Here is a 56,138-nt window from a genome sequence, read left to right on the forward strand (position 1 = left end):
CTGTTAATTTTTAAAGATCGATCCGCAAAACCCGCAGCGCCCACTTCCAACTTCCCGGCACCGCTTCGTTCTGCGTCGCTGCGTCTGCAGCAGAGAAACGAGATTATGAAGGCTCTTTTTCGTTTCGTCAACAGTATTTTTTCGCTTTCGCTTAAAAACCTGTTCACGTCACAGCCGCTGGTTTCTGCCGCGGCCCTCGTTCGCAAACGAGGAGGCGAATCTTAGGTGAACATGCGCCTCGTGACAAGGGTTTAACGGAATCTTTTTTGACGACTCACTTACGGGTCGAACTCACCAGTGCATCCATCGGAACCGCTTCGGCCATTGCGGCGTAGCCGGCATCGCTCGGGTGGATGTGATCCCCGCTGTCAAACGCGCGCTGAAGGCGGTCAGGTTGCGCCCGATCACGTAGTGCGGCATCGAAATCCACGACGCCGTCGAACGCGTGACTGGAGCGAATCCACTGGTTGACGGCGAGACGAATGCTCTCCCGCTCTGCCGGCAGGGATGCCGGCGTCAACGTTGCGCCAAATATCTTGACGCCACCGTGTCGCGAGGCGGCAATGACCCGCTGGTAGCCAGCAATCAGATCCGCCGCTGTCACCGAGGTATGCGGGGAATCGCAGTCGAGCCCGCCACGGGGCGGCATCGCAGCGAAATTAATGTCGTTGATACCGATCAGCAGAATCGCTGTCTTGACGCCCGGTTGCCGCAACACGTCGCGATCAAAGCGACGCGCGAGCGCGTCGCCGTAACAGGCGGAGTCGTTCAGCAGCCGGTTTCCGCTGATTCCAAGATTGACGATCGCGGTCGAGCGGTTGCCCGTCTCGGCTAGCCGCCGGGCCAATGCGTCTGGCCAGCGGCGATTCTGGTTCAGGCTGGAACGCATGCCGTCGGTGATCGAATCGCCGATCGCGGCAACCGCAACCATCGGCGCAGCCGCCTCGACCGACAGTCCCGTCACCCACACGTACTGGGTAAACCGTCCGCGAAACGCTTCCGCCGACGCGTCCGCTGCATGGTTACCCGGCGCGGAAATATAGTTGACCTGGTTCGATACCCGATGCCAAGCCACGATCCGCTGCTCCGGCCCCATGAAAGCACTGACGGCATAGGGCGTGCCTTCTGTGATTCCAATAGCAACCGGATCGCTATCCAACTCCCCGCCGGCCGGAATACTCACGCCGCTTTTGCCGCCGAAGGTGACGTGCGTCGAATCCTTTTCACTAGCAGCCGCGCCACCTCCCGACCGTGCGATGCGCAGATCGTCGATCACGAGCGGCGTCTTGCCGTACTCGTTGCTCAGGTGAATTCTTGCGGATGGGCCCGACACCGTCGGGTAAATGATCTGGCGGACGGTGCGCCCAGCCACCTCAGGCGCCCGGTACAACGCCGGCAGATCGGCTCGCTGCGGAATGGGTTGCAGCGCCGTCGCCCAGGCAGCGACCCAATGCCCGGGTGCATCGGCGGCAAAAACGGTGGGGGAAACAGCAAATTGGGCAAGCAGCGCCGCGCCGCAAGCAGCAACTAAGGTGCGAATGGTCATTCGGATGGTCGGTGGAGGGTTCAGGCCAAACGTGCATTGTGCCCGATCACACCGGTGCTCGCGGACGGCGGCGGCGGCTCGTGCACGCCGCCGCGCCCAGCTTGATTAACCCGCCCGCGCCCCAGTCATGTTCAACGCAAGCGCTTCGGCAACCTCGATTCCGTCGATAGCCGCCGAATAAATTCCGCCGGCATACCCTGCGCCTTCGCCCGCCGGATACAGCCCCTCGACGTTCATGCTCTGATAATCGTCCCGGCGACGCACGCGAATCGGCGACGACGTTCTCGTCTCCACGCCCGTCAGCACGGCGTCATGCATGGCGAAACCGGCGATCTTCTTGTCCATTTGCGGCAGCGCTTCGCGAATTGCCTCGATCACGTAGTCGGGCAACGCGGTGCTGAGATCCGTGGGATGCACGCCGGGCTTGTACGACGGCACCACCGAACCGAGCGACGTAGACGGCCGACCCGCAATAAAATCACCGACCAGTTGACCCGGCGCCATATAGTTGCCGCCGCCAAGCTCGAACGCGCGTTCTTCCCATTTGCGCTGGAAAGCGATGCCGGCAAGCGGACCGCCGGGGTAATCGTCTGGCGTGATGCCGACCACGATCCCTGCATTCGCATTGCGCTCCGCCCGCGAGTACTGGCTCATCCCGTTCGTGACGACCCGGCCGGGTTCGGACGTCGCCGCCACCACCGTACCGCCCGGACACATGCAGAAGCTATAGACCGCCCGCCCGTTGCTGGCGTGATGCACCACCTTGTAGTCGGCGGCGCCCAGCTGTTTGTGACCGGCAAACTTGCCGAAACGGCTGCGATCGATCAGACCCTGCGGATGCTCGATCCGGAAACCGAGCGAAAACGGCTTCGCTTCAATATAGACACCGCGATTGCTCAACATTTCGAAGGTATCGCGTGCGCTGTGACCCACCGCGAGCACGACGTGATCACAACGGAGCGTCTCGCCCGTCGACAACTTCAGACCGCGCACTTTGCCGTCGTCAATCTCGATATCGTCAACGCGGGTTTCGAAGCGCACTTCGCCGCCCAGCTCATGAATGGTCGCGCGCATCTTTTCGACCATGCTGACCAGACGGAACGTGCCGATATGCGGCCGGCTCAGGAACAGAATGTCTTCCGGCGCACCGGCCCGGACGAATTCGTCGAGTACCTTGCGGCCATAGTGCTTCGGGTCCTTGATCTGGCTATACAGCTTGCCGTCCGAGAACGTGCCCGCGCCGCCCTCGCCGAACTGCACGTTCGACTCGGGATTGAGCACCGACTTGCGCCACAGCCCGAACGTATCTTTCGTGCGCTCGCGCACGGCCTTGCCGCGCTCGAGAATGATCGGACGAAAACCCATTTGCGCGAGGATCAAACCGGCGAACAGCCCGCACGGCCCCATGCCGATCACCACCGGGCGCAGCGTGGTCAATTGCGCCGGCGCCTTCGCGACGAACTTGTACGTCATGTCCGGCGTCACGCCACAGTGCGGCACGTCGGCAAGCCGCTTGAGCGCAGCCGCCTCATCCGTCACCTCGACATCGACGATGTAAGTGAGCTTGATGTCGGCGCGTTTGCGCGCGTCGTGCGCGCGGCGAAACACGGTGTAGCGGATGAGCCCCTCTTTACCCACGCCGAGTTCCGCCAGGCGGGCACGGACAGCCTCTTCGAGAAGATTCTCAGGGTGATCGAGGGGAAGTTTGATTTCGCTTAGACGTAACATGAGATACCGGGATGCAGATGGGCCGCAAATCGCGGCCAATTCGCAATTTTATAGGTTAAGTGTGAGCGCGGGGCGGCAGCGCTAACGAAACGCCTCCGCAGCAACCCCCGACCTCTTCCTGTCGCCACGATTCATCGGTCTCAAAAAATTTATAAACCGACCGGTCGGTTGGTTTATACTGTGCCGACACAGACAACTTCCGCAGAGAGCGTCCCCATGTACACGCAATCCCTGGATATTCCCGGCAATGTCGCGTCGCTCGAGGCGGGCGCGAGTTCGCCCGAGCAGACCCAATTCGACGCGGTCATGGCCGCTGACGGCAAAATCGAAGCACAAGACTGGATGCCGGACGCTTACCGCAAGACGCTGGTGCGGCAAATCTCGCAGCACGCGCATTCGGAGATCGTCGGCATGCTGCCGGAGGGCAACTGGATCAGCCGTGCCCCCAGCCTGAAACGCAAGGCGATTCTGCTCGCCAAGGTGCAGGACGAAGCGGGTCACGGGCTCTATCTATATAGCGCGGCCGAAACGCTCGGCGTATCGCGCGATCAGCTGATCGCCGCACTGCATTCGGGCAAAGCCAAGTATTCGAGCATCTTCAATTACCCCACGCCCACCTGGGCCGACGTCGGCGTGATCGGCTGGCTGGTGGATGGCGCGGCGATCATGAATCAGATTCCGCTGTGCCGCTGCACCTACGGACCGTACGCCCGCGCGATGATCCGCATCTGCAAGGAAGAGTCGTTTCATCAGCGCCAGGGTTTCGACGCGCTGATGTCGATGATGGCCGGCACCGAAGCTCAACGTGAGCTGGTCCAGCAGGCGGTGAACCGCTGGTGGTGGCCGGTGCTGATGATGTTCGGTCCGAGCGACAAAGATTCGATCCATAGCAACCAGTCGTCGAAATGGGGCATCAAGCGCATTTCCAACGACGACCTGCGCCAGAAATTCGTCGACGCCACCGTCGATCAGGCCAAGGTACTCGGCGTCACGCTGCCCGACCCGGACCTGAAATGGAACGAAGCGCGCGGCCAGCACGATTACGGCGACATCGACTGGGAAGAATTCTGGCGGGTCGTCAATGGCGACGGCCCGTGCAATCGCGAACGCCTCGCTACCCGCGTCAAAGCCCATGACGAAGGTGCGTGGGTTCGCGAAGCCGCCCTCGCCCACGCTGAAAAGCAACGCCAGCGTGCGCAACAGCACGCCGCCTAACCCGAGCGACGTACCGGACAAAGAATCAGGAGAGCAGCAATGAACAAGGAATGGCCGATTTGGGAAGTCTTCGTGCGCAGCAAGCAGGGACTCGACCATAAACACTGCGGCAGCCTGCACGCCGCCGACGCGCCGATGGCACTGCGCATGGCGCGCGACGTCTACACGCGCCGCCAGGAAGGCGTGAGCATCTGGGTGGTGCCGTCGTCGGCGATCACGGCGTCTGCGCCGGAAGACAAGGCGGAGCTGTTCGAACCGGCTGGCGACAAGATTTATCGCCACCCGACGTTCTACACGCTCCCCGACGAAGTCAACCACATGTAAGCGCCGCCATGAACCCGACGCCCCAACATCTCCAATACGTGCTGCGTCTCGCGGATACCGCGCTGATCCTCGGTCAGCGTAATACCGAGTGGTGCGGCCACGGCCCGATCCTCGAAGAAGACATCGCGCAGTCGAACATGAGCCTCGATCTGATCGGCCAGGCGCGTCTGCTATACACGCACGCCGCCACGCTCGAACAGCAGCTCAACGGCAAGACGCGCACGGAAGACGACTACGCGTACTTTCGCGCCGAGCGTGACTTCGCCAACTACACGTTGGCCGAGTTGCCGCATTTCGGCCCGCTGTGCGGTACCGCGCAGGCCGAAAAGGATTACGCGGTCACGATCGTGCGCAACTTTCTGTACTCGACGCTGATGGCGCATTTGTGGACGGCGCTGACTACTTCCGCTGACGCGCAACTCGCGGCAATCGCGTCGAAGTCGATCAAGGAAACCAGCTACCACGTGCATCACGCGAGCGAGTGGCTGATCCGTTTCGGCGACGGCACCGACGAATCGCACCGCCGCGCACAAGCCGCGCTGGATTATCTGCTGCCGTACACGCGTGAGTTTTTCAGCGCGGACGTAGTGGAAGACGCCATCGCAGCCGCCGGCATCGGCCCGAAAACGTCGGACCTCGAAGCGGCCTGGCTCGACGATGTCCGCGCGACGCTGGAGCAAGCCACGTTGACGCTCCCCGATGCGGTCAAACACATCACGACCGGCAAGCACGGCGAGCATTCCGAGCACATGGGCTTCGTTCTGGCAGAGATGCAGAGCCTCGCTCGCCAGCATCCCGGCGCGACCTGGTAACCCACGGCACTCCGACGATGACGACAACCTCGACAGCTCCGCACGCCGCCGACCCCACGCTTGAACGTGCGTGGGCCGTGCTCGAAGCGGTACCCGACCCAGAAATCCCGGTGGTATCGATCCGCGAACTCGGCATTCTGCGCGATGTGCGCCGCGACGTCGACGGCACGCTCGAAGTCGTCATCACGCCGACCTACTCCGGCTGCCCGGCCATGTCGCAGATTGCTGAAGATGTCGGCCACGCGCTCGACGTCGCCAACCTCGTGCCGTATCGCATCGCCACCGTGTTGGCTCCCGCGTGGACCACCGACTGGATGACCGCCGACGCCCGCGAAAAGCTGCGCAACTACGGCATCGCGCCGCCCACGGGCAATTGCGGCTCGGCTGCGCCGTCGCAGGAAAAGGTCATGCGCTTCGTGCCGCGCTCGTTGCCCGCGCCTGCGTGTCCGCGCTGCGGCTCGGCTCACACCGAGCGTCTCGCGCAATTCGGTTCGACCGCCTGCAAAGCCTTGTACCGCTGCCTCGACTGCCGCGAACCCTTCGACTACTTCAAACCATACTGATATGGCCACTCCGCAATTTCATCCGCTGCGTATTCGTGAAGTTCGGCCCGAAACCGTCGACGCCGTTTCGGTTGCCTTCGAAGTCCCCGCCGAACTGCGCGATCACTATCGCTTCACGCAGGGCCAGTTCGTCACGCTGAAAACGCACATCGACGGTGAGGAAACGCGCCGCTCGTATTCGATCTGCGTCGGCGTCACCGATTACGACCGCGACGGTGAGTTGCGCATCGGTATCAAGCGCGTGCGAGGCGGGCGGTTCTCGAACTTCGCGTTCGACACGCTGCAGCCCGGCCACACGATCGACGTGATGACGCCTGACGGTCGCTTTTTCACCCATCTGAACGCCGATCAGGGCCAGCAATACCTCGCTTTCTCAGGGGGCTCGGGCATTACGCCGGTGCTGGCGATCATCAAGTCGACGCTCGAAGTCGAGCCGCGCAGCACGTTCACGCTGGTGTACGGCAACCGCAGCGTCGATCAGATCATGTTCGCGGAAGAACTGGAAGATCTGAAAAACCGCTTCATGAATCGGTTCGTGCTTTATCACGTGCTGTCCGACGATTTGCAGGACGTCGAGTTGTTCAACGGCGTGCTCGATCAGGAAAAATGCGCAGCGTTTATCGAAAACCTGCTGCCCGCCGAGGCAATCGACGAAGCATTCATCTGCGGCCCCGGCCCGATGATGGACGCCGCCGAAGCCGCGCTGAAAGCCGCTGGCGTGCCGGCCGACAAGGTCCACGTTGAACGCTTTGGTTCGCCGCTGCCGCAAGCGGGCGTGCCGCCCGTCGAAATCACCGAAAACACGCCGGCCGCGGACCTGGAAATCGTGCTCGACGGAAAGCGTCGCAAGCTGCGCCTGCCGTATCAGGGCGTGAGCGTGCTCGATGTCGGTCTGCGTGCCGGTCTCGCGTTGCCGTACGCGTGCAAGGGCGGCGTTTGCTGCACGTGTCGCGCGAAAGTGCTAGAAGGCGAAGTGAAGATGGAGAAGAACTACACGCTGGAAGAACATGAAATTCGCGACGGTTTCGTGCTGACGTGCCAGTGCCATCCGATCAGCGACCGCGTGGTGGTGAGCTACGACGAGCGTTGAATCTCGCGCAGTGGCCGTGCCTGGTGCGACATCCATAGCGCTTTCAGCAGTCCCGCGATCCGCTTACACTAGGGGCCGCTCGCGTCCGGACATCTGTTCCGGTCGACGGGCGGCCCCTTTTGTTATTGCCACGCCCAGCCACTTCCCATGAGTACGATCCACCTCACCAATGGCGATGTCGCCGCCGAGTCACTGCGCGCCGCGCTCGCCGAAGCGGGCCGCGACGATCGCGTGCACGCGTTGCGTGACGATCTGGCGGTCGGTCCGTTACGCGGCATAGACGACGTGGCGGAATTGCGCGCGAACTTCTGGGACCGTGTCAGCGCGGACACCCGGCGCGATTTCGTCCGCGAATGCCGCGAACAGACGGCGGCTCTGGAGACAATCGCCCGCGGCGAAGCCAATCTGGTGGTGTGGCACGCCGACAGTGCGTCAGACCAGTTGATGCTGCGCCGCGTGTGCTATCACCTTCGCAATAGCCCGCAGCGTCTGAATGAAGTGCGTCTGTCGATTCGCGATCTCACCGATCCGGGAGCATGGGCGCATAGCCGCAAAGACCGCGCGACCTCGGTCGGCATGTTTGCGCCGGCGGTATTACAGGCCCGTCTGCCCGACGCCGCGCCGATCTCCGTGCTGCGCATCAGCCGGCTCGCGCTCGAATGGCAGGAAGTCAAACACGCGAACGGCGAGACGCGGCGCTGGCGTGACAACACGTTCCAGAGCGGCACCTTCGCCGAACTGGACGCGCTGATTCTCGATCGCATTACCGACGGGTGGCAACCCGCCGCGCGGATCGCCGCCGACGTGATGAGCGCCGAACTCCACTTTCTGGTCAGTGACACGATTGTGCTGTGGCGGCTGCGCGAACTGGCCGCAATCCGGCGCATCCGGCTACGCGGCGACGCAAACGCCTGGCGCACACTGGAATTGAGCTCGGCGCTCACCCCCTGTCCACACTAATAAAACAGACGACTATGGCCCGCACCCGAGCCCCCGACCACGAAACCCAACGCGAGCAGATCCTCGAACTGGCTGCGGCAAAATTTGCGCAGACCAGTTACCCCAGCACGTCGATGGCCGATCTTGCCGCCGCGAGCGGCACGTCGAAAGCCCGTCTGTACCACTATTACGCGAGCAAAGAAGCGATTCTGTTCGACCTGCTGGATAGGTACACAAAACGGTTGATGCTGATCATCGCCGAGGTGGAAGGCGCAAGCCAGCGCCGCGGCCTCAGCGAACATGAGACGTTCGCCGAGTTGATCCGTGCATTTCTGTCCGAATATGAAACCTCGCACAGCCGGCACGTCGCGCTGCTGAACGACGTCAAATATCTGGTCGACACCCAGCGCGAAGTCATCCTGAACCGCCAGCGCGATGTCGTCGCGGCCTTCGCGCGACAACTGGCTCGCGCCTATCCGGAGCGGGCCACGCGCGACAACCAGACCGCCCTGACGATGATGGTGTTCGGCATGATCAACTGGACCTTCACGTGGCTCAAGCCGGACGGCCGCATGGGCTACCGTGAATTCGCCGAACAGGTGGTGAATATGGTGGACCACGGTCTGGGCTCGCCGGCACGTTCTTGATTGATGCATAGCAGCAATTTGCAGAACACTGGAACCGTGCAGCTGATATGCGACATCGTGCCACGAACGCTCGTTCAGTTTATTTTTCTTTATAAATCATAAATTTAAAAATGCCGCCCCATTTTTTTAGTCACCTTCTTCGGAATTAGATACGGGTTTTCCCTAGTGATCGCTAGCGGTTTCCGCTAAAATCGTTTTTGCGGTGCACCACGCCGCTCGATCAAAAGGAGAACCCGACCATGAACATTCTGACAACCCGCACCGCCGAGCAGATCGTCGCGCACGATCGCGTATCGCGGCCGGCAGGGCGTGCGCCTGTTCTGGTCCGTGAGCTCACCGCCATCGACCGCGACCGCCTGCTGGCCCACTTCCTCGCACTCGACGAAGATGACCGCCTGCTGCGCTTCGGCCAGGTCGTACCTAACCATGTGATCGAAAACTATGTACGCGCCATTGATTTCACGCGCGACACCGTTTTCGGCGTCTTCAATAGCAAGCTGGAACTCAGTGGCGTCGGGCATCTTGCCTATCTCCCCGCTGAAGGCGACAAGCGCACGGCGGAATTCGGCGTGTCGGTGCTGGAAAGTGCACGCGGCGAGGGTATCGGCTCGAAGCTGTTTGAGCGCGCCGCCATTCGCAGCCGCAATACGCACGTCACGACCCTCTATATCCACTGCCTGTCGCGCAATTCGACGATGATGCACATCGCGAAGAAGGCCGGCATGAAGATCGAATACGCGTATGGCGAAGCCGACGCTTATCTGACGCTGTCGCCGGCGGATCAAACGAGCATCATCGCTGAGATGCTTCAGGAACAGGCTGCGGTGTTCGACTACGCGCTCAAGCGCCAGGCCCGCCAGGCATCCAAGTTGTTCGAGTCGTTCATGCCGACGGCCGCTGCGGCCTGAAAAGTCTGGACTGACGCAGCGATAGCAGCTTCGGCGAAATGAAAAAGCAGCCCCTCGGGCTGCTTTTTTTCGTTCTGACGTTCATGCGCCTTCACGTTCAAAGCGCATCGCTCACAAGATGGGCAGCGCCGTCGTCTCCTTAAACTTTTCCAGTGAGAAGCTCGACTTCACGTCGATCACCGACGGATGGTGCAGCAACTGGTCCTGCACGAAACGCGAAAAGTGCGCCATGTCCTCGACCTGGACTCGCAGCAGATAATCCATATCGCCGGTCATCGCGTGACACGCGACCACCTCCGGCCATGTCTGGACCGCCGCACGGAACAAGTCGGCATGGGTGACATCGCCGCGCGGACTCAGCGCCGACCCACCGCGCTTTTCCAATCGCACGTTCACATAGGCGAGCAGGTCGAGCCCCAGCAATTGCGCATCGAGCAACGCAACGTAGCCGCGAATCACCCCACTCTCTTCCAACCGCCGAATCCGCCGCAGACAGGGGCTGGGCGACAGGTTGACGCGCTCGGCGATCTCCTGATTCGACAGCCGTCCATTCTCCTGAAGGATCGCGAGAATGCGCCGATCAATTGCGTCTATTTCTACGTGAGCCATATTCTGCCGTCCGATCGATAAATCGAGCTAGAAAATAGCGCCAGCGTAACGATAGGCAATTAAGTTCGCAAGTTTTCGTCGCCATGGGAAATCTACACTTGCGTCATTCAGTCGCAATCAAGCGCACATTCCCCACTCGAGCAAATCAGGAGACACGCAATGAGGGTTTCAACTTGGGATAACCCGGTCGGCACCGACGGTTTCGAATTCATCGAATACACCGCGCCGGACCCAAAGGCACTCGGCAAGCTGTTCGAACAGATGGGCTTCACCGCCGTCGCGAAACATCGTCATAAAGATGTGACCCTGTATCGTCAGGGCGAGATCAACTTTATCGTCAACGGGGAGCAGGACTCGTTCGCGCAACGTTTCACGCGCCTGCATGGCCCTTCGATCTGCGCGATCGCGTTCCGCGTTCAGGACGCGGCCAAAGCCTACAAACAGGCGCTGGAAAAAGGCGCGTGGGGCTTCGACAACAAGACCGGTCCGATGGAACTGAACATTCCGGCCATCAAGGGAATTGGCGACTCGCTGATTTACTTCGTCGACCGCTGGCGCGGCAAGAACGGCGCGGAGCCGAACAGCATTGGCAACATCGACATTTACGACGTCGACTTCGAGCCGATTCCCGGCGCGAATCCCAATCCCGTCGGCCATGGCCTCACCTACATCGATCACCTGACCCACAACGTGCATCGTGGACGCATGCAGGAATGGGCGGAGTTTTATGAGCGCCTGTTCAATTTCCGCGAAGTGCGTTACTTCGACATTGAAGGCAAGGTGACGGGCGTGAAATCCAAGGCGATGACCTCGCCGTGCGGCAAGATCCGCATTCCGATCAACGAAGAAGGATCGGATACCGCCGGCCAGATTCAGGAGTATCTCGACGCGTATCACGGCGAAGGTATTCAACATATCGCGCTTGGCAGCAACGACATCTACCGTACCGTGGATGGTTTGCGCGCGTCCAACATTTCGCTGCTCGACACGATCGACACTTACTACGAGCTGGTTAACCGCCGCGTGCCGGATCATGGCGAACCGCTCGACGAACTACGTAAGCGCAAGATTCTGATAGATGGTGCGCCGGATGATCTGCTGCTGCAGATCTTCACCGAAAACCAGATTGGGCCGATCTTCTTCGAGATCATTCAGCGCAAGGGCAATCAGGGTTTTGGCGAGGGCAACTTCAAGGCATTGTTCGAATCGATAGAGCTGGATCAGATTCGGCGGGGTGTGGTGCAGGATAAAGCCTGACAACTGGCAATTGACGGTTGCCATGTGGCAGCTAGACCAGAACAGTCAGTGACCACCAATAAAAAGGGCGCGGATCTCACGATCCCCGCCCTTTTTACTTGCGCTGCCGTTCTGGCTAGAACAGCAACTGGTTATCAATCAATACACCGCATGGGCGGCACATCACGAATTCTGGTCTTCCTCGTCCGTTTTCGTGGAGCGCGAGACACGCGCCATAGCCACGCTTGCGGGAGCGACTTGAGCCGTACGGCTAATCGCGTTCGACAGCGCCCCCGCGCTGCCCGAGTTGGAGCGCACCGGGGCGCTCATGGCGAAGAATGCAGCTGAGACCATCAGGAAGGTCTGGATATTTCTAGTGTTCATGCGTACTCCTTTTCTAACTACCCTGTTGTCCTGAAGCTCCACAGAATGTGAAGCGTTGCGTAGACATTGCTCACAGGTGCCGTTTAGACAGCAATTTGCACCACGGTTCCTTAATTTTTTAGCTTTTACAGCTTGTTACAGGACCGCCCAAGAAATAAGCAACCACCACCAAAAAGCCGTCGACATTACACGCGAATCACGCTGCATTGCGGCATTTTTAACGCAACGCGGCGGGTTTCTCCGAGTGCTACCATCGCTTAAAACACGTCAATATGACGGTCCCGGCCCAACGCATTCACAAGATGCTGCCGGCCCCAAAAAAGTTTTGGTGATCCCAAGCTGAGTGGAGGAGTACACATAATGAATGCCCCGCTAGACGCCGGTCAGCGAGCCAGGCTCGAAGCCGCGCTGACGTCCGTTACGCTCGACGACAAATACACGCTCGAACGCGGCCGCGCGTATATGAGCGGCATCCAGGCACTGGTCCGCCTGCCGATGCTGCAACAGGAACGCGACCGGGCCGCCGGCCTCAATACCGCCGGTTTTATTTCCGGCTACCGTGGATCGCCACTCGGCGGACTCGACCAATCACTGTGGAAGGCGAAACAGCATCTCGCCGCGCACCAGGTCGTGTTCCAGCCCGGCGTCAACGAAGACCTCGCGGCGACCGCCGTCTGGGGTTCGCAACAGGTCAATCTGTACCCCAGCGCCAAATACGACGGCGTGTTTTCGATGTGGTACGGCAAGGGCCCTGGCGTCGACCGTTCCGGCGACGTTTTCAAGCATGGCAACTCCGCGGGTTCCGCGCGAAATGGCGGCGTTCTCGTTCTCGCTGGCGACGACCACGCAGCTAAATCCTCTACGCTCGCGCATCAGTCCGAACACATTTTCAAGGCATGCGGGCTGCCCGTGCTGTTCCCGTCGAACGTGCAGGAATATCTCGACTTCGGTCTGCACGGCTGGGCGATGAGCCGGTACTCCGGCCTGTGGGTCGCGATGAAGTGCGTGACCGACGTGGTTGAATCGTCGGCTTCGGTGGATATCGATCCGCATCGCACGAAAATCATTCTGCCGGAAGATTTCGCGATGCCCGACGGCGGGCTGAATATCCGCTGGCCCGACCCGCCGCTCGTGCAGGAAGCACGTCTGCTCGACTACAAGTGGTACGCCGCACTCGCCTATGTCCGCGCAAACAAGCTGGACCGTATCGAAATCGATTCGCCGCACGCGCGCTTCGGCATCATGACCGGCGGCAAAGCATATCTCGACGTGCGCCAGGCCCTCACCGATCTCGGTCTCGACGACGAAACCTGCTCGCGCATCGGTATCCGGCTCTATAAGGTCGGTTGCGTGTGGCCGCTCGAGGCGCAAGGCGCGCACAGCTTCGCGAAGGGACTCGACGAAATTCTGGTGGTCGAGGAAAAGCGCCAGATCCTCGAATACGCGATCAAAGAAGAGTTGTACAACTGGCCCGACGCGCAACGTCCGCGTGTGTTCGGCAAGTTCGACGAAAAAGATGGCGCAGGCGGCGAATGGTCGGTGCCGATGGGCAACTGGCTGCTGCCGGCGCACTACGAACTGTCGCCCGCGATCATCGCGAAGGCGATTGCCACTCGGCTCGACAAGTTCGACCTGCCCTCCGACGTGCGCGCGCGTATCGCCACGCGCATCGCGGTGATCGAAGCCAAGGAAAAAGCGCTCGCTCGACCGCGCGTCGAAGCCGAGCGCAAACCATGGTTCTGCTCGGGCTGTCCGCACAACACGTCGACCAATGTGCCGGAAGGTTCGCGTGCGATGGCCGGCATCGGCTGCCATTACATGACGGTCTGGATGGACCGCAGCACCAGCACGTTCAGCCAGATGGGCGGCGAAGGCGTCGCGTGGATCGGCCAGGCGCCGTTCACCAACGACAAACACGTGTTCGCCAATCTCGGCGACGGCACTTATTTCCACTCCGGGCTGCTGGCGATTCGCGCGGCGATCGCGTCGAAAGCCAACATCACCTACAAGCTGCTCTACAACGATGCGGTCGCGATGACGGGTGGCCAGCCCGTCGACGGTGTCTTGACCGTGCCGCAAATCACGCATCAACTTGCCGCTGAAGGCGCGTCGAAAATCGTCATCGTCACGGATGAGCCGGAGAAATATTCGGCGAACGTCGGTCTTGCGCCGGGTATCGATATCCACCATCGCGACAAGCTCGACGAAGTGCAGCGCGAACTGCGCGAAGTGTCGGGCACGACGATCCTGATCTACGACCAGACGTGCGCGACGGAAAAGCGTCGTCGCAGGAAACGCGGTGCTTATCCCGATCCGGCACGGCGTGTCGTGATTAACGAGGCTGTGTGCGAAGGGTGTGGCGATTGCTCGGTGAAGTCGAACTGCCTGTCGGTCGAACCTTTGGATACCGAATACGGCACCAAGCGGCAGATCAATCAGTCGACCTGCAACAAGGATTTTTCGTGCGTGAACGGGTTCTGCCCGAGCTTCGTGTCGGTCGAAGGCGGTCAGTTGCGCAAGCCGAAGGCGACCTCCGGCATTGCGGGCGACGCGATGCCGCCGGTCCCCGAACCGGAACTGCCTGCAATTGATCACCCCTATGGCGTACTGGTGACGGGCGTCGGCGGAACGGGTGTCGTGACGATCGGCGCCTTGCTCGGCATGGCCGCCCATCTGGAGAACAAGGGCGTCACCGTGCTCGACGTCACCGGCCTCGCGCAAAAAGGCGGCGCCGTGATGAGTCACGTGCAGATCGCGAACCATCCGGCCGACATCCACGCAACCCGCATCGCGATGGGCGAAGCGAGTCTGGTGATCGGCTGCGATGCGATCGTCACGGCCAGCGACGAATGCGTGTCGCGGATGCAGGCCGGTCGCACGCGTGTGGTGCTGAACAGCGCCCATACGCCGACCGCCGAACTCATCAAGAATCCGAACTGGCGCTTTCCGGGCAGCAGCACGGAGGCCGACGTGCGTGCCGGTGCGGGCGACGAAGGTGTCGATACGGTCGATGCAAATCACTTCGCCGTCGCGCTACTCGGCGATGCGATCTATACGAATCCGTTCGTGCTCGGCTATGCGTGGCAGAAAGGCTGGGTGCCGTTGACGTATCAATCGCTGATGCGCGCAATCGAGTTGAACAACGTGCAGATCGAAAAGAACCGCGCCGCGTTCGAATGGGGTCGCCGTGCCGCACATGATCTCGCTGGAGTTCGCAGGCTCGCGCAATCGCAGGGACGAGGCGCCGCGGAGGAAACGACGAGCAGCAAGATCATCGCTCTGCACACGCCAAAGGCGCTCGACACGCTGATCAACAAGCGCGCCGACTACCTCGCTGCGTGGCAAAACGATGCCTATGCGCAGCGGTATCGCGCGCTGGTGTCGCAGGTGCGTGCAGCGGAATCAACGCTCGATTCACCCGACGCTCAGTTGCCATTGACTGAAACCGTCGCGAAGAATCTGCACAAGCTGATGGCGTACAAGGACGAGTACGAAGTCGCTCGTCTGTACAGCGATCCGGCATTCATCGAAAAACTGAAAGCGAATTTCGAGGGCGACTGGAAACTGCACATTCACCTCGCGCCGCCGACGTTCTCGAAGAAAGACGCTCATGGCCATCTGATTAAAAAGAAGTACGGCCCGTGGGTGTTCAGCGCGATGCACGTGCTTGCCAGACTCAAGTTCCTGCGCGGTACTGCGCTCGATGTTTTCGGCAAGACAGAAGAGCGTCGTACCGAACGGGCGTTGATCGGCGAATACGAAGCACTGGTACGCGAACTGATCAGCGGACTGACTGCGCAGAAACGCGATCTGGCGATTGAACTCGCGAACCTGCCGGAGGGTATTCGCGGCTACGGCCACGTGAAGGAGAACAACCTGAAGGGCGTGCGGATCAAATGGAACGAGTTGCTGGCGCGCTGGCGTTCACCGGAAACGGGAAAGACGCAGCACGCGGCTTGAGTCCGGTTTGACTCGACGGAAATAAAAAGCGGTTGTCCTCACGGACAACCGCTTTTTTTTCGTGCGTTGAAAGCGCCACGGCATCTTTCCCGCCGCGCCATCACTCACCGATTACTTGCTTTTCACCGGCTTGCGCGCGTTAGCCGAAGCCACCGCCGTCATGTTGATGATCCGACGCACGGTCGCGGCCGGCGTCAGAATATGCACCGGTTTTTCAGCGCCCAGCAGGAACGGGCCGACCGTTACGCCTTCACCGCCAATCATCTTCAGCATGTTGTACGTGATGTTCGCGGCTTCCACGTTCGGCATGATCAGCAGATTCGCTTCGCCGCTCAGCGTCGTGCCCGGGAACGCGGCCTTGCGGATCGCTTCGGACAATGCGGCGTCGCCATGCATTTCACCGTCGATTTCGAGCGAAGGTGCGCGTTCGGCAATCAGCTTGCGAGCCGCCGCCATGCGTTGCGACGACGACGACGGCGCGCTGCCGAAGTTCGAGTTCGACAGCAACGCAACCTTCGGCGTGATACCGAATTTCTCGATTTCACCCGCGGCGAGAATCGTCATGTCGGCGAGTTGCTCAGCGGTCGGCGTTTCGTTCACATACGTGTCGCAGATGAACAGATTGCGGCCCGGCAGCATCAGCAGATTCATCGCGGCGAAATTCTGCACGTTCTGCGCCTTGCCCAGCACCTGCTCGATGAACTTCAGATGCGTGTGGTACTGGCTGATCATCCCGCAGATCATGCCGTCGGCTTCGCCCAAACGCACCAGGATCGCGCCGATCAGCGTGTTGAACTTGCGCATCGCGGCCTTCGCGACATCCGGCGTGACGCCTTCGCGTGCGCCGAGTTCGTGATAGGCCTGCCAGCATTGCTGATAGCGCGGATCGTCTTCCGGATCGACGATCTCGAAGTCTTCACCGCACTTCAACTTCGAGCCCATCTTCTTCAGACGCATCTCGATCACCGACGGACGGCCGACCAGAATCGGCTTGGCGATCTTTTCGAGCAGCACGAATTGCGCGGCGCGCAGCACGCGCTCGTCTTCACCTTCGGCGAACACGATGCGAGCCGGTTCCGACTTGGCCGCCGCGAACACCGGACGCATGACCATGCCGGTGCGATACACCGTCGTGCCGAGTTCTTCGCGATACGCGTCCATGTCTTTGATAGGACGGGTCGCGACACCCGAATCCATCGCAGCCTGTGCGACGGCCGGCGCGATCTTGATGATCAGACGCGGATCGAACGGCTTCGGAATCAGATACTCCGGGCCGAATTCGAGCGAGTGGCCTTCGTACGCCTTCGCGACTTCATCGCCCTGGTCGGTTTCTTCGGCCAGCTCGGCAATCGCGCGCACGCACGCGAGCTTCATTTCTTCCGTGATCGTGGTTGCGCCGACATCCAGCGCGCCACGGAAGATGAACGGGAAGCACAGCACGTTGTTGACCTGGTTCGGGTAATCCGAACGGCCCGTTGCAATAATGCAGTCAGGGCGAACCTTCTTCGCTTCTTCCGGACGGATTTCCGGTTCCGGATTGGCCAGCGCGAGAATCAGCGGCTGAGTGCCCATGTCGACGACCATTTCCGGCTTCAGCACGCCTGCGCTCGAGCAGCCGAGGAACACGTCGGCGCCGCGAATCGCGTCAGCCAGTGTGCGCGCTTCGGTGTTCGCCGCGTAACGTTCCTTCGACGGATCGAGGTTGCCGCGACCTTCGTAGATCACGCCCTTCGAGTCGGTGACGAGAACGTTCTTCTTCGACAGACCGAGGTTCACCAGCAGATCCAGACACGCGATGGCGGCCGCGCCCGCGCCCGAACACACCAGCTTCACCTCGTCGAGTTTCTTGCCAACTACTTTCAGGCCGTTCAGGATTGCCGCCGACGCGATGATCGCGGTGCCGTGCTGATCGTCGTGGAAAACGGGAATCTTCATGCGCTCGCGCAGCTTCTTCTCGATGTAGAAGCACTCGGGCGCCTTGATGTCTTCGAGGTTGATGCCGCCCAGCGTGGGTTCGAGCATCGCGATGGCGTCGACCAGCTTGTCCGGGTCGGTCTCGGCGAGTTCGATGTCGAACACGTCGATGCCCGCAAACTTCTTGAACAGACAGCCCTTGCCTTCCATCACCGGCTTCGCTGCGAGCGGGCCGATATTGCCAAGGCCGAGCACCGCCGTGCCATTCGTGATCACGCCGACCAGGTTGCCACGCGACGTGTACTTCTGTGCGTCGAGCGGTTCATCGTAGATCGCCATACAGGCTGCGGCGACGCCCGGCGAGTAAGCGAGCGACAGATCGAGCTGATTCGATAAGGGCTTGGTTGGCGTGACCGAAATCTTGCCGGGTTTCGGATTCTGGTGGTATGCGAGAGCGCTTTGCTTAAGTTGTTCGTCCATTTTTTTAGCCTGCGAGACGTAAGAAAATTGGCCGGGCACACCACACCGTTGACGTCGCATTCATCTATCGAATAGATAATCGACCGAGGCGGATTTTGCGTGCGCCGAATAGACGACGCGCCGAGCCGCGACGGAGGACAGAACAGTGCGGAGTGCTTCGCGGGCCGACCAGTGTACACCCCGAAAGCGTCGTTGGACTGCGTGGTTAACACTGCTCACCATCCGCGAAACGCCGGCTGGTTATGGTGCGGCGCCGCATGAGAGGAACCGGTTGCCGCAGGCGGCCGATGCTCATATCGGCGCGTGTTATAGCGTCTATTTCCGTCGCGACATGAACCGTTCACAAGTCGCGTGTACGCGAAAATCGCGCGGGCTTATTCGAGCTCGGCGCCGCGTCGTTCGGGAATCAGAAAGAGTGTCGCGAAGATGTCGAGCAGATAGATCGACGCGAGAAAAACCAGTGCCACGCCGAACGAATAGCGTGCGGCCAGTGCGCCTACCGCGACGGGCCCGAAACCGCCCACCGCGCGACCGATGTTGAACAGCACGTTCTGCGCGGTAGCGCGTGCGTCGGTCGGATAAAGCTCGGAAATCAGCGCACCATAACCGCCAATCATCCCGTTGACGAACACACCCATTGCCGCGCCGCCGATCAGCAACGCCATTGGCGTACTCAGGTGCGCGTAGACGAACACCATCACCACGGCGCCCGCCTGGTAGAACAGGAAGGTCGGCTTGCGTCCGAAGCGGTCAGCGGCCAGGCCGAACAGCCAGATGCCAGCCGCCATGCCGAGCACCGTGACCGCCGTCCACACGCCGGATCGGGTCAGCGAATAGCCAAATGTTTTCGACAGATAGCTCGGCAGCCAGATCATCAGACCGTAGTAGCCGAAGTTCTGCACCGAACACAGAATCGTGACCCCGATGCTGGCGCGCGTGGTGCGGCCGTCCGCGACCAGCAATTTAAACGGCGCCTTGCGCATGCCGCGCGCGACGCGCTCATTGAACAACGCGGGTTCCTCGACGCGGCGTCGCACGAAAAACGACACGACCGCGGGCAACAGACCGAGCGCGAACATGCCGCGCCAGCCGATCAACGGCAACAGTAGCGGCGTCAGTAACGCAGCCGCCAGCACGCCGAGTTGCCATCCGAGGCCCACATACGACGACGCCCGCGCCCGCTGCGACGCCGGCCAGGCCTCGGCCACCAGCGTCATGCCGATGCCAAACTCGCCGCCCAAGCCGATTCCGGCGATGGTCCGGTAGATCAGCAGATCGGTATAGCCTTGCGCCAGCGCGCACAATCCGGTGAAGACGGCGAAGATCAGGATTGTCCACGTCAACATTTTCACGCGGCCGAAATAGTCACTGAGCACGCCGAAAATCACGCCGCCCGCGACCGCGCCAATCAACGTCCACGTGACGAGCGAACCCGCCTGCGTCGAACTCAAATGCAGATCCACAGCGATCACCGGCAACATGAAACCGAGGATCAGCAGATCGAAGCCGTCCATCGCGTAACCGAGCACCGAGGCGATCAAAGCCCGACCCGCGTAGCCTTTCTGGGCGGAGACGGGGGTATCGGTGGCGGAGGAGGCGGCAGTCATTGAAAGCATTCCGTAGGTCAGGTGAGCGGCCACGTCATGCGGCGCCCGGGAAATTCGCGTGAGTGTAAAGGCGCCCCAGGTTGCTCACAAGCGGGCAAAAAACGTGAGAGGTCGGGTGGGATGACGTTGTCTTTTTCGTCCGTCGAGCTTGCCCGGCATGGCCGTTATAAGCGTGATTCGTGGCGGCGGTGCACGCCAGCCTCCTCGGAAGCACCCATTTCGGGTAAAATATCGGCCTACGCGCGTAGCAAAAACCGGCCTTTATTCGCTTTCAGGCGCACTAACAGGCGTCACTGTCCGGCAGCGTATTCCGCCCAGCATGGCGCGGCATACCTCGCTTGCTGCGCCACCGGGCCCCGCGCCCGCTTCTCCCCGCTCACACCCAAGGATCCCGCCCATGACAGGCTTCGATCGCCAGACGATCTCCGACACGACCGCCAAGATGCTGCTGGAAGTTCAGGCAGTGCACTTCAACGCGGAGAAACCGTACATTTTCACGTCCGGCTGGGCGAGCCCGGTTTATATCGATTGCCGCAAGCTGATTTCGTATCCGCGCGTGCGCCGTGGCCTGATGGAAATGGCTGAAGCCACCATCCTGCGCGACGTCGGCTATGAACAGATCGACGCGGTCGCCGGTGGCGAAACCGCCGGCATCCCGTTCGCGGCATGGCTGTCCGACCGCCTGATGGTGCCGATGCAATACGTGCGCAAGAAGCCGAAGGGTTTCGGCCGTAACGCGCAGATCGAAGGCCTGTTGACCGAAGGTCAGCGCGTGCTGCTGGTCGAAGACCTGACCACCGACAGCCGCAGCAAGATCAACTTCATCAACGCGCTGCGCACCGCTGGCGCGACGGTGAACCACTGCTTCGTGCTGTTCCACTACAACATCTTCAAGGAAAGCGTGTCGGTGCTGAAAGACATCGACGTCGACCTGCACGCGCTGGCCACGTGGTGGGACGTGTTGCGTGTCGCGAAGGCAAACAACTACTTCGACACCAAGACGCTCGACGAAGTGGAAAAATTCCTGCACGCACCGGCTGAATGGTCGGCAGCACACGGCGGCGCAAACGCAACGCCGCAGTAAGCCCGGTCGCGTCACGCGGATCAAGCGCACTGGTTGAAAAAAGGCCGCCTGTCGTGAGACAGGCGGCCTTTCTGTTTTCTGCGCGGCGCGGCGCGGCGCGGGGCAAAAATAACTTATTGAGGCACGTCGCCTTTTTCTCCCGACGAATGCGACGAGAGGTTCAGCAAGCCGTTGCTTTGCGCGTACTGAAACAGTTCGGAATCGCGATCAATGCCGAGCTTGCGCATCGCTGTGTTCTTTTGCGTGCTGATCGTTTTGATGCTGCGGTTCAGCTGTTCGGAAATTTCCTTGATCGTCATGCCCGATACGAACAGGCGCACCACTTCCAGTTCGCGCCGGGACAACATCACCTCATCGCTCTTGCCACCGGAATTCATGCGCAGCGCATCAAGCGCGACTTTGACCGATGGGCTCATATATTCGAGGTTGCGGCTGACGTGTTGCACTGCCAGTCCGATATGACTCAAATCATCCGATTTGTTGACGACCGAAATCACGCCCAACTCGCGTAGCCGTTGAAGCAACGCAGCGTTCTCAAGCATGGTCAGAACGACAATCGGCAGATTGGGAAAATTCCGACGCAAATATCCAATGAGCGGCAAGCCGTCACCATACTGGCCACCGGGCATGGCCAGATCTGTAACGAGCACATCGCAGGCGTCGTTCTGCAGCATCTTGATCAATTCTGTTGACTGCCGCGCACGCCCGACAATTTGCAGCCCGGGAAACTTCAGCAACGCGTGTTCCGCGCCGAACAGGATCACCGGATGGTCGTCGGCCACTATCACTCTGAGCGGATTTGGCATTGCCCTCCTCTTGACAGAAAAACCACTCTCCACAATGTCTAACATCTCTTTTTGAATTCTGGATACTTCGGGGACAGGCGCGTACTCCTCGGCGCACGCGGAAAATTCCTTCGACTATAGCCGATTCCCATCCTCACATGCATGCCCCCCGAGACAACAATGATGCATCGGAGAGCTAATGTTAGACTTGATTCGACCCTGGGGCAAAAATTAGGGACAATAATCATCGTGAGGATTCGCCTCGCGCCCTGACAGGAGAACCGGCACATGCGCTCGCGTTGCCTGGTTGTTTCGCTTGTTTCACCGTCTTACCGTACGCTGACTTTTGCCGGCGCAATACTGGGTGTTGCGCTATGCGCGGTGTCAGGTCCCCGCGCACTCGCCGAGGGCACTTTTGCGATCACCAGCAGCAGTTTCAAGTCCGGCGGCAACGTAGAAACCCCGCAGGTTTTCAATCAGGACGACTGCAAAGGCGGCAATCGCTCGCCCCAATTGACCTGGCACGATGCGCCATCCGGCACACGCAGTTTTGCAGTCACGATGTTCGATCAGGATGCACCCGGACGTGGCTGGTGGCATTGGGCCGTGGCCGGTATTCCGGCCACCGTCAGCAGTTTGCCGGAGAACGCCAGTTCGTCTGGCTTCCTGACTAAACTCGGCGCGGTCGAAGCGCGTAACGACTTCGACACCGACGGCTACGGCGGCCCGTGCCCGCCGCCAGGCAAACCGCATCGTTATATCGTTACTGTTTATGCATTGGGCACGTCCGATTTGCGCCTCGCGCAGGGGCGCCCCGCGCTGATGTTCGATCACGAAATTGGCACCGCGGCGCTCGGCAGTGCGCGGATTGAAGTGAATTACCGGCGATAAGCGGCCAAAGAAATCCGGCACACTGCAGCGTGCGCTTTGACCCGGGCAACACTGCGTGCTGAGCAAAACCTGACCTGACGTTTGCATCACCTTACGGCGTGCACGGAGTTGATGTCACGTGCGTGCGCTAACGTGCCGTTGGTGCGATTAAGCGGTGTACACCATGCCGTTCGATGCGGCGTGGCTGCCTCCGTGCACCATGGCCGTGTGATATTCCCTCCCCTCTCACTTTGCCGGAGCGCTGCATGTCAAAAATTGTCATCGTTTATCACAGCGGCTATGGCCATACGAAGAAAGTCGCCGAGGCCGTGCTGGCAGGCATGCTCGAGGCGGGCGCGCAAGCGAAGCTGCTACCGGTCGGCGATATCGATGACGCCGGCTGGATCGAACTGGGCGAAGCCGACGCGATCATTTTTGGTGCACCCACCTACATGGGCGGCCCATCGGCCGACTTCAAGAAATTCGCCGATGCCAGTTCAAAACCATGGTTTGGCCAGACATGGAAAGACAAGATCGCGGCTGGCTTCACCAACTCGGCAACCATGAACGGCGACAAGTTCTCGACGATCCAGTATTTCGTCACGCTCGCCATTCAGCACGGCATGATCTGGGCGGGCACCGGCATGATGCCGTCGAATACCAAGGCGGCGACCCGCAACGACCTGAACTATGTGGGCGGCTCGACCGGATTGCTCACGCAGTCGCCGGCGGATGCGTCGCCCGACGAAGCGCCGCCCGCGGGCGATCTGGAAACCGCGCGAATGTTTGGCGTGCGTGTCGCTGGCGTCACGGCAAGGTGGATTGCAAACGCGGGCTAACTGCGGGGCATGGGCGGGTTCTGCGCTACGGAATAGCGTGGCGCAACAGCGCGTGAAAACAGCCCGCCCTGAACTGACTCCACGCTTCGGGCGCGCAGCGCGCCGTTTGACTGCTCCCGCCCATTCCACCCAACGGGCCAAGGCATTGGCAGCTCCGTCAGCGTGCTTAGCAAGCGCACAACAGGCCGCCGACAAGATCGATTTGCCAATGTAGACCGCGAACCCTGCAGTTCGTCGTCAACTAGACGGCATCGGTGTGCATCTGTCGCATAACCGGTCACGCCGATGTCACTTTCAGCGCGCATCGTCGTTTTTTCGCCCCGTTCCGCACGTCTGCCGTCGTGAGGTCTTAAAATAACGTTCCGGCGCGGTGTCGCGCCCCGTTTCCAGCAAGCGAGTGAGATCGAGATGAGCACGAAAGTTTTTGTCGACGGACAGGAAGGCACGACCGGCCTGAAGATTTTTGAATACCTGTCGTCGCGCGCCGACGTAGAGATCCTGCGTATCGAAGAAGCGAAACGCAAAGACCTCGAAGAGCGCCGCCGTCTCATCAATGCGTCGGACGTCACGTTCCTGTGCCTGCCCGATGTCGCGTCGCGCGAATCCGCTTCGCTGGTCGAGAACGACCGCACCGTGCTGATCGACGCGAGCACCGCGTTCCGCACCTCCGCCGACTGGGCATACGGCCTGCCCGAACTGGCTCACTCGCAGCGCGAACGTCTGCGCACGGCGAAGCGCATCGCCGTGCCGGGCTGCCACGCGTCGGCCTTTGTGCTGGCCATGCGTCCGCTGGTCGAAGCCGGTGTGGTGGCGCCGGAGTTTGCCGCGCACGCCTACTCGATCACCGGCTACAGCGGTGGCGGCAAGAAAATGATTGCCGACTACGAAGCTGGCGGCAACGACAAACTCAAGAGCCCGCGTCCTTACGCGCTCGGTCTCACGCACAAGCATCTGCCGGAAATGGCGGCACACACCGGCCTGAAGTCGGCGCCGATCTTCACACCGATCGTCGGCGACTTTTACAAGGGTCTGGCCGTGACCACCTTCTTCTCGCCTGGTCAGTTGGCCAAGAAGGCCACGCCGCAAGACGTGCAGGCGCTGTTCGCCGAATACTACGCGGGCGAGCAGTTCGTGCACGTTGCACCGTTCGACGCCGAAGCGAATCTCGACAGCGGCTTCTTCGACGTCCAGGCGAATAACGACACGAACCGTGTCGACCTGTTCGTGTTCGGCAATGAAGAGCGTTTCGTGACCGTCGCGCGTCTGGACAACCTGGGCAAGGGCGCGTCGGGCGCGGCGATCCAGTGTATGAACCTGGCCATCGGCGCTGCCGAAGACGCTGGCTTGAAACGCTAATTCCATTCAGATGCGGACGGCTTTGCGCCGTCTCTCTGCCGAAAAGCCGGTCTTTCAGACCGGCTTTTCTGTTTTAAAAACACCTCAATTTAAATCCGTCGAAAGCTTTATCAGTACTAGCCCGTATTACCTTAAAAATAAAATGTGGAATGCGTACCAAACTCCCGGTAATTCATTCCTGAAGTCGCCATTCCTGCATAGTTTTCCGCCTAGGGAAAGTCCGAATTCTTACGCGAACGGTCGCTCGAAGATGATAGAGCCATTTTGCTGTAACGCCTGTCACTAAAGGGCGTGCGGCGATGCAACGGTTGCCTGTTCCCGACGAAATTTCCTTTTTTGTTTAAAAGGGCCCGAGACGTCCACGCAGCGTGTGGGCGTCGAAACCGCCACTGTTTGAATCAGTCTTTTTAGACGGCTCATTCAATTGACAGGCATTAAACAGGCAGCGAAATTAGTCCGCACAATTACATGTCAGGGAGACAGCTGCATGTCGAATGCCATTATTCGAGGCGTGGCAATGGCGATTGCCACTACGCCATTGCTGATCGCGTGCGGCGGCGGCAAGGCCGACAATCCGGCCGCGATTAATTCACCTCAATGCTCGGGTTCGAGTTGCGGCACGCAGGGCGCACCCGCGAGCAGCACCAGTTCGGCAGCGCTGTGTCCGGCGACCGCCGACATCGTCAACAGCACGTATCTTGGCGGCGCCGGGAGTGGTGAGGTCGTGCAGTTGAACATCAATGCAACGGCGATGACCTACACGCTGAAGTGGCTGGAGTCGCCGATTCCGCTGCGCACAGGTCAGGTCACGCCGACTCGCGCGGGCACCACGATCACCGGCGCGGTGATCCACCCGCCCACCGGCGCGCTGCCGACTGCCGAGCAAACGCGTTGCGCCTTCATTCTCGGCGCGGGCACCGGCACCGCCGCGGGCGACGGTCAGCCATACACCACGCCGGATTACGTCAACAATCCTAATCCGCCGATGGTTCTCGTCGGCCTAGGTGTGGCGGGCGGCGGTATTCCCGGCGCAACGGTCGAGTTCCCCGGGGTTCTCGGTGGCATCGGCGCGGTGCCGAACCGTCACTTCGACTTCTATCCGTTCCTGGGTTTCGCGAGCACCACGACCGACATCACCAAACTGCCGGGCACCTATAACGGCCTGCTGTATCACCTTGTGCCATCGGGCGACTATGCGGCAGTCGCGACTCCCACGGTCGAAACCTTCGACGCCAGCGCCACCTGCACGAGCTCCAATCAGCCCAACGCGAGCTACTCGCCCAATGCCGGCGGCTGTCTGACCACCGGCAATCCGTTGACGCTGAACAGCAACGGCTACTTCGATAGCGCCGCAGCACCGCAGATCGGGAAGCAACTCACGATTCCGGTGCTTCTTCCGGCCAGCAAGTCCGGCACGGCGCACATGATTCTCGGCCAGATCAACGGCGCAACGGTTCCGCTGGTCGTGCGCACCGGCTTTGTCGATGTGACCAACCTCCTTACCGCCAAGGTCGACGACGAATCCGGCATCGCGATGCTCACCGCGGCCACGCCGCTTGCCTCCGGCGGCTTCGACGGCGGGTATGTCGGCGCGGATTCCAACTTCAAGTCGACCGCGACCTTGATCCAGGGCGGCGTCGGCTCGTTCATCAACCCGTCGACCTCAGCCGCGGAAGACGGCTTCGGCCTGGCCTACGGTCTGCAGAGCCCCGGGTTGGTCGGCGTTGCGCAGGCGAACGGCCAGACCGGCTACGCCATCGCCTCCGGCGGCCTCTATGCGATTGAAATTCAAGGCACGGTCAACGGCGGCGTCGCGGCGACTTCGGCCAATTCAGACACGTCGAGCGCTCCGTATTTCGGCATCGGCGCGCAGATCAGCAAATGAAGTGACGAAGTGACGCAAAGGAAATGAAGCAGAGGACTCGGTAACACGCATCACATGGCAGTTCGTACTACGGGACCGACATAAAGCAAAAGGTGGCGGGGCTGGGAGCCGGCCACACACAACGAAAAAATCTGGAGGCAGTATGAAATGGAGAATCCTTTCGGTGCTCGCTCTTGCTGCACCGTTGCTGGGGGCGTGCGGCGGTGGTGGCGGCGGTGACGGACCGGTGACGGAAACGCGTCTGTGTCCCTCGTCGCTCGACTACAACACGGTGTTCACGGGCGGTGGCGGCGACGGCGAACTGGTCAAGCTGCAGCTCGACACGACCAAAATGACGTGGCAGGTCAATTACATCGAATCGCCGATTCCGGCGGCGGTCGGCACCGTGACCCCGACGCGCGCCGGCCAGACCGCCAGCGGCACGCTCACCCAGGAAACGCTGCTGCCGACCGCCAAGCTGAACCAGTGCGCGTACCGGCTGAACGGCGCGAGTCTCGATTCGACTCGTCCGGCGCGCATATTCGTCGGCGAGGGTGTCGCAGGCGGCACGATCCCGGGCGCAGAAATTTCATTCGGTGGGATTCTCGGCGTAGGCGCCGTGCCCGATACCACGTTCCCGTATTACCCGTTCATCGGTTTTTCGTCGATTGAAACGAATCTCGCCAACGTCGCCGGGACGTATAACCAGCTCGGTTATCACCAGGTACCGTCGCAGAGCTTCGCGCCGGTCTCGGTCGATTCGAAGATCACGATCAACGCGGACGGCACGTGGACGGAGTGCGACAACTCCGGCGTCAACGCAGGCAAATGCCAACAGCCGGGTACCAACCTGGTCGCGGCCAGCGACGGCAGCGGCGCGTTTCAGACCAACAACTTCCAGGGCCAGGCGAAGCCGACACTCGCGGCCACGCCGCAAGCACGCGGTTACATGATCGTCGGCAAGCTGAAGAACCAGTTGGTGCCGATTCTCGTGCGCACGGGCGCGGCGAATTCTTCAGTGACTACGCCGGTCAATGGCGCGCTCGGGCCGTACGCAGACGACGAATCGGGCATCTCGATCCTGTCGCCGCAAACGTCGATCACGGCGAACTCGCAAAACGGTGAGTACATCGGCGTGGATAGCCAGTTCGACTACCGCACGACTGCCCTCGAAGGTACCGAAGCCACGCTGCTGGATCCGTTCAACGCGTCGCAGGCATCGCTCGCGACTGCGCTGAATCTGGACTTCACGCAAGCCACGCCTGGCGTGGTGACGACCACGCACGTGGGCGCATCGACCGGCACCACGCCGACCGGAAAGATGATTTTCACCGGTGGTGTGTTCGGTTACCTCGATCTGACCAACGCGACCTCGCCGTACTTCACGATCGGCGCCTTCGTCCAGTAACGGGCGCGGCACGCGCCGCCTCATACGACGAGGCGGCCGCGTCCCGGCTGCTGCGCGCAACCACAAAACAGCGCAGCGGCCGGCGCCCCAACGACTATCCAGCGCACTGGCCGGGCCGATGGTCCGCCGTCGTCCGTCGCGCGCGATGAGCGGCATGAGCGCCTGAGGAGAATGAAAATGAAACGAATCTGTCTCGCGATACTGTTCGCGGTTCTGTCGGCCAGCGCGTACGCCCAGCATGCGGGCGACAACGTCGCCGTGCTGGGCTGGTTTCACGTGATGCCGCAGGATTCGAGCACGCCGCTCACGACCAACGTTGCGCCGACGCCGATCAATACGCCGCTGCGTCTGCCGAGTTCCTTTACGTCGCCGGGCACGGGGTTGTCGACCAATAGCGCGAATACTGTCGGCCTTGTCTTTAGCCACTACCTCACCGATCACATCGCAGTGACGACGGTGGCGGGCGTGCCGCCGGTCTTCAAGATTTATGGACATGGCACGATCCAGCCGCCGGGACCGGCGGGCGCGCTCGGTCAGCAGAACCTGGGCGACCCGCAGGCCAATCCGATCGTGAAGAGCGTGCGCCAATGGAGTCCGGCGCTGATCTTCCAGTATTACTTCAATGCGCCGACCGCCAAGCTGCGGCCGTTCGTCGGCGTCGGCGTGTCGTACAACTGGTTCTCCGACGTCCAGTTGAGCCCGAATTTCGTAACGTCGACGCAGAATAATCTCGGGTCGGTACTGGCCGCGGGTGCAGGCAAGCCGGGGACGACGCAGATATCCGCGAAGGCGTCCTCATCCTGGGCACCGGTGTTTAATGCGGGTCTCGCGTACAACATCACCGATCACTGGGGGCTCGTGGCGTCGGTCACGTACATTCCGCTGAAGACGACGTCGTCGGTCATCATCAAGGCGGCGGACGGTACGGAGCTGGGGGTGTCGAAGGCAGAACTGAAGGCCGATCCGATCATTTCCTTCCTGGCCGTTTCTTACAAGTTCTGAATTCCGGGCGGTTTGCGCTTCGGAATAGGAAAGGAAAAGGCATCAACGCGGCAAAGCCGGTGGCCCACGCAAGGGTCGACCGGCTTTTTCTTTTCTGGCGCAGGGCGACGCGAGAATGGCGTCGTCGGGAAATTTTGGGCAAAAAAAAAGCCCACCTAGGTTGGCGGGCTGAATCCATATCAGAGGAGACATGGAGGAGACAAGGCAAATCTTAGCAAAAGGTTTGATGCGACGCAACATGCAAATTAGGGTAGACCCTCGATGTTGCAAAAATACCACGCATCACTTTTCTGGCCCTGTTCCTCTTGACCTCTTGTGACCGCGAGCCTACTGGCGTACCAGCGCCATCATCGCGCCAAAGCCGACAAACACGCCGCCAGTCAGACGATTGAAGATTCGCGCGACGCTGCGGCTTTTCAGTTTGGCACCGATCCGCGTGCCAAAACCCGCGTACACGCAATACCAGCTCACCTCGATCGCGGCAAACGTGACGAGCAGCGCGCCGAATTGCGGCAGCCTGGGCTGCGCGGCGTCGATGAATTGCGGTAGCAGCGCTGTCGCGAACAGAATGGCTTTCGGATTGCTGGCACCCACGAGGAATCCGTTGCGGTACAGCGCGAAGCGTGAGCGCTCGGGTTTGGCGGCCAGTTCGTCGGCGTGATCGGCAGCGGCTTCGCTAACCGGAGCGCGCCATGCCTTGATGCCCAGATAGACCAGATAAACGGCGCCGATCATCCGCAGCGCGTTGAACATGGCCGGCCACGCGGCGAGCAACACGCCAAGTCCTGCTGCCGATACCGCCAGCATTAGCACCAGCGCCGACAAACAACCCGCCATGGTCGCGCTCGAGCGCCGCAAACCGTGCTGCGCACCGTGCGTCATCACGAGCAACATGTTCGGACCGGGAATCGCGCAAACGACAAAGACGGTGGCAACGAACAGCCACCAGGTATGCAAGGTCATGGAGAATGGAAACGGATAAAGATTGGGCGGCTATTATGCCCGTTCGGATAAATCCAGGGCATGACGGGCATGACCGTTAGCTGGGCGGAACCCACGTGACGCGGGCAGGCTGCGCCGGTGACGACGCATCGTGCATCCAGTATGGATAGCGCTTCGCGACGACGCTTCACCTACCGCTGAAGGAACAAAGCCACACACGGTGTGCAGAGCGCAGCGCTTGCAACTGACGGACGCAGGGCCCGATATCAGCGCCCCGCTCCGCCCAACTGCTAACAGACCTCTCCGAGCCGTTTAACGCCCTGCCCGACGCGCAGCTACGTCACCCAGCACGGCAAAGTCCTTCTCGCCGTCACCGTGCGCAACCGCTTCGATGAGGCTGTCGCGCACGACGCTCGCAATCGGCATCGGCGTCGTCACAGCGTCCGCCGCGGCGAGCGCGAGGCGAATGTCTTTCAAACCGAGACGCGCCTTGAACAGCGCCGGCTCATAGCTCTGCTCCGCGATCAGCTTGCCGTAGCCCGAATAAACCGGACCCGGGAACAGGCCGCTCGTGATCACGTCGAGAAAATCCTGCATCGCGAGGCCGTGACCGGTCACCAGCGTGGCCGCCTCACCGAGCGTCTCGACCGCCGCGCCCAGCATGAAATTCGCGGCCAGCTTCATCACGTTTGCCTGTTGCGGCAACGATCCGATGCGCCAGGTTTTCTGACCGATCGCGTCGAACACCGGCTGAACACGGTCGATCGATTCCGCCGGGCCACCCGCGACAATCGTCAGCTTGCCCGCAGCGGCGACATCGGGCCGCCCTAGCACGGGTGCCGCGACATAGTGAACGCCGCGCGACGCATGCGCCGTCGCCAGTTCTTCGGCCAGCGCCACCGAAATGGTCGCCATGTTCACGTGAATCAAACCACGCGGAGCATGTTCGAGCAGCGACGCCGTGATCACTTCGCGCAATGCGCTGTCATCGGCCAGCATCGAGAACACGGCTTCGCCCGCAAACGCTTCGGCCGGCGTGGCGACGACTCGCGCTCCTGCGTCGGCGAGCGCTTGCGCCCGTTCCGGCGAGCGGTTCCATACGCGCACCTGATGCCCGGCTTTCAACATGTTTGCAACCATCGCGGCGCCCATCTCGCCGAGACCGATAAAACCGATGTCCATCTGTCACTCCGTCTTCGAAAGAACCTGAAGTAAAGCACACCCATGCGACAAGTGCAGGACAACGCGCAATGAAACACACAATCGGACACGGTGCGATACTGCGGAGATGGTCACCGCGACATTCCGCTTCTACGAGGAGTTGAACGATTTTCTCGCCCGGCCGCTGCGTCGGCGCGAGTTCAATTGCGCATGCGCGCGCGGTGCGACCGCGAAGCACATGATCGAAGTCCTGGGCGTGCCGCATACCGAAGTCGAACTGATTCTGGTGAATGGCGAGTCGGTCGGTTTCAATCACCCATTATCGGATGGCGACCGTATTGCGGTTTATCCGAAGTTTGAAGCGCTCGACATCCAGCCGCTGCTGCGCGTACGCGAACGGCCATTGCGCGTGGTGCGATTTATCGCCGACGCGCATCTCGGCGGCCTTGCCCCGCTTCTGCGGCTGGCCGGCTTCGACACGCTGTACGACAACCACTATCCCGACGCCGACATCGAAGCGCTCGCCGCCGCGCAACAGCGCATCGTGCTGACGCGCGACCGCGAGTTGTTGAAACGCCGCAGCATCACGCATGGCTGTTATGTCCGCACGCTCAGGCCGCGCGAGCAATTGCGCGAAGTGTTTGAACGGCTCGACCTGGCGCATAGCGCGCAACCCTTCCGTCTGTGTCTGATGTGCAACGCGCCGCTGCGGCGAATCGCCAAAGACGAAGTCGGCACGCGCGCACCGGATGGCGTACTCGAGCGGCATAACCAGTTCGTCACCTGCGACGTTTGTCAGCGTGTGTTCTGGGAAGGGACACACTGGCAGAGAATGCGCGCGCTGATGGATAGCGTCGCTGCGCCGGGCCGGCCGCCTCATGCCGCCGCCCAAACGCCTGGCGCCTGACCTATGGCGCGTACAATAGGGGGTTACTTATCTGGCAGAGGCCTTCCGTATGGCGATGAAAAAAACCGACCTTGAAAAGAACAAGGCACTCAAGCTGAACAACGCAATGAAGCTGTCGACCGCCGACCGCTTCGGAAAAGGCGTAGCGGCCGACCCGAAACTCGACCGTCGCGAGCAACGCAAGCTCGATCAGGCGCAGGGGCTAGTTCCGTTCGCATGCAAGCTGAGCAGTGAGGTGGTCGACGATCTGAAAGCACGGGCCGCAAACCACCCTGAAGGCCTGCCCGGGCTGTTGACCGAAGTGATCAAGCGCGGTTTGGCCGACTGAAGTCGAGCGACTCGCAGGCTGCACGAAGTGCAGCAAACGCGAAGGAAATGCAAAAAGGCCAGAGCACACGCTCTGGCCTTTTTGCTGGTAACGCTCTTTTTCGCTCTACTCTGCATCAGCCGACTGGCGGCGCAATCCGGCAAAGCGAAACAGCTCGCCCGATTGAACGGGCATGAGCTTAGTTTTGCGTGCCCTTGTCGTTCGTGCCGGCTGCCGACGCTGCTGCCGAAACGCCAGCGCGCTTGCCGTGCGTCTTCAGCTTCTTGCTGTGATGCTTTGCCGGTGCGCTAGCGGCAGCGGCCGGCGCTGCGTCCGATGCCTGTGCGAAAGCTTGAACCGAAACCAGAGCGATCGATGCTGCTGCGAGCGAGATAATGACTTTTTTCATGTGTTGTTCCCCAAACCTGACGACTGATTCAATGTGAATGAAATAGCTGCACGGTAAAGCAGACAGGGCTTCAGGCGCCTTCCCGCTCCCCGCGGGAGAGTATTACCCAGGTGTAGGCGGTTTGTCATGCGCAAAACTCGATATGTATTTTCCGGGAGACAGCGTGCTTTCACGGCGCTTTCAATCATTCAGTATTCCGTATCAGGGATACCACCTAGCCCATTTCCAAACGAGCGATCAGACGAGATTGCGCAGCAAACTGGCGGTTTCCTGCAGCGTCGGCAACACGCGATGCAGCGCGGCGTTCGCCGACTCCTGGCCAATCGGCATGCTGACGCTGATCGCCGCCACCACCGAGCCGTGCCGGTCACGCAAAGGCACCGCGACGCCGCGCACGCCCAATTCGAGTTGCTGATCGGTGACCACATAGCCGGTGCGGCGAATCTCGGCGAGCACTTCCCGCAGCCGATCGATCGTCGAATAGGTGTACGGCGTGAACACCTTGATCGGATACGACGCGAGCCATTGTTCGATGCCTTCTGGCGCCCGGAACGCCAGCAACACCAGTCCCGCCGACGATAACGGCGCGGGCGCGCGCGAGCCGAGCACGAAGCCGACCGCCATCGCCCGGTTCACGCCGTTGCGCGCGACGTACACCACGTCGTGTTCATCGAGGATCGCGACCAGCGCGGTTTCCTGCACAGTCGCGGTGATGCGCTGAAGAAATGGCTGCACGGTGCGCGGCAGGCGCGCGGAATCCAGATACGACTGACCGAGCCGCAACACGCGCGGCGCGAGCCAGAACAGTTTGCCGTCGGTATCCACGTAGCCGAGCTCGCGCAGCGTCAGCAGATAACGGCGCGCCGCCGTGCGCGACAGGGTTGCGCGCGCAGCCACCATGGTCGGTGTCATGCGCGCGTGTTCTTCGTCGAATGCTTCGATGATCGCCAACGCCTTCGCAGCGCCCGCGATCCAGTCTTTTTCATCCATAGATCTCGCCTGAAAAGCTGAAAGTCGCCCGAACGCCGGTTGGCTGATCAGCCGTGCCGCCGTTGCGCGATTATCGCGCGAGTTGGTGAATGCGCAATGAGGGATGCAGAGTGCGCTGTGCTGTGGCCTTCCCCTTCCTGTTCGACTGCCGGGCGGATTCCCCCTCGCATTACCCTTGCCGATTGCGAATGCTCGTCGTAAGGTTCACTGCGCCGCCGCCATGGGGCCGGCAATAGGCGCCACACCACCACAACCGCTTGCGAAAAATCACCTTTGAATCCGAATACCCGCCAACACCTGCGCGCCAATCTGCTGATGCTGATCGCCGCCGTCATCTGGGGCTCCGCGTTCGTCGCGCAACGCCTGAGCGCTGACGCGATCGGCCCGTTTCTGTTTACCGGATTGCGTTTCCTGCTCGGCGCACTCGTCGTCCTGACGATGATCGTCTGCGTCCGACGTTCCGCGCTCGCGGAACTGTCCAAACGCGGACCGACTGGCGCGCGCGAGTTGCTTGGCGCGGGTGCATCACTCGGCATGGTGCTCGCCGTGGCGATCTCGCTGCAACAGATTGGCCTGCAGTACACGAAGATCGCGAACGCCGGTTTCATCAGTTCGCTTTACGTGGTGATCGTGCCGCTGCTGGGCGTGCTGTTCAGACATCGCACCGGTATCGGTACATGGCTCGGTGCGACGCTGGCGGCTGTCGGCATGTATTTCCTGAGCGTCGACGAGCATTTTTCGATGCTGTACGGCGACTGGTATCAACTCGCCGGCGCACTCGTGATTTCCGTCCAGATGATGCTGGTGGGCCGCTTTGCGCGTCGGCATGACACCTTGATGCTGGCGCTCGTGCAATTCGTCGTGTGCGGACTGGCGTGCCTGCTCGTGGGAATGGTTATCGAGCCAATCAGTTTTGCCGTGATCAAACGCGCCGCGCCGACCATTATTTACGGCGGGGCGTTGTCGGTCGGGGTCGCCTATACGATCCAGGTCGTCGCGCAGCGATACGCGGCGCCGTCGCATGCGGCGGTGATTTTCAGCATGGAAGGGGTATTTGCGGCACTGGCCGGCTGGGCGGTGCTCCGCGAAACCTTGTCGGAGCGTGCGTTGATCGGTTGCGCGCTGATGTTGGCGGGTCTGATCGTCTGTCAGGTGATGCCGAACTGGCGTCAGGATCGCGTGCCTCGCGCATCCTGACGGCGACGCACATCGCGGCTGGTTTCACGAGTTGCATGCCGGCGCGATGCTGATTCGCAAACAGCAATGTGCGTCGTCAGCCGCCGGGGCGCAGAAGCGCCGGCGGCCACGTCACTTCGCATTAAGCCGCGCGAGTGTGCGCATAGAAACTGGGCGTGTCCGCCGTTGGCGGGAAGACACACCAGCATCCATCGTCGTGCCGGAAGAAGAACAGGCTTCGCGAGCCCGCTTCAACCGACGTCTCGACCCGCACGTAACGCCGGCCGCCAATGCGGGTCCGGCTAAATTCGGTGACATGAACCGGCGCCGAAGGTGAAGGCGCCAGCCATTTCTCAACCAGAAAACGCAGCGACTGTTCGCTCGCGGCTCTCATGATCCGCTCCGTACCGGTTTGGTTTGATGCACTTCGCGGGCAGCGTCGGCGTTGTCTTCGGCTCTGTCGTCGGAGTCGGCGGCGTCCGCGTCTTCTTCAGCGGATGCGAAGGCGATCGCCCGGTTGGTGGCCGCCGCCCGCAGCGTGCTGCAATGGGCTGCGTGCCGGATATCGGAAAGAAGCCGGACTAGCTGTCGTGCTGATCTGCGTTTCATACACCCCCCGCACTGCACCAAGAACCTCAGAAAACACTTTAACTCTATGCCTGGATCGGGCATTGCCGAAATGCTTTCGGCTAAATAGCAACAGTTGCGCTTGCAAAAAGAGAGACGCAATCTTTGTACCGCCCGCACTTCAATGTGCGCGTGCGGCGAGCGGCGGTCTGTACGCTGGCGAGCGGTTGGCGCGGCAGGAGTTGCCGATGAACGGATTGCAGGAAATATTGCGAAAAATTTAAGCACCGCGAGGCAGGGAAAATCCGCCAGCAAGTGAAAGTTATCCACAATTGCCTATGAATAACTTCGGTATAGCCCCCCGAACAGCCTGTGCGTGGATTCTTGATAAGGATCGGTCAGCGCCACGCCCTATCAAAGTTATCCCGCTTATGTAGTTTTTCTACAGACATGTTCCGCAGGGTTATTGATTCTGCATGACGTTGATGTGACGGAAGATTATGGAGTTATCCACAGAGGGGGTTAACCCTTGTTAACTATTACTACATATGTATACAAACAAAGTAAAAGACATAGGATAAGTACCGCTTCGGCGCTGAGATTCGAGGCTGCGTAGGTTAACCGGGCTTTGCTTTCGACCCCTAGCGGCACATCAGGGCGTGACGACGTTAACTCCACTCGCGGTTAACGCTGCCGCTGCAGCAGCCTGACCGATTGCATCCGGGGTCGCAGGAACAGGCGCCGACGTCGTTGTTTCAACCTGAATCTGGACTGGAACCGGCAGCATCCGCGTTTCAATCTGGCTGCTGGTGACGGGCTGCGTGCGCACTACCGTCTGAAGATAATGATCGACGAGTCCGAAGAAACGGTCGTAGAACTTGCCCGACGGAATCGTTTCGCTTGAAATCTTGACCATCGCGTCGCTGTTCGAGCGGATCGGCAGCGATAGCGAGCCCAGCACGCTGAGCCCGACGCTGGCCGAGGTATCGCTTTTCTTCAATGCGAAGCCGTTTTGCACGGCATTGACGTAAACGATGCTGGTGTCGGCCGCTTCTTCTCCCGGCGTGCAGACCACATGAAACTCGACGACCACGTGGGTATCGCCCGTGGGCTGAAAGTTCTTGGTGCCGTCGACGGTATCGGTGCGCGGCATCGTCGTCAGATAGCCCTGGCTCAGCAGTGCACGGCGTGCCGCTTCGCAGCTATCCGTGGTGCTCGAATTGAAATTGCGGGCGTAAGGGCTCGCGCCCGTTTCAAATAACTCCTGCTGGAATTTCGGTTGAGGTGTGCTGCTGCACGCCGCGAGCGTGAGCAGGCCACCAAGGCTCAGTGCACCGAAGAGGACGGAGGCTGTGTTTTTAGGGAACGAGGGCAACATGGTCGATCGCAAGGAACGCTGCGTGAGCGCGAATGGGAAAGCATTGTAGAGCGGTTATCTGGCACGCGTAAAAGCCCGCCACGCAGCACGCAAAGCTCTCTGCGCAGCGCATTACACCTGTCGACAATGGATGACCACAGCGAGAATGCCACGGCCATTAAAAGACAAACGGAAGCGCGCTTTTATTTCGATGCGGCAGTCGATCCGCCAGCGACGCCCTTCGACGCAGCGCCACCGCTCAGGCCAATGGCACTGACAGCCGGCACGGTGAACGCATCGGCCCATTGATCAGTTGGTGCGCAGCGATCTGCTTCGCACATGTCGGCCTTCGCATCGGAATGCGAGGCGGCGTCTTCCGACGGGGCAACGGCAGCGAAATCCTCGACGCGCAAGCTCACCTTCTGAGCGTAAGCCTGCGAGCCGCCGTAGCTCTTGAGCGCGGCGTTCATGTCGCCGTTAGCCGAGCGCATGTAGCCGTAGAGAATCGCGGAGCCTACTTCGATATTCGCCGTCGGCTCGGTCAGGTCTTTGACATTCCTCAGCAGCCCGCGATGGGCGCCCGGCACGACTTGCATCAGCCCCGTTGCGCCGTTGGCACCGCGGGCCTTTTCCTTGAAGCGGGATTCGATCGAGATGATGGCCAGCAGAAGCGCTGGCGGGAGGGAATATTTCGACGCGGCGGACTGCACGGCGTCGGAAATTTTTTGAGCTTTTTCCTTTGCCAGACCGAATTTCTGCGTCAGGTACGCGGTCATTCGGTCCGTATTTTCGTCGGCCGCTGCGGTTTGCATCAGGCCGAGCGATAGCACGATCAGGCAAAGTAACCGGCTCATAGCGGAGGACCCGAAGGAAGGGAATTCGTCCATTATAGCGCTGCCCCAAAAAGAGGCACCGATTAGCGGAAATTTTTCCTTTGGAATCAATGCTGATCGGTAATCCTTTTTGTCTTACTTAAACGACTTCGGCCTGAGATCGTAGTCGTCGTTGAGCGTCGTCAGGAACGATTGATCGGTCGGACAGTTCACACGCACCCATGTCGAAGTACTGCGGAGTGGCATTCACTTTCAACTCAGGATTGCGCGGCACGCCGAGCGCCAGGAAATTGAAAGCGGGGAATAGCGGATGCGAGCCTTCGACAGCCTGCTGATCGATAGGGTACGAGGCGGATATAGCACGACGCGCATTGCCGCCCGCCGGATTGTCGACGAGTTTTTGATCGGCCAACTCTTAAGCCGTTAGTTGCAATTTATCGTCGAGATAGTAGTCGCATCTGCTGGCATACGGATGAAAACTCGAGTCGTCGAGTTGGAAGCGCTCGATTGCCTACATCGCTAGCGCAAAGGTCTGGGTGAGATCGACAGAAGATTTCGCACCCGGCTGTTCGCCGCAGCAGGTCAAGCCAGAGAACACCAGATAATCGACGCCGTCACCGTCACCGTCGCGTAATCGCCTTCGTCGAAATTGATGATCAGCAGATCGTCCTTCTGGAACGCCAGCGAAGACGCGATAATCGGCGCCCACTTCTGCATGAACGTGTTCGCGCCCGTCACACCGCCCAGCTGGCCATTCACCCACGGCGAATCATGACCGTCGTCGCACAGGCTCGGCGTGATCAGGTTGAAGTTGGCCGTCGTCGAGATCGATCGCAGATCGCTTCTAAGGGACGTCGACCGGCTAGCGTGCAGTGCCACGCGGCCGGTCCCGGCAAGATTTGAGACAATGACGGACGTCGGTGAAGGTATCGCCGCTATGTCGCCAAAATGGCCAGGTGTAGCCTTGGCCCTATGTACCGGAGTCCGATGCCGGTTTTCATGGCGCCACCGGCCTATTGAACAAGAGATGTTTTCAGGTATGAGCAAGACCGCATTTATTCCCAGCGTCCCCGCCAGTTCGGAAGACGACTTCGACATTACCGCCATGTCAAAAATGGCGGGCTACCGCCGTTTCTACGGCGTGTTGAAAGTGGTTCGAACCACCGACGGCCGCGTGCTGTTTCCCTTCGACGGCGCGCCTGAACTCGGACCGTATGCGACCAAGCTGGAAGCGATCGCGGCGGCGCAGGTGTACGGCGAGCACATCGTGACGAGCGACCTTGCCCGTCCGGAACTGTAGGCGCTGGTTGTTGTTTGATAGGCGGCCGGCGTGACGACTTTGGGAGCAACGCATGATCTCCACGCTGCGCAACATGAACTCACCAGCCGCTGTGATGCGGTGCGCAGCCACGCTGCTGACCGCGCTGTCCGCCACCTTCAGTCCAGCGGGATTTGCACAGGACGCCACCAGCGCTGACGCCGTACAAACCGCACTCGGCAACGCCGAAGTCGTCCACGCACAGGTTCGGGTCGCCGCGATCGACGCCGCCACCAATACCGTCACGGTGCGAAGCCAGCGCGGCAATCTCGCGGATGTCGACGTCAACCCCGCATTGGCCGATGTCAGCCGCCTGCGGGTCGGCGACAGGCTGAACGTCGCATATCAACAGGCCATCCTGATTCATATCGACAAACTCGCCACGAAGGGCTTGCGCGAGCGCGTCGAAACCACCGTGGCGATTCCCGCTTCAGCGGGATTCGTGTCGTCGGCGCACAGGGTGCGGGTGGTCGCGACGGTGGAAAAGATCGATCGGAAAAGCCGCATGGTGACCTTGCGTGGACCACGGCATAGACAGGTGCTGCGTGCGTCGAGTGCGATTCCGCTCGACGAACTGAAGGTCGGCGACAGCGTGCGGGCGGAGTTCGTGTCGGCGGCCGCGGTGGAGCTGGTGAGGGAGTGACGCGCGTGGCGTCGCACCACACAGTTGGCCAGAATTGATGCCTTAACGATGCCCCGACCATGACTTGCCGGCATCACAGACGCTATACTCGCTGGATGGACACGAAACCGACCCCGCCGAATCAGCATCGTTGGTGGCACGCCTGACCTGGGCGGCCCGTTTCTACTCGTACATCGAAAACGTGATGCCGCCAGTTCTGGCGGCATTGTCGTATTTGCGCGCCAGATACCGGTGGGGTCGATAACCACGGAACACCAGACTATGTCGCAAGCAGATCAATCGTCGAAACCACTCGTTATTCTCACCGGCGACCGCACGACCGGCCCGCTCCACCTGGGCCACTACATCGGCTCGCTGCGTTCGCGCGTGCAGCTTCAGCATGAGGCACAGCAGTTCCTGCTGCTGGCCGACGCGCAGGCCATGACCGACAACGTCGGCAAGCACCAGAAGGTGACCGAGAACGTCATCGAAGTCGCGCTGGACTATCTGGCGGTCGGCATCGACCCGACCAAATCGACGATTTTCATTCAGTCGCAGGTCGCCGAACTGGCCGAACTGACGCAGTATCTGCTCAACCTGGTGACGGTCGCGCGTCTCGAGCGCAATCCGACCATCAAGTCGGAAATCGTGTTGCGCGGATTCGAGCGCGACATCCCCGCTGGCTTCCTGACCTATCCGGTGAGCCAGGCCGCCGACATCACCGCATTCAAGGCGACGCGCGTGCCGGTCGGCGACGACCAGTTGCCGATGATCGAGCAAACCAACGAACTGGTGCGCCGCTTTAACTTCACCGTCGAAAAGGAAGTGCTGGTCGAATGCCAGGCGGTGTTGTCGCACGTTGCGCGGCTGCCGGGTATCGACGGCAAGGCGAAGATGAGCAAGTCGCTCGGCAATTCGATCCCGCTCGGCGCGACGCCTGACGAAATCAGCCAGGCCGTGAAGAACATGTACACGGACCCGAACCACCTGCGTGTTGCCGATCCGGGTCAGGTTGAAGGTAACGTGGTGTTCTCGTTCCTCGACGCGTTCGAGCCGGATACCGCGAAGGTCGACGAACTGAAAGCGCACTACCGTCGCGGCGGTCTGGGCGATAGCGTCGTCAAGCGCGCGCTCAACGAGCGTTTGCAGGAAATGCTGACCCCGATCCGTGAGCGTCGCCGCGAGTTCGAGTCGGATCGTGGCGCCGTGCTCGACATCCTGCGTCAGGGCACGATGCGCGCGCGCGAGGTAGCGGCTGCGACGGTGTCTGAGGTGAAATCGGCGCTCGGGTTGAATTACTTCCAGAGCTGAGCGCGTGGCTGGGGGGCGAACAGGTGCGGCGTGCGGCGGCATCGGAATGTCGTCGCGCGACGCAGCGTTACGTCGCCCGTTCAGGCTTCGACATCGGCAAGACTGAAAATTTCAGTGTTGTCGTTGTACGAGAAAATCTCGCCGTAACGTCCCCAGTTGATCACGGCATCCAGCGTCGCTTCCGCGATGCTGTCCGACAGAAAATCCTCCAGTTCCTGTTCGAAGCGCACGCGTGGCGCGCGATGACCCGGCCGTTCATTCAGCACTCGCTTGATCCTGGAAGCCAGCGGCACGTGCCGCAGCAAATGCTCGGCAAACATCATCTTGCGTTCCTGTGTGCCCAGTTCGGCAAAGACTCGTGCTGCCGGCGTGAGCGTAATGTCACCCTCGCGCACGTCGGCGAAATCGAGGTACTGAAGCGCCTCGGCGACAGGGAACAGATCGTCCACTTCCAGATGCAGCGAGCGCGCGATTTCCGGCATGTCGGCCCGCCCGTTGTAGGGCGCGGCGGCGACCGTCTCGATCAGACCCGCCATCAGATTAGTCGACACGGATGGCAACTGGCTGTTCAGTTCGAGCTCTTTTCTGGCTGTATCGCCGGTGGGGCGCGCCGTCATCTTCGCGTAAATCTCGTCGACGAGGTTGCGAAACGACGGATCCAGCCGATTGCGCGGATGCCTGAACGCTACCTTGATTTCGGCGACGACCCGGCCCGGATTCGACGACAGCACCAGAATCCGGTCGCACATGAAGACCGCTTCCTCGATGTTGTGCGTGACGATCAGCACCGATTTGATCGGCATGCGGCCGTGCGTCCATAGATCCAGCAGATCGGTACGCAGGTTTTCGGCGGTCAGCACGTCGAGTGCGGAGAACGGCTCGTCCATCAGCAGCAGCGTCGGGTCGACTACCAGCGCGCGTGCAAAGCCGACGCGCTGCCGCATCCCGCCGGACAACTCGCGAGGATAAGCATTTTCGAAGCCGTCCAGACCGATCAGATCGATCGCGGCCAGTGCGCGCGTACGCCGCTCGCTCGCGCCGACACCCTGCGCTTCGAGACCCGCCTCCACGTTTTGCAGCACGGTCAGCCACGGGAACAATGCGAAGGTCTGGAACACCATCGCGACACCCTTGACCGGGCCTTTCAGCGGTTTGCCCAGGTAGGTGACGTCGCCGCCAGTCGGCTCGATCAGTCCGCAGATGATGCGCAGCAGCGTCGACTTGCCCGAACCCGAACGGCCCAGCAAGCCGACGATCTCGCCCTCGCGTAACGACAGATTGACGCCATCGAGAACGAGCAGATCTTCCTGGCTTCTGTCGAAACCCCGGGTCACGTTCGCGACCCGCAGGATTTCATCGCCCAGTCGCGGCCGCGTCGGAAGCAGTTCGGCAGGGATAGCAGCTTTAAGATTTTGCATGACGTTCACTCTCAATCGAGCCGGAGTCGGGAATTGGCGTACGCATACATCGGGCGCGCCAACGTGCGGTTGAACAGCGTGACGAACAGGGACATCACGGCAATGCCCAGGATGATCTTCGGAAAGTTGCTGGTGGCCGTGGTCTGCGCGATGTACGCACCGAGCCCGGGGGCGACCACCTTCGTATCGCCCCACTGCAAAAACGTCACCGTGAAGAAGATGTAGCCCAGCACCGGCACCGCCTGCAGGATGTCGAGGATCGGCATCCGCACTTTCTCCGCGCGACGGCTCTTCGCAGCCAGCGTGCCGTACGCGAGCGTGAAAATCAGCGACGCCACCATCGCGGCCAGCATTCGCAACGTGGTGCGTATCGCGTATTCGGGGAGCCGCGCCGGATCGAGCGAGATGGCCTGGGTCTTGAACACGGACATCGGCGCCAGCGTTTCGTCAAAGCCGATCGCCGCCATGGCGATCATGCAGATGATCAGCGGAACAGCGACGAAGTCCCACCCGTAGGGCAACAACCGTTTCGCGGATGGGTTGGCGGTGTGGCGCAGATCGAAACGGACGTTCATCGTGGGCCTCCTCGCTGAGTGAATATCGGCAAACGCGCAGTAAGCTGAAGAGGCTCCATGCGGCAGATGACCGGGTCGCCAGAAAGCAGCGAAGTAGCGTTGAAATGAGTCATGAATCGACACCCGCTATCAAACGAAAAAGACTGCCGCCGTCATTCGCGGTGTGCGTGACGACACGCCCGCCGCGCATGACGGAGTCTGCGAAGGCTATGAAAAGAAGGCTTTGCAGCGCTGCCAGAGAGCGGTGAGTTTGCGAGGCTCACGGGCATGGAGCGCCAGCATGGCGTCGTAATGGATACGCGATTCCTGCACGTGCGGAAGGTGCGACAGAAGGAGGCCGAAGTTCATCATGTTTCTCCGAGCGTTTGGCTTAACGCGGTTCGCGGAAAGCCAGCAGACACGAAGACGGGCGCATCGGGCGCGCGGCGACAGTCGTCTACTCGCTTTCCTCAATCAAAAGTTGAGACTGAGCTGAGTGGCATATGGGATAACTGTCACTGTCCGGCATGGCGGCTCCTTATCGGCGTCTGGTACGCACGAGTTGATTCACGCGTTCGAACGCGCTCCGCTTAAGGAACGCGTAACGGACACAGCCGCGAGTTCAGGTCGCGACACGATGCCAGCCGGACCGATGCACACGCATGGGTCTAGATGGCGTTAATCAGGATGCACGGAGAGATTGTGACTACGGCGCGCACCGTCTGCCTGCTGGCAGGACGGCGGCTATGAAGAGGAAGCGCGGACGTCTTGCAGGTCAGGCAGTGAAACTGTTCGAAGATCGACTACTACAGGAGTCCAAGGCAATTGCCCCTTTTTTACGAAAACGTCGAGAGTTTAGGCTCGCCGGGAATTCCAAGTCAACATGATTCGCTAAGCAGAGCCAAGATAATTGACCAGAGTGTTGCGCGGATGTCGACGGCGAAAATCAAACAGCCGTTCTAGCCAACAGAAGCTTTTCAAATCCCTCGAAAAAGGCAGTAAAACGAAACAATTGAAGGACGATTGCAATGCAAATTGCGTCCCCTTGGTGGTCTTCGCGGTCTGGAGATTTCGCGTGATGGCGCTATGTTTTTTGCGCACTGGTTGACGGCGCAAACGTGGTCGCGACAGCCGGGCCTCAAAAGAAAGGGTTTGCTGGCGATGCCAGCAAACCCTTTCTGGTTCTCTTTAAAGCACAACAGGCAGGCCGTGAAGACCGACTACTGTTCGTACCTAATGAAAGCGTTCCGTGGAACGCTTTGAAATGTCCCACATTTCGTCATTACGGCCTTAGCGCTTGGCAGCAAGCGAAGTCGACACGTCAAATGACCCCGCGTCGCACCGATATTCATTCTGCCGCTACACAATACAAATGAAAGCGTTCCATTTCGCGCAGGCACAGGCCATCTGTAAATAGTTGACCACGAGGACGTCCCTACGGTGGGCAAGTTTCACCGCGTCTCTTACGGTCTGGGCATGGTCGGACCTCCCGCGACTAGCCTCCTGCGATTACACGATGCCCCTCACCACGCCAATCAGAAGTCGATGTCGACTTCCTGCGCGTCAGTCGGTCGGTATTCCGTCTCGACGACCGCCGGCAGCTGCTCCCCTGTGGGTATCTCGCTCGATTTCCGTGCGGAACCGAGCAGCGCGCGGGTGTGCGCCGCACCAGCGTGTGCCTCGGCAGTTTTGCGAACGCTCCTGTTGTTAACGGTCCGCGGCAACCCATCGGCGGCCGCCATCCGTCGCTGAGTGGTCTGCGAAACTCCTCCACGCTTGACCGCCTGCTGCACGGTAGGGTGCTTGCGGGTTTTATCTCGCTGCTTGTCGAGGTCGACCACGTCTCGCATCTGGATGTAGTCACGGATGTCAGGAATCGCGATGCCGAACTTCTCGAGTGTCGGCTCGGTGGCCTCCAACTCAACGAAGTGGCCGTTGTCGTCCCACAACGCATGGAGCTTCGATGTGAAAAGCTCGTAGCCAACGATAGGCAGCGAACGGCCATTGTTCATAGCTTCGTGCTGAATCGCTCTCTTTTGAAGCTCTACCGAAGTGAACTCCCGCTTATCACGGCTCACAAAACCCTGAGGCGCCGTGGTTTCGAAGCGTTTGGCGAGTTTGCGAATCACCATGTCCTCGGTCAATTCCCATACCGCATCGCCTGCACGCATCGCCAAATTGAACAGGAACATGTACTTGGGAACAGGCGGCACGTTGCCCTCGAGCATCATGCGATTCCGCAGCCGTCTCATATCTGCATTCAAGTTGTATTTGCTTATCGCAGTGAGAAGTGCGCACATGAACTGTTCCAGCGTCAGCGTCGCCCCCGCTGTAGCCTTCCTGAGTTTCTCGCGATTGCGCTTTCGAGCTGCGTCCTTCTCCGGCCCTTTTCCCTTAACCGGCTCCCCATGCGTGGCACCCGTAAGCTCGGCAATTTCTTCCTGGAAATAATCCATCATCTGCTCGACGTCGCCCTTTGCCTTTCCCTCGCCCGGTGCAGCCATCAGCAACCGTTGCCGCATCTGACCAACGAGCGCGCGCTGCACCTTTTCCGAAATGCCAGGGCCCCGGTCAACGAACAGCGAGCTAGGGCTCCCGTACACCATCCCGTCCAGATGTGAAACGCCCCATCGTGCTAGCTCGTCCTCCTTATCCGTGCATGCGCTAAATACGCATGCCAGATAAGAATCAGCATCCTCCGCTCGATAGGTTACGTACCATCCAAGTATCGCGCGGCTTGACCGGTCGACCGCGAGCAGAACCGTCGGTTTCAAAACGCCATTTATTGCAACCGTTGCATCGCCGACACGCAAGAAGCAGTCCGCCACCGTGCCGTCGATGTCCACAACATTGAGGTCACCTCGCGCAATCTGTGCTGAGTATCCACGCCCACGCTCCGAGTTATGGAGCAATGCCAGCTTCGCCTTCTCCGCCTTAAAAATGGGGGTTAGGTGCCGTATTGTGTTGCGTTCGGATGGCAGCTTCCGTGGGTCGACCGGGAAGCTCTGCTTTTTCTCGTCGGGACCGCGATTGTGTCCTCTGAGTCCCTGAAGAAATTTTCGGGCGAGTCCTGTAATTGTCGCACCCGGCACATGGGCTTCGCGCTGGACGAATTTTGTCAGCCGCTCCTTCAAGTAAACCGGGAACTGCATCCGCGAATGCTTGCTCAGTGGGTCGAGCACCTGAGCAAACGTCTTCCGTCCGGATTTGATTAGCGCTCCATCTTTGCCTTTTACCCCAAACCGCGGAACGCCAGGTGCACCTTTGTCCCAATGCCTATCCGCCAAAGCGAACTCGTGCTCACCGTAGAAGAGGTAGTGCTCGTAGTATTTCCGCACTGTCTTCTCGGAACAGCCGTGTCTGTTCGCGGCGTCGCCGACAGCCAACGCGTAGACCTTCTTGTCCTTGAACGGAGTGTCGCCATGGACCCGGACGATGTGGTCGACGACTTGCCGCTTGCTCTTTAAAGCTTTCTCTTCCTCTTTGTTTTTTGGCGCGAAGTCCTTCATTCCTTGTGGAATGCCAGCCTCATCTACCTTCCACACCAGTTCTCGTCTCTTGAGGTCTCGCATGTCCCCGACAGAGCGCGTCATCCTATACTTCTTGGTATCAGGGTCCCGATTGAGCGTGAGAATCCCGTTCTCTACAGTACCAAGCCGGACGAGATACACAAGGCTCGCGTCCTCACCCAGGTACCTCACGAGCATCCGCTCGCGCTTTCCAATCAACAAAATCAGATTGGAATTCTTAGGGAACAACGTAACGCTCTCGACGTTGTTGACAGAACTACTCATAGTACGGCTCCGAACACGTTGAACAGCGTGGGAGTCACCTGCTACGGGCGAACGAAACGCAGGGGCTCCCAGGGTGCGTACAAATGTCGTACGTCCCATTTGAGATAGCCGAGAAAGATTGCGACTGCCAGCAGCCGGAAGGATTGGTCGCTGTCCCAGCCACGCCGCTTGCCAAGCATGGGTACTACGCGGCGCGCATTGCCCGTTGCGTTCGTAACGAGAAGGTCGTGTGCAAACACTCGGGCATCGACACCGAGGTGTTCCAGTTCTGCAAGCTCGACGTACTTCATGTGCTCGAACATGCGGCGATAGCTCTCGTACTCGGTGTCGTCGACAGTCTTTTCCGTCATGATTTCATGAGTCGCCCCCCATTCCCAGAGACCACCTGACTCTCGGTCGTGTCTCCGAATGACCTTCTTCTTTTGAAGGTGTGCACTAGGTTTTCCCGAGACACCGTGATAAATCGGGTACGGCAGGCCCGGGATTAGAATCGTGAGCATGAAGTCAATGGTCAAAAGTTCGTTGACGGGAAACGGTCGCCCCTCCTCGCAATAAGCGAGGAAAGCTTCGCGGTTCCATTGTGGGTATTGCGTTCGTATCTCAATGACAAACGGGCACATCTCGAAATACGCGAGGAGGCGCGCTTCAAGGCTCGAGTGACACGCCACTTGGCCACCGGCCTTAAAGCTGAAGTGATAGCCCGCAATGCCCACTCGGCTCGCGCTCGCTTTTTTCCAACACTCGAAGTTCGGTGCGCGAAGAACACCTCGCGGGTCGCGTTCTGACATGGCAATTGGCCATTGGAGGACTGGCGAACCTCTCAGCCCTCGAAGCCAACTGCCCGAACCGTGCGCCGGCTCATCGGCATCTGGCTGCTCTATGTCACAGTCGCGCGGAAGCATCACGCGCATTGACCATGGATACCATTCCGTCTTCCTCAACCCGCTCGCAATCGCGAGGCCTCGAAGCCGTTCGCCCCGGGCTCGCGAGAACGACAGATGCGAGCAGTCGCCCGTCATTCGCTGTTTCGTTCTATCCATGCCTTGGCCCTTCTGAGTCGGTCCGAGAATTGCCTTGGGTGACACCCTTCGAAGTTCGTTCGCTCGGCCCACTTCGACTTTTTGCCGACCGTTCTCGCCCGGTCCGTAATCAATTTGATTTGACGTTCCCTCCACGAGTCGTGGGTGTCAACGCATTGGTCTAGGACGGCTTCGAGTTCCGGCGTACCTGTGCCTAATTTGTATGCCGACTCGTTGCCCGTCTCGCTGAGGAGGAACGCCCTGGAGATGAGGCGTTCTGGATTTTCGCGAAGTGCGACCGCATACCGCTCCCGAACAAGTTTCCGTTTCATTTCGTCCTGCGCCCGCTTACGCTCAATCACCTTAGGCAAGCTCGGCTTGCCTGCCTGGCTCGGCAGGTTCTTGTCAAGCCACCGCGCGTCATAACGGGTCGCGAAAAATGTGAGTCTTTGACCGTCTGCTAAATAGCGTATGTCGCTACGCTTGTAGCTTGGGTTGAGCCGCATGGCGCCTGAAATCTCTGACCTGCATTTCCTGCGATAGCGGCTCAGTTCGGCAACATTCATCAGGTCAAACTGACGCTGCCACCGTTCGTGTTTGGAGTCGCGCCGAGGTCGAATTCGCTTCGGTGGGGTAGTGGCTGTAGCGTCATAACGCCTCGGGTTCGTTCTGCGCCGTTTCACCTCAATGAAAAAGTCTGTCCATCCTCCAAAAAGAGCCCACACAGATGCGATGTTCTGAATGGGATTTCGAAGTGGCCCTGCCGATTCCCGATGATGACCTGTTGCTCTTTCAAAGGTTAAAGCTTTGAATCCGAGAGCCAAGGCCAGTTGGTTCCCAAGGCGCCCTTCGAGATGCTCTCGGGCAACCTGCTGGTAGTCACGACGCTCAAGTATCTCAGCGATGCGACGTACCTTTGCTCTTAGCACAGGACCAGTGTTTTCTGAGAGCGTTGATGTATCAATACGTCCCATCAGAACATCTTCTGCCATTCTGGAAATTGCGATGGCCGCTTCCACACTGTTCCGTTTTGTCACGACTCCAACGCGGCGCAATGGCCCTCCACACAGACATACTTCCTGGGGATGCCACGTCTTCGGTGCTCTACGATGGCTTATGTCGCAATCACGGCAGTAGCTCATAAGAGGCTCTTCGTGCGTCGGACAATAGAGCATCGAAGGCGTCAGATGAATTCGATGCCAAACGGGAAAGCCGCGAACCTTAAGGTCGGTTTCCATACAGCTTAGACAGATACCCAAGCGCCCCCGAAGAGTCTGCTGGTGAGTAGCGAGATAGCTGTGCGTGCCACGTGCAGTTCCGCTTCTGTACTGCCTAAGCAACTTCGTGCGATTCTGTCGAGGAAGGAAAGCGCTGTTGAGCCGGTATCTTGTGTGATTCAAGACGATGGTTTCCCAGTCTGGTAGCAACCCAGGGAACAGCTTTGAAATGCCCTCCACGTTGGCTGGATGTATGAAAGCTGGCCTATGGCTAGGCCGGCCAAGAATTTCCATCACACCACGATGGTTATCGACGTTACTCATTTCAGCTTGGCGGATGATGAAACCCGTGAAGTCTTCTTCATCCTGAATGTTTGTTGCGAGGAATGGAACTATTTCGCTCATCTACTCTTGTTTGTGCAACGCCTTCACGACGCAGCTTCCATTTTCTTAGTGTTGTCAAACGCAGCACCGCTGCACGCGCTGTCCGCCAGTTTTCGAGATTGACATGCGGCGCGCGACGCGCTACCCAGTCAACCCGGGCCGCGATGTAGGCGTCACGGCTCTGGGACGCGGCGCGCGGCGCGGAGTGGGTGAGGGACGACTTCATCGCGTACTCGGTGATTCCCAGGAGTTCCCGAAGCCGGTATGCACTCCGTCGCCGCGGTGGACCCTCGAGTGAGTCGAGATACGTCTCGGCAGCGTCAGCGGCACGAGCCAACGCAGAAATTGCGGTCGCAGACCTATGAGCGCGTACCCGACTGTGCGCCGGTGCGGGCGCGGGAGTGTGTCGTTTGAGCCATTCAGGCGCGTTTCGATGAAGAGCCGCGAACGTAGCCAGAGCGCTATAGCGGAGCTGCGTCCGCGTCGCCTCGGGATGTTCCTTGATGCGCATCAACCACCGTTGCTTCGCTTCATCGGTCGAATGGCTTACTCGACGTCTGTAGTGAGACTCGACATCAGGCATTGCAGCCAAGACTCGATATATTGAGGTCGTCGACAGTTGAGTAGCGCGGGCAATTTGTTCCGGGTGGATTCCGTCCGAGAGGTACTGGCGGATTGTTGTGAGCCTCGAGTCGCTCAGCTTCGACGGTCGTGCATCGACGGGTATTCCCGCACAACGGCAGAAGATGGTCAATTGGTGCGGCGTAACGTTGAGCGCGTTTGCTGCTAACCCAACCGTAGCGTGGAGCGCCATTGCCGACCTCACATCCTCATCGGTGATGCGTTTGACTTCGCGATGAGTAGACACGGGAGCGTACAAACGCTTGCTCTCGCAATTCTGCGCAAACCACGTCAGCAGGATGCACCAAACAGGATGTACCGCGCGGTCTTCGCGCATCAGCGCCCGGAGCGCACGCTCCACGTATTCGGATGTTGAGACCAGTTCGTCAAGCCTGCAGTCATCAAACCGGTCGCGAAAAAATGAATGGAATGCATCAAGCAACTCAGCGAGTTGAAATCGGTTCCCCAGGGTCAGCCAACGTGCGTTTCGTAAGGCGGCTATGACGCCAGCCTTGCTGTATGCGGAGGATGTCTGGTCACCTTCCACGCACGCGACCGAATGGAAAGCGAATTGGATTGCATCGGGTAGTTGGCGTTTCGACGGACGGCGCTGGCACTGATTCTCAAACAGGAGTTGCGCCTGAGCAGACGACCGAAGCCAGCAGAAGTGATAGGGACACGCAGCGACGAAAGGAGCAACATTTCGACGATGCGTGAATGAGAACCCATATCGGATAAACGCCTCTTCCTCGCATTCCGGACACACGAAGAATGTTCCTTCCGATGGTGTAAGCAACACAGGCAGTCGCGACGAGCGAATCGGACCCGTGCATCGCCTGCGTAGCCGGTCCTTTATAATTTCCTGTCGACCCAGTGGAACGCCGAGCAATTCGTAGGCAAGCAGCGTGTGTTTCGTCTCCAGCTCGTCGCGCGCACAGAGCAAATATCCAATCCGTGCGTAAAAGTCATATAGCCGGCTCGGCATTCCGTCCAATCCTGGACATCTCGCAAGCAATTGCTGACTAATCCTTCGAAGCGTGCTGTCACCCACCACGCTCGCACCGCGGCGCAGAAAAGAGTTGACCGTCTCGCCATCAGGAAAAGGCGTAATCAACAGCTGGGAGGAGAGCTCGTCAAACATGTCCGAGCCCGAGTCTGTGCCGAGGAAGCAACCCCTCCAACATCGAGCTAGCGAGGAACGGAAGGTGGTCAAGATGTTGGTAGACGACAGAGCGACCGACCGACGCCGGGTCCCTACTGTATTCTGTAATCGCGATACGAGCAGCCTCGCAGGTACGAAGAGCTGTCTCGAAAGCCTTCGTTACCGTGCTTTCCGAAGGGCCGTCATCTTTTAACAATGAAGGCTCCCACGCCAAGCGTTCATGCAATGCGCGGAATCCAGCGGCTAACCACCCAAGACGTCCATGACAGAGGGCATATGTCCACCGTGGCAGGTCATGCGGCATTTCCAAGAGTGGCGACAGTAGTCCCGAGCGCCAGAACCACAGATTAAACTGATACCACAGCCCGAGTCTCCCCAGCGCTTCCTTTGGTGCCTCACGTAGGCTTTGCCCACGAAGGATAGCGTCTACATCGGGAGGTGGCGCGCCGAGTGGCTCAAACGCAAGACTGCGACCGCGGAGCACAGCATCTACTTCTGGGCCCAGCTGTTTGGCACCTTGCATGAAAACGTCACTGCACGAGAGGAGTAACGGAATGTTGGTGTGTCCTTGTAGCTTGCAAAGGAACATCAGTATTTCTCGAACCCCTCCCTTGAGACTTTGCGCGCAGGCGCCATCAACGACGAGCAACCCGACGTTGAGCAAAACTGCGGCGGCTATAGCGGCGGTGGCGGCATTTCTTCCGCGCATTCGCTTAAAGACATGCGCCAAACTTTGCGGGTCTTTAATTTCTGAGACAAGCTTGTCACGAAACTGCTCGAGCAAACCCTTCAACGTTCCGCAGGTCGGCCATTGCAAAACCATGATAGGGAAATACCAAACGAGCTTGATGTCGTCTAGCGATGGCGCAACCACACGGAATGGCGCGCCGAACATCGTACGCAATCGCTGTATGTAAGCGGTGCGTCCCGACTGGGACCGTCCGGTCACTACAAAATTGACGCCGGTCAGCGTATCCAAGCTTTCACGACTCGGGATGGGGCCGCGTCCTTGAACCGCCTGTTGAAACGAGTAGAAGTAGCGGCGGTACCTGGGATTTGTGAGGTGCTTCGCGCCCATGCATTCGACGTACGCGGATACGAGCGAGTATGTGTACCTCGCAACTTCCTCAGTTGCGAGGTATCCCTTATCGAACTGAGTCATTGCTCGAAGCTTGATTTCCGGTCCAGCCTTCCACAAGTCCTCGTCGTCGAGGACAAGCCTGTTGCGCAACCGCTTAATGATGGCCGCCTTGCTCGGCGCGTGTACGAATTCCGGTAGCTCTGACGTCTGGCTGACATAAGACTCAATGCTGCCAGGCCCTTCGGCCAGCAAGCTGCGGCGAAACACCGGCCACGTCGGGAATTCGACGGGCTCCATCATTGAGCTGCCTGCAGGCCGTTGGGGACGCTTTGGAGCACGGCCACACAACAAGTGCTGGCGACGGGGGGTAACCCAGGCAAAGCACTGCAAGTGTTCGAAGCATCGAGTGCGCTGAACGGATGGAGGCCGGGAAGCGTCCGACGGAAAGCTGCGGCGTCGATTCGGTCTGATGTCATGTGGTTCCTCACCGGTCGGATACGGGTGAAAAGCAAAGCACTCCACCTACCGTTGACGTGCAGCAAGCAACGAATGGGCGGTACGGTGAATACGACAAATGCATGTGCCTTGACAAATTCGAATTTAATGGTATAATCACCCTCCCGCTTGGGAGCGGTCTGCATACTACCTGAGGTTCGACGGTGTCGCAAGTCCATGTCCTGCGGCGCACCTCCCTCCCATCGTTCGCACAGCCCCACATTTTTAGCCCGCAGCCGCCTGGTACAATCCGCGGGAGCGCTGGCAAGACGCCTGCCGAAAAGAGCATAGAGGCCATATCCAATCACTTCAAAATTGGCGATTTTTACTGTCTCTAACTTTAGGTCAATCTTCCCTTAATGCAAGGAGTCCTGTGAGCGATGCAGAAACGCCATGGTCGAGTCTTGCGGCGCGTGTCGTGCGCGTCGTGCTGGCGAGGAAAGACTTCGGCTATGCACAGTTGTCTGAGGCCTTGGCCTCAGTAGGTGTGAAAGAAAGCAACCGGGCGCTTGCATCCCGCGTCTCTCGCGGACGCATTAAGTTGTGCCTGCTCCTCCAGATTCTTACAGTGACTGGCGCGAAGGTGCCTACCTTGTGGTGCGCTGCCGTCGCCATGCCTGGAACGTGGGAGCAGCGCGCTAAAGAGGTCATAATCGCCGAGTTGTCCAGACAGCCGATGGTTACCTTCGATGAACTTGCGCACAGGATGATTCGACTCGGCGCGGACTTAACTGAGAAGACGCTGATGTCGCATCTGGACGAAGGAATAATCTCTCTTCCGGAGTTTCTCCAATGCCTTGTCGCGCTCGGCAGTTCAAGCCTCGAACGCTACGTGGACTACGAAGACCTTGCTGCTGCCGTTCCGGCTGTGCCACCCCACCTGCTCACGTGAGCGCCTCGAACTCTCCTCCTTGCTTTTTCATCCTGTTGACCTAGAATCGAAAACAGCGATTTTTGTGTCCAATTTACGACCAGAAAATCCGCTATGTAACAGCGCGCAACAGCTGAATGATGCGGGGTGGCCGGAGCGCGACCACGCCGTGCTCCCGCTGCTGGCGCGCATCCAGGTACTCACCGGTCAAGTGGCACCAGCCAGCGAACGCACTACCGGGCATCCATCCGCGCTTACGTCTGTCCAATGTTTTTTTGACGAACGGAGGCAGTCATGCCTGTTTGGAGCGTTCCCGGCGTAAGTGTCGAGCGTGAGATGTCAATTTCCGACTGGCAAATCCTAGAGACGCAGAAAGGCTCGAGGCACTTCGTCGGTACCGATGTGCGTGACTGCACTGGTCGTGTCAGCACGGCGATTCAAGAGTTCGACCCTGTTGCATTGCGTGGCGTCACGTTTTCCGGTCGCGTCTATCAGTTGGTCGTGCCGCGTGGTTGTTCGAGAGAGGGCCAATACATCTGGGAGCGCTGGTGCGGGGTCAACGGAGTGACCTCGTACACAGATGTCACGACCGAACTTCTTGCGGAGAAGAAATCATGACAACACCGGCGGAGCGTACGAAGGCTGTCGTGGACACGCGGGACTTTCTTGGAATGCTCGCCAACGCAGAAGAGGTCACGATTCGCGGTCTGGTGCAGTCGGTCGCGATTAGTCTTCTTAGGCACTACCCTTTGAACGTCGACCTGGACGTATCGGCGTCTGCGCTTCCGGGAGTCTGGACGCATCCGACTGCCGAGCGACCTGAAGAACGAACAGCACGCACTCGCGTCGTTCCGTTGTTCCCGATGCGAACGGACGAATAGAGTGTCGAGGGAGAATGACCATGCCGCGCCGTCAACACAACGCAACCAGTGAACCTTCGGCTCCAGACGCGCGGGTCTTGGAACTCTTGGGGACCGCCGCGGTTGCAATGACTCTCTTCGACCCTGTGGGAGTTCGGACGCTACTTAAGATTCCGGATGCCGAACTTGGTCGCCGCTTCAAACGTGCGCTTGTGCGAGTCGCAGGGATGACCACAGTGTTGGACCTGGAGCATCGCTCGATTAGCGAAGAAAGCGTACAACGGCGGATGGAGCTTGGCTCGAATCGAGGAGCGTCGACGCCGGCACGCCTGGTTGCAAACGTAAAATTACTACACAAGTCTCATTTCTGTGCAGCCATCGGATACACCCCCCAAAGGGTCAGCAAAGAAGTTACTGCTCAGCGGATATTCAGTGTCGACATCGACGATGAACCGTATTTCCCAGCGTTCTTCCTGGTTGAGCAGTTTCGTCGAAAGGACTTGGCCAAAGTTGTGCAAACGCTTGGTGACTCGACAGGCTGGAGCAAGTGGGAATTTTTCACCTCGCCCAATAGTGCGCTCGATGACCTGACACCGTTGCAAGCACTTTTTTACGGCGACAAGAAGCAAGTTTTTCGCGCTGCCGCGGAATTCGCTGGCCAGTGAGGAATTCGTTGTAGGCATCCCCAAGTCTCGTATTCACAAAAGCCTATGGAAGCAATCTGGCAATTCGCTCTTCGGAATCCGGCCCTCCTGGTCGTGCCCGCCTGCGGGTTCGTCCTCGCGCTGCTCGTGATGCACGTCAAGAAGCGGTACGTGAATGAAGGAATGTGGTTTCGCCGCTCGCCGCGTCCGTGCGACGACAGCACTTCCAAACCAGCTGAACAGAACGAAATGATGCCTGACAGACCATTCGACCTCACTATTGCCCTTCGCACCTTCGAGCAGTTGGGGCTGGAAGACGGTGGCCAAAGATACGCTTACTGGAACGAAGTCGGGCAACTATTGAAACGCGCGACTGGCATGCAGGCGAAAATAAGCGCGCTCCGAAATGCGTTGGAGCATTGCCTCGCGAGGCTCAGAAAAGAGGATTGAAGCGAAAGCGCCGCCAGACGCAAGGAGGTCAAGATGAAAAAGGAAATCGCTGGAGAAGCGCGGCTATTCAGAAAGTCGGAGAAGCCTTCTGAAGACTGGAGTTGCAACTGGCACTACGCGCACTCCGCGAGTTACAACTCGATTGCCTCAACGGACGCGGCGGGGAAATGGTGCATTTTCTCAAGCAGCGTCGAGGTCGACGAGCATTGGGGCAAAATCAGACACGCTATGGAGAACGACCAATTGATGTGTGCCAAGGTGTCCACTGCCCTGCGCAGCATGAGCCGCGATGGTCACGTCATCTGCGTGTACACGCGAGACTGGACCGATGTTCAAGACGTTGCAGGCGCGCGTGACGTCTTGCGATTGCTGGGCTTTGTGGCAGAGCTCGGCTACAAGCGTGACATCGATACTGTGAACGGTGTTTACGGGCCTGGAGAATGGTACCTGCGTGCGTAGTAACAGGCGAATCGTTGCTGTTATCGAGGCTAGGTCAAC

The 56,138-nt window shown here is 59.8% G+C and carries 53 protein-coding genes and 2 pseudogenes; 30 read left to right on the plus strand and 25 right to left on the minus strand.

What is annotated here, in order from left to right; genetic code table 11:
- A partial coding sequence (locus tag LMG28727_RS34195; protein ID WP_236591956.1) for a hypothetical protein occupies positions 1 to 225 on the plus strand: 225 nt, incomplete at its 5' end.
- 49 nt (positions 226 to 274) lie between these two features.
- Here the strand turns inward: LMG28727_RS34195 and LMG28727_RS16060 are convergent.
- Entirely contained in the window at positions 275 to 1,546 is a 1,272-nt protein-coding gene (locus LMG28727_RS16060) for an SGNH/GDSL hydrolase family protein (protein WP_201643319.1), read from the minus strand.
- Between the two features lie 105 nt (positions 1,547 to 1,651).
- Complete coding sequence (locus LMG28727_RS16065; RefSeq protein ID WP_201643320.1) at positions 1,652 to 3,274, minus strand: NAD(P)/FAD-dependent oxidoreductase; 1,623 nt, start codon at positions 3,272 to 3,274, stop codon at positions 1,652 to 1,654.
- Between the two features lie 216 nt (positions 3,275 to 3,490).
- On the opposite strand from LMG28727_RS16065, the gene paaA reads away from it, so the two are divergent.
- The 8 genes from paaA to LMG28727_RS16105 all read left to right on the plus strand — a co-directional run bounded on the left by paaA (position 3,491) and on the right by LMG28727_RS16105 (position 9,772).
- The gene (gene paaA / locus LMG28727_RS16070; protein ID WP_201643321.1) at positions 3,491 to 4,489 is read left to right on the plus strand and encodes a 1,2-phenylacetyl-CoA epoxidase subunit PaaA; all 999 of its coding nucleotides are present in this window, start codon (positions 3,491 to 3,493) and stop codon (positions 4,487 to 4,489) included.
- A gap of 39 nt (positions 4,490 to 4,528) precedes the next feature.
- Positions 4,529 to 4,813: a 1,2-phenylacetyl-CoA epoxidase subunit PaaB gene (gene paaB / locus LMG28727_RS16075; RefSeq protein WP_007179854.1), complete on the plus strand. Its 285-nt coding sequence runs from the start codon at positions 4,529 to 4,531 to the stop codon at positions 4,811 to 4,813.
- Positions 4,814 to 4,821: 8 nt separating this feature from the next.
- Positions 4,822 to 5,625 (plus strand): 1,2-phenylacetyl-CoA epoxidase subunit PaaC, encoded by an 804-nt coding sequence (gene paaC / locus LMG28727_RS16080; protein ID WP_201643322.1) that lies wholly within the window; start codon positions 4,822 to 4,824, stop codon positions 5,623 to 5,625.
- A gap of 17 nt (positions 5,626 to 5,642) precedes the next feature.
- A complete protein-coding gene (paaD, locus tag LMG28727_RS16085) occupies positions 5,643 to 6,188 on the plus strand; it encodes a 1,2-phenylacetyl-CoA epoxidase subunit PaaD (RefSeq protein WP_201643323.1) in 546 nt (181 codons plus the stop codon).
- A 1-nt stretch (position 6,189) separates the two neighbouring features.
- Positions 6,190 to 7,278 (plus strand): 1,2-phenylacetyl-CoA epoxidase subunit PaaE, encoded by a 1,089-nt coding sequence (gene paaE, locus LMG28727_RS16090; RefSeq protein WP_201643324.1) that lies wholly within the window; start codon positions 6,190 to 6,192, stop codon positions 7,276 to 7,278.
- 147 nt (positions 7,279 to 7,425) lie between these two features.
- Positions 7,426 to 8,238, plus strand: coding sequence for a DUF1835 domain-containing protein (locus LMG28727_RS16095; RefSeq protein WP_201643325.1), 813 nt, complete (start codon positions 7,426 to 7,428; stop codon positions 8,236 to 8,238).
- 14 nt (positions 8,239 to 8,252) lie between these two features.
- Positions 8,253 to 8,864 carry a TetR/AcrR family transcriptional regulator gene (locus LMG28727_RS16100; protein WP_201643326.1) on the plus strand — a complete coding sequence of 204 codons (612 nt, stop codon included), beginning with the start codon at positions 8,253 to 8,255 and terminating at the stop codon, positions 8,862 to 8,864.
- Between the two features lie 239 nt (positions 8,865 to 9,103).
- Positions 9,104 to 9,772, plus strand: coding sequence for a GNAT family N-acetyltransferase (locus LMG28727_RS16105; RefSeq protein WP_201643327.1), 669 nt, complete (start codon positions 9,104 to 9,106; stop codon positions 9,770 to 9,772).
- Between the two features lie 111 nt (positions 9,773 to 9,883).
- Here the strand turns inward: LMG28727_RS16105 and LMG28727_RS16110 are convergent, their stop codons facing one another.
- On the minus strand, positions 9,884 to 10,381 hold the full coding sequence (locus LMG28727_RS16110) for an Lrp/AsnC family transcriptional regulator (RefSeq protein ID WP_201643328.1): 498 nt from the start codon (positions 10,379 to 10,381) through the stop codon (positions 9,884 to 9,886).
- Positions 10,382 to 10,540: 159 nt separating this feature from the next.
- On the opposite strand from LMG28727_RS16110, the gene hppD reads away from it, so the two are divergent.
- Entirely contained in the window at positions 10,541 to 11,638 is a 1,098-nt protein-coding gene (gene hppD, locus LMG28727_RS16115; protein WP_201643329.1) for a 4-hydroxyphenylpyruvate dioxygenase, read from the plus strand.
- 162 nt (positions 11,639 to 11,800) lie between these two features.
- Here hppD and LMG28727_RS16120 read toward each other — a convergent pair whose 3' ends face one another.
- Positions 11,801 to 12,001, minus strand: a complete 201-nt coding sequence (locus LMG28727_RS16120) for a hypothetical protein (RefSeq protein WP_201643330.1) — start codon at positions 11,999 to 12,001, stop codon at positions 11,801 to 11,803.
- Between the two features lie 360 nt (positions 12,002 to 12,361).
- Between LMG28727_RS16120 and LMG28727_RS16125 the strand changes: the two genes are divergently transcribed.
- Positions 12,362 to 15,961 carry an indolepyruvate ferredoxin oxidoreductase family protein gene (locus LMG28727_RS16125; RefSeq protein ID WP_201643331.1) on the plus strand — a complete coding sequence of 1,200 codons (3,600 nt, stop codon included), beginning with the start codon at positions 12,362 to 12,364 and terminating at the stop codon, positions 15,959 to 15,961.
- A 111-nt stretch (positions 15,962 to 16,072) separates the two neighbouring features.
- Here LMG28727_RS16125 and LMG28727_RS16130 read toward each other — a convergent pair whose 3' ends face one another.
- On the minus strand, positions 16,073 to 18,355 hold the full coding sequence (locus LMG28727_RS16130; protein WP_201643332.1) for an NADP-dependent malic enzyme: 2,283 nt from the start codon (positions 18,353 to 18,355) through the stop codon (positions 16,073 to 16,075).
- 374 nt (positions 18,356 to 18,729) lie between these two features.
- Positions 18,730 to 19,962 (minus strand): MFS transporter, encoded by a 1,233-nt coding sequence (locus tag LMG28727_RS16135; RefSeq protein ID WP_201643333.1) that lies wholly within the window; start codon positions 19,960 to 19,962, stop codon positions 18,730 to 18,732.
- Between the two features lie 397 nt (positions 19,963 to 20,359).
- On the opposite strand from LMG28727_RS16135, the gene LMG28727_RS16140 reads away from it, so the two are divergent.
- Positions 20,360 to 21,046, plus strand: coding sequence for an orotate phosphoribosyltransferase (locus LMG28727_RS16140; RefSeq protein ID WP_074281967.1), 687 nt, complete (start codon positions 20,360 to 20,362; stop codon positions 21,044 to 21,046).
- Between the two features lie 113 nt (positions 21,047 to 21,159).
- On the opposite strand, the gene LMG28727_RS16145 is transcribed toward LMG28727_RS16140, so the two are convergent.
- Complete coding sequence (locus LMG28727_RS16145) at positions 21,160 to 21,852, minus strand: response regulator (protein WP_201643334.1); 693 nt, start codon at positions 21,850 to 21,852, stop codon at positions 21,160 to 21,162.
- Positions 21,853 to 22,119: 267 nt separating this feature from the next.
- Here LMG28727_RS16145 and LMG28727_RS16150 point away from each other — a divergent pair, with 267 nt between their 5' ends.
- The 6 genes from LMG28727_RS16150 to LMG28727_RS16175 all read left to right on the plus strand — a co-directional run bounded on the left by LMG28727_RS16150 (position 22,120) and on the right by LMG28727_RS16175 (position 29,170).
- Complete coding sequence (locus LMG28727_RS16150; protein WP_201643335.1) at positions 22,120 to 22,722, plus strand: YbhB/YbcL family Raf kinase inhibitor-like protein; 603 nt, start codon at positions 22,120 to 22,122, stop codon at positions 22,720 to 22,722.
- Between the two features lie 245 nt (positions 22,723 to 22,967).
- On the plus strand, positions 22,968 to 23,540 hold the full coding sequence (locus LMG28727_RS16155; RefSeq protein WP_201643336.1) for a flavodoxin family protein: 573 nt from the start codon (positions 22,968 to 22,970) through the stop codon (positions 23,538 to 23,540).
- 408 nt (positions 23,541 to 23,948) lie between these two features.
- Positions 23,949 to 24,896 carry an N-acetyl-gamma-glutamyl-phosphate reductase gene (gene argC, locus LMG28727_RS16160; protein WP_201643337.1) on the plus strand — a complete coding sequence of 316 codons (948 nt, stop codon included), beginning with the start codon at positions 23,949 to 23,951 and terminating at the stop codon, positions 24,894 to 24,896.
- 487 nt (positions 24,897 to 25,383) lie between these two features.
- Positions 25,384 to 26,781: a DUF2957 domain-containing protein gene (locus LMG28727_RS16165; RefSeq protein WP_201643338.1), complete on the plus strand. Its 1,398-nt coding sequence runs from the start codon at positions 25,384 to 25,386 to the stop codon at positions 26,779 to 26,781.
- Positions 26,782 to 26,923: 142 nt separating this feature from the next.
- The gene (locus LMG28727_RS16170; RefSeq protein WP_201643339.1) at positions 26,924 to 28,168 is read left to right on the plus strand and encodes a DUF2957 domain-containing protein; all 1,245 of its coding nucleotides are present in this window, start codon (positions 26,924 to 26,926) and stop codon (positions 28,166 to 28,168) included.
- A gap of 177 nt (positions 28,169 to 28,345) precedes the next feature.
- Positions 28,346 to 29,170 carry an OmpW/AlkL family protein gene (locus LMG28727_RS16175; RefSeq protein ID WP_201643340.1) on the plus strand — a complete coding sequence of 275 codons (825 nt, stop codon included), beginning with the start codon at positions 28,346 to 28,348 and terminating at the stop codon, positions 29,168 to 29,170.
- 327 nt (positions 29,171 to 29,497) lie between these two features.
- Here LMG28727_RS16175 and LMG28727_RS16180 read toward each other — a convergent pair whose 3' ends face one another.
- Together LMG28727_RS16180 and LMG28727_RS16185 are read right to left on the minus strand one after the other, a co-directional pair.
- A complete protein-coding gene (locus tag LMG28727_RS16180; protein ID WP_201643341.1) occupies positions 29,498 to 30,133 on the minus strand; it encodes a LysE family translocator in 636 nt (211 codons plus the stop codon).
- Between the two features lie 291 nt (positions 30,134 to 30,424).
- Positions 30,425 to 31,294, minus strand: a complete 870-nt coding sequence (locus LMG28727_RS16185; RefSeq protein WP_201643342.1) for an NAD(P)-dependent oxidoreductase — start codon at positions 31,292 to 31,294, stop codon at positions 30,425 to 30,427.
- 106 nt (positions 31,295 to 31,400) lie between these two features.
- On the opposite strand from LMG28727_RS16185, the gene LMG28727_RS16190 reads away from it, so the two are divergent.
- Positions 31,401 to 32,180 (plus strand): Mut7-C RNAse domain-containing protein, encoded by a 780-nt coding sequence (locus tag LMG28727_RS16190; protein WP_201643343.1) that lies wholly within the window; start codon positions 31,401 to 31,403, stop codon positions 32,178 to 32,180.
- Positions 32,181 to 32,229: 49 nt separating this feature from the next.
- Complete coding sequence (locus tag LMG28727_RS16195; protein WP_201643344.1) at positions 32,230 to 32,508, plus strand: hypothetical protein; 279 nt, start codon at positions 32,230 to 32,232, stop codon at positions 32,506 to 32,508.
- A 178-nt stretch (positions 32,509 to 32,686) separates the two neighbouring features.
- On the opposite strand, the gene LMG28727_RS16200 is transcribed toward LMG28727_RS16195, so the two are convergent.
- Both LMG28727_RS16200 and LMG28727_RS16205 read right to left on the minus strand, forming a co-directional pair.
- Complete coding sequence (locus tag LMG28727_RS16200; RefSeq protein WP_201643345.1) at positions 32,687 to 32,896, minus strand: hypothetical protein; 210 nt, start codon at positions 32,894 to 32,896, stop codon at positions 32,687 to 32,689.
- Positions 32,897 to 33,133: 237 nt separating this feature from the next.
- The gene (locus LMG28727_RS16205; protein ID WP_201643346.1) at positions 33,134 to 33,886 is read right to left on the minus strand and encodes an IclR family transcriptional regulator domain-containing protein; all 753 of its coding nucleotides are present in this window, start codon (positions 33,884 to 33,886) and stop codon (positions 33,134 to 33,136) included.
- A 273-nt stretch (positions 33,887 to 34,159) separates the two neighbouring features.
- Between LMG28727_RS16205 and LMG28727_RS16210 the strand changes: the two genes are divergently transcribed.
- A complete protein-coding gene (locus LMG28727_RS16210) occupies positions 34,160 to 35,083 on the plus strand; it encodes a DMT family transporter (RefSeq protein ID WP_201643347.1) in 924 nt (307 codons plus the stop codon).
- A 121-nt stretch (positions 35,084 to 35,204) separates the two neighbouring features.
- Here the strand turns inward: LMG28727_RS16210 and LMG28727_RS16215 are convergent, their stop codons facing one another.
- The 6 genes from LMG28727_RS16215 to LMG28727_RS16240 form a co-directional block, all read right to left on the minus strand.
- Positions 35,205 to 35,456 carry a hypothetical protein gene (locus LMG28727_RS16215; protein ID WP_201643348.1) on the minus strand — a complete coding sequence of 84 codons (252 nt, stop codon included), beginning with the start codon at positions 35,454 to 35,456 and terminating at the stop codon, positions 35,205 to 35,207.
- The gene (locus LMG28727_RS16220) at positions 35,453 to 35,671 is read right to left on the minus strand and encodes a hypothetical protein (protein WP_201643349.1); all 219 of its coding nucleotides are present in this window, start codon (positions 35,669 to 35,671) and stop codon (positions 35,453 to 35,455) included. Before LMG28727_RS16220 ends, LMG28727_RS16215 begins: the two co-directional genes overlap by 4 nt.
- Before the next feature lie 610 nt (positions 35,672 to 36,281).
- On the minus strand, positions 36,282 to 37,007 hold the full coding sequence (locus tag LMG28727_RS16225; RefSeq protein ID WP_201643350.1) for a DUF2242 domain-containing protein: 726 nt from the start codon (positions 37,005 to 37,007) through the stop codon (positions 36,282 to 36,284).
- Positions 37,008 to 37,189: 182 nt separating this feature from the next.
- Positions 37,190 to 37,840 carry a lytic transglycosylase domain-containing protein gene (locus LMG28727_RS16230; RefSeq protein WP_201643713.1) on the minus strand — a complete coding sequence of 217 codons (651 nt, stop codon included), beginning with the start codon at positions 37,838 to 37,840 and terminating at the stop codon, positions 37,190 to 37,192.
- Positions 37,841 to 37,958: 118 nt separating this feature from the next.
- Positions 37,959 to 38,231, minus strand: coding sequence for a hypothetical protein (locus LMG28727_RS16235; protein WP_201643351.1), 273 nt, complete (start codon positions 38,229 to 38,231; stop codon positions 37,959 to 37,961).
- A gap of 170 nt (positions 38,232 to 38,401) precedes the next feature.
- Positions 38,402 to 38,698 carry a hypothetical protein gene (locus LMG28727_RS16240; protein WP_236591959.1) on the minus strand — a complete coding sequence of 99 codons (297 nt, stop codon included), beginning with the start codon at positions 38,696 to 38,698 and terminating at the stop codon, positions 38,402 to 38,404.
- Positions 38,699 to 38,858: 160 nt separating this feature from the next.
- On the opposite strand from LMG28727_RS16240, the gene LMG28727_RS16245 reads away from it, so the two are divergent.
- The 3 genes from LMG28727_RS16245 (at position 38,859) to trpS (ending at position 41,070) form a co-directional block, all read left to right on the plus strand.
- Complete coding sequence (locus tag LMG28727_RS16245) at positions 38,859 to 39,119, plus strand: DUF6723 family protein (RefSeq protein WP_201643352.1); 261 nt, start codon at positions 38,859 to 38,861, stop codon at positions 39,117 to 39,119.
- A 52-nt stretch (positions 39,120 to 39,171) separates the two neighbouring features.
- Entirely contained in the window at positions 39,172 to 39,780 is a 609-nt protein-coding gene (locus LMG28727_RS16250) for a copper-binding protein (RefSeq protein WP_236591961.1), read from the plus strand.
- Positions 39,781 to 40,041: 261 nt separating this feature from the next.
- Positions 40,042 to 41,070, plus strand: a complete 1,029-nt coding sequence (gene trpS, locus LMG28727_RS16255; RefSeq protein WP_201643353.1) for a tryptophan--tRNA ligase — start codon at positions 40,042 to 40,044, stop codon at positions 41,068 to 41,070.
- Positions 41,071 to 41,150: 80 nt separating this feature from the next.
- Here the strand turns inward: trpS and LMG28727_RS16260 are convergent, their stop codons facing one another.
- From LMG28727_RS16260 to LMG28727_RS16290, 8 genes and pseudogenes are all read right to left on the minus strand, one after another.
- A complete protein-coding gene (locus tag LMG28727_RS16260; protein WP_201643354.1) occupies positions 41,151 to 42,488 on the minus strand; it encodes an ABC transporter ATP-binding protein in 1,338 nt (445 codons plus the stop codon).
- Between the two features lie 200 nt (positions 42,489 to 42,688).
- Positions 42,689 to 43,063: pseudogene (locus LMG28727_RS16265) on the minus strand (sulfonate ABC transporter permease); the annotation flags it as partial.
- Positions 43,064 to 44,577: 1,514 nt separating this feature from the next.
- A complete protein-coding gene (locus LMG28727_RS16270) occupies positions 44,578 to 46,836 on the minus strand; it encodes a hypothetical protein (protein WP_201643355.1) in 2,259 nt (752 codons plus the stop codon).
- Positions 46,837 to 46,877: 41 nt separating this feature from the next.
- Positions 46,878 to 47,624, minus strand: a complete 747-nt coding sequence (locus tag LMG28727_RS16275) for a PDDEXK family nuclease (protein ID WP_201643356.1) — start codon at positions 47,622 to 47,624, stop codon at positions 46,878 to 46,880.
- A gap of 227 nt (positions 47,625 to 47,851) precedes the next feature.
- Positions 47,852 to 48,874: a hypothetical protein gene (locus LMG28727_RS16280; protein WP_201643357.1), complete on the minus strand. Its 1,023-nt coding sequence runs from the start codon at positions 48,872 to 48,874 to the stop codon at positions 47,852 to 47,854.
- Positions 48,875 to 49,057: 183 nt separating this feature from the next.
- Positions 49,058 to 49,477, minus strand: a pseudogene (locus LMG28727_RS34780) (hypothetical protein); the annotation flags it as partial.
- A complete protein-coding gene (locus LMG28727_RS16285) occupies positions 49,434 to 51,218 on the minus strand; it encodes a TnsD family Tn7-like transposition protein (protein ID WP_201643358.1) in 1,785 nt (594 codons plus the stop codon). The pseudogene LMG28727_RS34780 and the gene LMG28727_RS16285, both read right to left, overlap by 44 nt.
- Positions 51,211 to 52,620 carry a hypothetical protein gene (locus LMG28727_RS16290; protein ID WP_201643359.1) on the minus strand — a complete coding sequence of 470 codons (1,410 nt, stop codon included), beginning with the start codon at positions 52,618 to 52,620 and terminating at the stop codon, positions 51,211 to 51,213. Before LMG28727_RS16290 ends, LMG28727_RS16285 begins: the two co-directional genes overlap by 8 nt.
- A 568-nt stretch (positions 52,621 to 53,188) precedes the next feature.
- Here LMG28727_RS16290 and LMG28727_RS16295 point away from each other — a divergent pair.
- From LMG28727_RS16295 to LMG28727_RS16315, 6 genes are all read left to right on the plus strand, one after another.
- Entirely contained in the window at positions 53,189 to 53,707 is a 519-nt protein-coding gene (locus LMG28727_RS16295) for a DUF6471 domain-containing protein (RefSeq protein ID WP_201643360.1), read from the plus strand.
- A gap of 273 nt (positions 53,708 to 53,980) precedes the next feature.
- Positions 53,981 to 54,304, plus strand: a complete 324-nt coding sequence (locus tag LMG28727_RS16300) for a hypothetical protein (RefSeq protein WP_201643361.1) — start codon at positions 53,981 to 53,983, stop codon at positions 54,302 to 54,304.
- A gap of 53 nt (positions 54,305 to 54,357) precedes the next feature.
- Positions 54,358 to 54,567 carry a hypothetical protein gene (locus LMG28727_RS34650; RefSeq protein WP_328810956.1) on the plus strand — a complete coding sequence of 70 codons (210 nt, stop codon included), beginning with the start codon at positions 54,358 to 54,360 and terminating at the stop codon, positions 54,565 to 54,567.
- 14 nt (positions 54,568 to 54,581) lie between these two features.
- Complete coding sequence (locus LMG28727_RS16305; protein WP_201643362.1) at positions 54,582 to 55,211, plus strand: hypothetical protein; 630 nt, start codon at positions 54,582 to 54,584, stop codon at positions 55,209 to 55,211.
- Between the two features lie 45 nt (positions 55,212 to 55,256).
- Entirely contained in the window at positions 55,257 to 55,640 is a 384-nt protein-coding gene (locus LMG28727_RS34200; protein WP_236591964.1) for a hypothetical protein, read from the plus strand.
- Positions 55,641 to 55,673: 33 nt separating this feature from the next.
- Entirely contained in the window at positions 55,674 to 56,099 is a 426-nt protein-coding gene (locus tag LMG28727_RS16315) for a putative phosphothreonine lyase domain-containing protein (RefSeq protein WP_201643363.1), read from the plus strand.
- The last annotated feature ends 39 nt before the right edge of the window (positions 56,100 to 56,138 follow it).

The organism is Paraburkholderia metrosideri, assembly GCF_904848625.1.
Classification (GTDB): Bacteria; Pseudomonadota; Gammaproteobacteria; order Burkholderiales; family Burkholderiaceae; genus Paraburkholderia; species Paraburkholderia metrosideri.

What these genes read in the sequence shown, in the direction of transcription:
- LMG28727_RS16060 (WP_201643319.1), bottom strand. Translation starts at nt 1,546, where the DNA reads ATGACCATTCGCACCTTAGTTGCTGCTTGCGGCGCGGCGCTGCTTGCC.
- LMG28727_RS16065 (WP_201643320.1), bottom strand. Translation starts at nt 3,274, where the DNA reads ATGTTACGTCTAAGCGAAATCAAACTTCCCCTCGATCACCCTGAGAAT.
- paaA (WP_201643321.1), top strand. Translation starts at nt 3,491, where the DNA reads ATGTACACGCAATCCCTGGATATTCCCGGCAATGTCGCGTCGCTCGAG.
- paaB (WP_007179854.1), top strand. Translation starts at nt 4,529, where the DNA reads ATGAACAAGGAATGGCCGATTTGGGAAGTCTTCGTGCGCAGCAAGCAG.
- paaC (WP_201643322.1), top strand. Translation starts at nt 4,822, where the DNA reads ATGAACCCGACGCCCCAACATCTCCAATACGTGCTGCGTCTCGCGGAT.
- paaD (WP_201643323.1), top strand. Translation starts at nt 5,643, where the DNA reads ATGACGACAACCTCGACAGCTCCGCACGCCGCCGACCCCACGCTTGAA.
- paaE (WP_201643324.1), top strand. Translation starts at nt 6,190, where the DNA reads ATGGCCACTCCGCAATTTCATCCGCTGCGTATTCGTGAAGTTCGGCCC.
- LMG28727_RS16095 (WP_201643325.1), top strand. Translation starts at nt 7,426, where the DNA reads ATGAGTACGATCCACCTCACCAATGGCGATGTCGCCGCCGAGTCACTG.
- LMG28727_RS16100 (WP_201643326.1), top strand. Translation starts at nt 8,253, where the DNA reads ATGGCCCGCACCCGAGCCCCCGACCACGAAACCCAACGCGAGCAGATC.
- LMG28727_RS16105 (WP_201643327.1), top strand. Translation starts at nt 9,104, where the DNA reads ATGAACATTCTGACAACCCGCACCGCCGAGCAGATCGTCGCGCACGAT.
- LMG28727_RS16110 (WP_201643328.1), bottom strand. Translation starts at nt 10,381, where the DNA reads ATGGCTCACGTAGAAATAGACGCAATTGATCGGCGCATTCTCGCGATC.
- hppD (WP_201643329.1), top strand. Translation starts at nt 10,541, where the DNA reads ATGAGGGTTTCAACTTGGGATAACCCGGTCGGCACCGACGGTTTCGAA.
- LMG28727_RS16120 (WP_201643330.1), bottom strand. Translation starts at nt 12,001, where the DNA reads ATGAACACTAGAAATATCCAGACCTTCCTGATGGTCTCAGCTGCATTC.
- LMG28727_RS16125 (WP_201643331.1), top strand. Translation starts at nt 12,362, where the DNA reads ATGAATGCCCCGCTAGACGCCGGTCAGCGAGCCAGGCTCGAAGCCGCG.
- LMG28727_RS16130 (WP_201643332.1), bottom strand. Translation starts at nt 18,355, where the DNA reads ATGGACGAACAACTTAAGCAAAGCGCTCTCGCATACCACCAGAATCCG.
- LMG28727_RS16135 (WP_201643333.1), bottom strand. Translation starts at nt 19,962, where the DNA reads ATGACTGCCGCCTCCTCCGCCACCGATACCCCCGTCTCCGCCCAGAAA.
- LMG28727_RS16140 (WP_074281967.1), top strand. Translation starts at nt 20,360, where the DNA reads ATGACAGGCTTCGATCGCCAGACGATCTCCGACACGACCGCCAAGATG.
- LMG28727_RS16145 (WP_201643334.1), bottom strand. Translation starts at nt 21,852, where the DNA reads ATGCCAAATCCGCTCAGAGTGATAGTGGCCGACGACCATCCGGTGATC.
- LMG28727_RS16150 (WP_201643335.1), top strand. Translation starts at nt 22,120, where the DNA reads ATGCGCTCGCGTTGCCTGGTTGTTTCGCTTGTTTCACCGTCTTACCGT.
- LMG28727_RS16155 (WP_201643336.1), top strand. Translation starts at nt 22,968, where the DNA reads ATGTCAAAAATTGTCATCGTTTATCACAGCGGCTATGGCCATACGAAG.
- argC (WP_201643337.1), top strand. Translation starts at nt 23,949, where the DNA reads ATGAGCACGAAAGTTTTTGTCGACGGACAGGAAGGCACGACCGGCCTG.
- LMG28727_RS16165 (WP_201643338.1), top strand. Translation starts at nt 25,384, where the DNA reads ATGTCGAATGCCATTATTCGAGGCGTGGCAATGGCGATTGCCACTACG.
- LMG28727_RS16170 (WP_201643339.1), top strand. Translation starts at nt 26,924, where the DNA reads ATGAAATGGAGAATCCTTTCGGTGCTCGCTCTTGCTGCACCGTTGCTG.
- LMG28727_RS16175 (WP_201643340.1), top strand. Translation starts at nt 28,346, where the DNA reads ATGAAACGAATCTGTCTCGCGATACTGTTCGCGGTTCTGTCGGCCAGC.
- LMG28727_RS16180 (WP_201643341.1), bottom strand. Translation starts at nt 30,133, where the DNA reads ATGACCTTGCATACCTGGTGGCTGTTCGTTGCCACCGTCTTTGTCGTT.
- LMG28727_RS16185 (WP_201643342.1), bottom strand. Translation starts at nt 31,294, where the DNA reads ATGGACATCGGTTTTATCGGTCTCGGCGAGATGGGCGCCGCGATGGTT.
- LMG28727_RS16190 (WP_201643343.1), top strand. Translation starts at nt 31,401, where the DNA reads ATGGTCACCGCGACATTCCGCTTCTACGAGGAGTTGAACGATTTTCTC.
- LMG28727_RS16195 (WP_201643344.1), top strand. Translation starts at nt 32,230, where the DNA reads ATGGCGATGAAAAAAACCGACCTTGAAAAGAACAAGGCACTCAAGCTG.
- LMG28727_RS16200 (WP_201643345.1), bottom strand. Translation starts at nt 32,896, where the DNA reads ATGAAAAAAGTCATTATCTCGCTCGCAGCAGCATCGATCGCTCTGGTT.
- LMG28727_RS16205 (WP_201643346.1), bottom strand. Translation starts at nt 33,886, where the DNA reads ATGGATGAAAAAGACTGGATCGCGGGCGCTGCGAAGGCGTTGGCGATC.
- LMG28727_RS16215 (WP_201643348.1), bottom strand. Translation starts at nt 35,456, where the DNA reads ATGAGAGCCGCGAGCGAACAGTCGCTGCGTTTTCTGGTTGAGAAATGG.
- LMG28727_RS16220 (WP_201643349.1), bottom strand. Translation starts at nt 35,671, where the DNA reads ATGAAACGCAGATCAGCACGACAGCTAGTCCGGCTTCTTTCCGATATC.
- LMG28727_RS16225 (WP_201643350.1), bottom strand. Translation starts at nt 37,007, where the DNA reads ATGTTGCCCTCGTTCCCTAAAAACACAGCCTCCGTCCTCTTCGGTGCA.
- LMG28727_RS16230 (WP_201643713.1), bottom strand. Translation starts at nt 37,840, where the DNA reads ATGAGCCGGTTACTTTGCCTGATCGTGCTATCGCTCGGCCTGATGCAA.
- LMG28727_RS16245 (WP_201643352.1), top strand. Translation starts at nt 38,859, where the DNA reads ATGAGCAAGACCGCATTTATTCCCAGCGTCCCCGCCAGTTCGGAAGAC.
- LMG28727_RS16250 (WP_236591961.1), top strand. Translation starts at nt 39,172, where the DNA reads ATGATCTCCACGCTGCGCAACATGAACTCACCAGCCGCTGTGATGCGG.
- trpS (WP_201643353.1), top strand. Translation starts at nt 40,042, where the DNA reads ATGTCGCAAGCAGATCAATCGTCGAAACCACTCGTTATTCTCACCGGC.
- LMG28727_RS16260 (WP_201643354.1), bottom strand. Translation starts at nt 42,488, where the DNA reads ATGCAAAATCTTAAAGCTGCTATCCCTGCCGAACTGCTTCCGACGCGG.
- LMG28727_RS16270 (WP_201643355.1), bottom strand. Translation starts at nt 46,836, where the DNA reads ATGAGTAGTTCTGTCAACAACGTCGAGAGCGTTACGTTGTTCCCTAAG.
- LMG28727_RS16275 (WP_201643356.1), bottom strand. Translation starts at nt 47,624, where the DNA reads ATGTCAGAACGCGACCCGCGAGGTGTTCTTCGCGCACCGAACTTCGAG.
- LMG28727_RS16285 (WP_201643358.1), bottom strand. Translation starts at nt 51,218, where the DNA reads ATGTTTGACGAGCTCTCCTCCCAGCTGTTGATTACGCCTTTTCCTGAT.
- LMG28727_RS16290 (WP_201643359.1), bottom strand. Translation starts at nt 52,620, where the DNA reads ATGATGGAGCCCGTCGAATTCCCGACGTGGCCGGTGTTTCGCCGCAGC.
- LMG28727_RS16300 (WP_201643361.1), top strand. Translation starts at nt 53,981, where the DNA reads ATGCCTGTTTGGAGCGTTCCCGGCGTAAGTGTCGAGCGTGAGATGTCA.
- LMG28727_RS34650 (WP_328810956.1), top strand. Translation starts at nt 54,358, where the DNA reads ATGCTCGCCAACGCAGAAGAGGTCACGATTCGCGGTCTGGTGCAGTCG.
- LMG28727_RS16305 (WP_201643362.1), top strand. Translation starts at nt 54,582, where the DNA reads ATGACCATGCCGCGCCGTCAACACAACGCAACCAGTGAACCTTCGGCT.
- LMG28727_RS34200 (WP_236591964.1), top strand. Translation starts at nt 55,257, where the DNA reads ATGGAAGCAATCTGGCAATTCGCTCTTCGGAATCCGGCCCTCCTGGTC.
- LMG28727_RS16315 (WP_201643363.1), top strand. Translation starts at nt 55,674, where the DNA reads ATGAAAAAGGAAATCGCTGGAGAAGCGCGGCTATTCAGAAAGTCGGAG.